Source organism: Hyphomonas sp., from assembly GCF_016125515.1.
In the GTDB taxonomy this organism is placed as follows: Bacteria; Pseudomonadota; Alphaproteobacteria; order Caulobacterales; family Hyphomonadaceae; genus Hyphomonas.
The window spans coordinates 55987-112565 of the sequence record NZ_WGLO01000015.1; the positions used below are offsets into that span (position 1 = coordinate 55987).

The 56579-nt window shown below is 63.7% G+C and carries 49 protein-coding genes and 4 tRNA genes (2 of these 53 only partly in view); 30 read left to right on the plus strand and 23 right to left on the minus strand.

The features are described 5' to 3' along the window. The 4 genes from GC148_RS12365 to GC148_RS12380 all read left to right on the plus strand — a co-directional run. On the plus strand, nt 1-679 hold the 3' end of the coding sequence (locus GC148_RS12365; protein ID WP_291071080.1) for a xylulose 5-phosphate 3-epimerase. 1673 nt of this gene lie to the left of the window's left edge; only the last 679 of its 2352 coding nucleotides appear in the window; its start codon lies off the left edge, out of view; it ends in the stop codon at nt 677-679. A gap of 73 nt (nt 680-752) precedes the next feature. Continuing rightward, on the plus strand, nt 753-2114 hold the full coding sequence (locus GC148_RS12370; RefSeq protein ID WP_291071082.1) for an MBL fold metallo-hydrolase: 1362 nt from the start codon (nt 753-755) through the stop codon (nt 2112-2114). After that, entirely contained in the window at nt 2111-3619 is a 1509-nt protein-coding gene (locus GC148_RS12375; protein WP_291071084.1) for a thymidine phosphorylase family protein, read from the plus strand. Before GC148_RS12370 ends, GC148_RS12375 begins: the two co-directional genes overlap by 4 nt. Then, the gene (locus GC148_RS12380) at nt 3616-4509 is read left to right on the plus strand and encodes a ribose-phosphate diphosphokinase (protein ID WP_291071086.1); all 894 of its coding nucleotides are present in this window, start codon (nt 3616-3618) and stop codon (nt 4507-4509) included. Before GC148_RS12375 ends, GC148_RS12380 begins: the two co-directional genes overlap by 4 nt. A gap of 50 nt (nt 4510-4559) precedes the next feature. Here the strand turns inward: GC148_RS12380 and GC148_RS12385 are convergent, their stop codons facing one another. The 8 genes from GC148_RS12385 to GC148_RS12420 all read right to left on the minus strand — a co-directional run bounded on the left by GC148_RS12385 (nt 4560) and on the right by GC148_RS12420 (nt 13897). Further along, a complete protein-coding gene (locus GC148_RS12385; RefSeq protein ID WP_291071088.1) occupies nt 4560-5744 on the minus strand; it encodes an acetate/propionate family kinase in 1185 nt (394 codons plus the stop codon). Next, a complete protein-coding gene (locus tag GC148_RS12390; RefSeq protein WP_291071090.1) occupies nt 5741-6721 on the minus strand; it encodes a bifunctional enoyl-CoA hydratase/phosphate acetyltransferase in 981 nt (326 codons plus the stop codon). Before GC148_RS12390 ends, GC148_RS12385 begins: the two co-directional genes overlap by 4 nt. A gap of 87 nt (nt 6722-6808) precedes the next feature. Next, entirely contained in the window at nt 6809-7312 is a 504-nt protein-coding gene (locus tag GC148_RS12395; RefSeq protein WP_291071091.1) for a TerB family tellurite resistance protein, read from the minus strand. A 29-nt stretch (nt 7313-7341) separates the two neighbouring features. Beyond that, complete coding sequence (locus tag GC148_RS12400; RefSeq protein ID WP_291071093.1) at nt 7342-7908, minus strand: hypothetical protein; 567 nt, start codon at nt 7906-7908, stop codon at nt 7342-7344. An 80-nt stretch (nt 7909-7988) separates the two neighbouring features. Beyond that, complete coding sequence (locus GC148_RS12405) at nt 7989-10037, minus strand: hypothetical protein (protein ID WP_291071095.1); 2049 nt, start codon at nt 10035-10037, stop codon at nt 7989-7991. A 397-nt stretch (nt 10038-10434) separates the two neighbouring features. Further along, nucleotides 10435-11184 (minus strand): DsbA family protein, encoded by a 750-nt coding sequence (locus tag GC148_RS12410; protein ID WP_291071097.1) that lies wholly within the window; start codon nt 11182-11184, stop codon nt 10435-10437. Between the two features lie 78 nt (nt 11185-11262). Further along, the gene (locus GC148_RS12415) at nt 11263-12699 is read right to left on the minus strand and encodes a M48 family metalloprotease (RefSeq protein ID WP_291071099.1); all 1437 of its coding nucleotides are present in this window, start codon (nt 12697-12699) and stop codon (nt 11263-11265) included. Nucleotides 12700-12829: 130 nt separating this feature from the next. Beyond that, the gene (locus GC148_RS12420; RefSeq protein ID WP_291071101.1) at nt 12830-13897 is read right to left on the minus strand and encodes an extracellular solute-binding protein; all 1068 of its coding nucleotides are present in this window, start codon (nt 13895-13897) and stop codon (nt 12830-12832) included. A 228-nt stretch (nt 13898-14125) separates the two neighbouring features. On the opposite strand from GC148_RS12420, the gene GC148_RS12425 reads away from it, so the two are divergent. The 4 genes from GC148_RS12425 to GC148_RS12440 all read left to right on the plus strand — a co-directional run bounded on the left by GC148_RS12425 (nt 14126) and on the right by GC148_RS12440 (nt 17334). Further along, nucleotides 14126-14371, plus strand: coding sequence for a hypothetical protein (locus GC148_RS12425; RefSeq protein ID WP_291071103.1), 246 nt, complete (start codon nt 14126-14128; stop codon nt 14369-14371). Between the two features lie 64 nt (nt 14372-14435). After that, complete coding sequence (locus GC148_RS12430) at nt 14436-15587, plus strand: FAD-dependent oxidoreductase (RefSeq protein WP_291071106.1); 1152 nt, start codon at nt 14436-14438, stop codon at nt 15585-15587. Between the two features lie 56 nt (nt 15588-15643). After that, nucleotides 15644-16816 carry an acyl-CoA dehydrogenase family protein gene (locus GC148_RS12435; RefSeq protein WP_291071108.1) on the plus strand — a complete coding sequence of 391 codons (1173 nt, stop codon included), beginning with the start codon at nt 15644-15646 and terminating at the stop codon, nt 16814-16816. Between the two features lie 20 nt (nt 16817-16836). After that, nucleotides 16837-17334 (plus strand): hypothetical protein, encoded by a 498-nt coding sequence (locus GC148_RS12440; protein ID WP_291071109.1) that lies wholly within the window; start codon nt 16837-16839, stop codon nt 17332-17334. 6 nt (nt 17335-17340) lie between these two features. Here the strand turns inward: GC148_RS12440 and GC148_RS12445 are convergent, their stop codons facing one another. The 3 genes from GC148_RS12445 to GC148_RS12455 form a co-directional block, all read right to left on the minus strand. After that, nucleotides 17341-17982, minus strand: a complete 642-nt coding sequence (locus tag GC148_RS12445; RefSeq protein WP_291071111.1) for a sulfotransferase family protein — start codon at nt 17980-17982, stop codon at nt 17341-17343. Between the two features lie 61 nt (nt 17983-18043). Continuing rightward, the gene (locus tag GC148_RS12450; RefSeq protein ID WP_291071113.1) at nt 18044-18994 is read right to left on the minus strand and encodes a hypothetical protein; all 951 of its coding nucleotides are present in this window, start codon (nt 18992-18994) and stop codon (nt 18044-18046) included. A 41-nt stretch (nt 18995-19035) separates the two neighbouring features. After that, entirely contained in the window at nt 19036-19851 is an 816-nt protein-coding gene (locus GC148_RS12455; RefSeq protein ID WP_291071115.1) for an RNA methyltransferase, read from the minus strand. A 106-nt stretch (nt 19852-19957) separates the two neighbouring features. Between GC148_RS12455 and GC148_RS12460 the strand changes: the two genes are divergently transcribed. After that, nucleotides 19958-20042 (plus strand) — tRNA-Tyr (locus GC148_RS12460). A 35-nt stretch (nt 20043-20077) separates the two neighbouring features. Further along, nucleotides 20078-20151, plus strand: a tRNA-Gly gene (locus GC148_RS12465). 20 nt (nt 20152-20171) lie between these two features. Here the strand turns inward: GC148_RS12465 and GC148_RS12470 are convergent. Beyond that, complete coding sequence (locus tag GC148_RS12470; RefSeq protein WP_291071117.1) at nt 20172-20894, minus strand: 50S ribosomal protein L11 methyltransferase; 723 nt, start codon at nt 20892-20894, stop codon at nt 20172-20174. Nucleotides 20895-21017: 123 nt separating this feature from the next. On the opposite strand from GC148_RS12470, the gene GC148_RS12475 reads away from it, so the two are divergent. From GC148_RS12475 to GC148_RS12500, 6 genes are all read left to right on the plus strand, one after another. Further along, on the plus strand, nt 21018-22844 hold the full coding sequence (locus GC148_RS12475; protein ID WP_291071119.1) for an SLC13 family permease: 1827 nt from the start codon (nt 21018-21020) through the stop codon (nt 22842-22844). A 123-nt stretch (nt 22845-22967) separates the two neighbouring features. Next, nucleotides 22968-24395, plus strand: coding sequence for a circularly permuted type 2 ATP-grasp protein (locus GC148_RS12480; RefSeq protein ID WP_291071121.1), 1428 nt, complete (start codon nt 22968-22970; stop codon nt 24393-24395). A gap of 5 nt (nt 24396-24400) precedes the next feature. Next, nucleotides 24401-25342: an alpha-E domain-containing protein gene (locus GC148_RS12485; protein ID WP_291071123.1), complete on the plus strand. Its 942-nt coding sequence runs from the start codon at nt 24401-24403 to the stop codon at nt 25340-25342. A gap of 10 nt (nt 25343-25352) precedes the next feature. Further along, entirely contained in the window at nt 25353-26156 is an 804-nt protein-coding gene (locus GC148_RS12490) for a transglutaminase family protein (protein ID WP_291071125.1), read from the plus strand. A 25-nt stretch (nt 26157-26181) separates the two neighbouring features. Then, on the plus strand, nt 26182-26913 hold the full coding sequence (locus GC148_RS12495; protein WP_291071127.1) for a proteasome-type protease: 732 nt from the start codon (nt 26182-26184) through the stop codon (nt 26911-26913). A gap of 276 nt (nt 26914-27189) precedes the next feature. Then, complete coding sequence (locus GC148_RS12500; protein ID WP_291071129.1) at nt 27190-28776, plus strand: amino acid permease; 1587 nt, start codon at nt 27190-27192, stop codon at nt 28774-28776. Between the two features lie 4 nt (nt 28777-28780). On the opposite strand, the gene GC148_RS12505 is transcribed toward GC148_RS12500, so the two are convergent. Further along, entirely contained in the window at nt 28781-29818 is a 1038-nt protein-coding gene (locus GC148_RS12505; protein WP_291071131.1) for a 2'-deoxycytidine 5'-triphosphate deaminase, read from the minus strand. A gap of 44 nt (nt 29819-29862) precedes the next feature. Between GC148_RS12505 and metZ the strand changes: the two genes are divergently transcribed. Together metZ and apaG are read left to right on the plus strand one after the other, a co-directional pair. Then, complete coding sequence (gene metZ, locus GC148_RS12510) at nt 29863-31065, plus strand: O-succinylhomoserine sulfhydrylase (protein ID WP_291071132.1); 1203 nt, start codon at nt 29863-29865, stop codon at nt 31063-31065. 25 nt (nt 31066-31090) lie between these two features. Then, nucleotides 31091-31507 carry a Co2+/Mg2+ efflux protein ApaG gene (apaG, locus tag GC148_RS12515; protein ID WP_291071134.1) on the plus strand — a complete coding sequence of 139 codons (417 nt, stop codon included), beginning with the start codon at nt 31091-31093 and terminating at the stop codon, nt 31505-31507. Nucleotides 31508-31513: 6 nt separating this feature from the next. Here the strand turns inward: apaG and GC148_RS12520 are convergent, their stop codons facing one another. Continuing rightward, nucleotides 31514-32563: a hypothetical protein gene (locus GC148_RS12520; RefSeq protein ID WP_291071136.1), complete on the minus strand. Its 1050-nt coding sequence runs from the start codon at nt 32561-32563 to the stop codon at nt 31514-31516. A gap of 99 nt (nt 32564-32662) precedes the next feature. Then, nucleotides 32663-33844, minus strand: coding sequence for an acyl-CoA dehydrogenase family protein (locus GC148_RS12525; RefSeq protein ID WP_291071138.1), 1182 nt, complete (start codon nt 33842-33844; stop codon nt 32663-32665). A gap of 239 nt (nt 33845-34083) precedes the next feature. Between GC148_RS12525 and GC148_RS12530 the strand changes: the two genes are divergently transcribed. Continuing rightward, nucleotides 34084-35004 (plus strand): ROK family protein, encoded by a 921-nt coding sequence (locus GC148_RS12530; protein WP_291071140.1) that lies wholly within the window; start codon nt 34084-34086, stop codon nt 35002-35004. Between the two features lie 82 nt (nt 35005-35086). Here GC148_RS12530 and GC148_RS12535 read toward each other — a convergent pair whose 3' ends face one another. Together GC148_RS12535 and GC148_RS12540 are read right to left on the minus strand one after the other, a co-directional pair. Further along, nucleotides 35087-36634 carry a Fic family protein gene (locus GC148_RS12535; RefSeq protein ID WP_291071141.1) on the minus strand — a complete coding sequence of 516 codons (1548 nt, stop codon included), beginning with the start codon at nt 36632-36634 and terminating at the stop codon, nt 35087-35089. A gap of 306 nt (nt 36635-36940) precedes the next feature. After that, nucleotides 36941-37014: transfer RNA gene (locus GC148_RS12540), tRNA-Gly, on the minus strand. 107 nt (nt 37015-37121) lie between these two features. Here GC148_RS12540 and crcB point away from each other — a divergent pair. Genes crcB through GC148_RS12555 form a run of 3 tightly spaced genes read left to right on the plus strand, consistent with a single transcriptional unit; the run spans nt 37122 to nt 39228 of the window. Further along, nucleotides 37122-37505 (plus strand): fluoride efflux transporter CrcB, encoded by a 384-nt coding sequence (gene crcB, locus GC148_RS12545; RefSeq protein ID WP_291071143.1) that lies wholly within the window; start codon nt 37122-37124, stop codon nt 37503-37505. Continuing rightward, nucleotides 37502-38554 carry an RluA family pseudouridine synthase gene (locus GC148_RS12550; protein ID WP_291071145.1) on the plus strand — a complete coding sequence of 351 codons (1053 nt, stop codon included), beginning with the start codon at nt 37502-37504 and terminating at the stop codon, nt 38552-38554. The genes crcB and GC148_RS12550 overlap by 4 nt, the downstream gene beginning before the upstream one ends. Next, nucleotides 38554-39228, plus strand: a complete 675-nt coding sequence (locus tag GC148_RS12555; RefSeq protein ID WP_291071147.1) for an HAD-IA family hydrolase — start codon at nt 38554-38556, stop codon at nt 39226-39228. Before GC148_RS12550 ends, GC148_RS12555 begins: the two co-directional genes overlap by 1 nt. On the opposite strand, the gene GC148_RS12560 is transcribed toward GC148_RS12555, so the two are convergent. The 3 genes from GC148_RS12560 to GC148_RS12570 all read right to left on the minus strand — a co-directional run bounded on the left by GC148_RS12560 (nt 39225) and on the right by GC148_RS12570 (nt 40744). Continuing rightward, entirely contained in the window at nt 39225-39941 is a 717-nt protein-coding gene (locus GC148_RS12560) for an ATP12 family protein (protein ID WP_291071149.1), read from the minus strand. The genes GC148_RS12555 and GC148_RS12560 overlap by 4 nt on opposite strands. Before the next feature lie 38 nt (nt 39942-39979). Continuing rightward, complete coding sequence (locus tag GC148_RS12565; protein WP_291071151.1) at nt 39980-40438, minus strand: hypothetical protein; 459 nt, start codon at nt 40436-40438, stop codon at nt 39980-39982. A gap of 117 nt (nt 40439-40555) precedes the next feature. Further along, nucleotides 40556-40744 carry a hypothetical protein gene (locus tag GC148_RS12570; protein WP_291071152.1) on the minus strand — a complete coding sequence of 63 codons (189 nt, stop codon included), beginning with the start codon at nt 40742-40744 and terminating at the stop codon, nt 40556-40558. Nucleotides 40745-40988: 244 nt separating this feature from the next. Here GC148_RS12570 and GC148_RS12575 point away from each other — a divergent pair, with 244 nt between their 5' ends. From GC148_RS12575 to GC148_RS12585, 3 genes are all read left to right on the plus strand, one after another. Continuing rightward, entirely contained in the window at nt 40989-41498 is a 510-nt protein-coding gene (locus GC148_RS12575) for a hypothetical protein (RefSeq protein ID WP_291071154.1), read from the plus strand. Between the two features lie 156 nt (nt 41499-41654). Beyond that, nucleotides 41655-43187 carry an acyl-CoA carboxylase subunit beta gene (locus tag GC148_RS12580; protein WP_291071156.1) on the plus strand — a complete coding sequence of 511 codons (1533 nt, stop codon included), beginning with the start codon at nt 41655-41657 and terminating at the stop codon, nt 43185-43187. A gap of 236 nt (nt 43188-43423) precedes the next feature. After that, nucleotides 43424-45496 carry an amidohydrolase family protein gene (locus GC148_RS12585; protein ID WP_291071158.1) on the plus strand — a complete coding sequence of 691 codons (2073 nt, stop codon included), beginning with the start codon at nt 43424-43426 and terminating at the stop codon, nt 45494-45496. Nucleotides 45497-45503: 7 nt separating this feature from the next. On the opposite strand, the gene GC148_RS12590 is transcribed toward GC148_RS12585, so the two are convergent. Continuing rightward, nucleotides 45504-46454, minus strand: coding sequence for an alpha/beta hydrolase (locus GC148_RS12590; RefSeq protein WP_291071160.1), 951 nt, complete (start codon nt 46452-46454; stop codon nt 45504-45506). 181 nt (nt 46455-46635) lie between these two features. Here GC148_RS12590 and GC148_RS12595 point away from each other — a divergent pair, with 181 nt between their 5' ends. The 3 genes from GC148_RS12595 to GC148_RS12605 all read left to right on the plus strand — a co-directional run bounded on the left by GC148_RS12595 (nt 46636) and on the right by GC148_RS12605 (nt 50359). Next, nucleotides 46636-47610 (plus strand): hypothetical protein, encoded by a 975-nt coding sequence (locus GC148_RS12595; protein WP_291071162.1) that lies wholly within the window; start codon nt 46636-46638, stop codon nt 47608-47610. Between the two features lie 398 nt (nt 47611-48008). After that, a complete protein-coding gene (locus tag GC148_RS12600; protein WP_291071164.1) occupies nt 48009-49583 on the plus strand; it encodes a hypothetical protein in 1575 nt (524 codons plus the stop codon). Between the two features lie 2 nt (nt 49584-49585). Beyond that, entirely contained in the window at nt 49586-50359 is a 774-nt protein-coding gene (locus GC148_RS12605) for a hypothetical protein (protein WP_291071166.1), read from the plus strand. 134 nt (nt 50360-50493) lie between these two features. On the opposite strand, the gene parE is transcribed toward GC148_RS12605, so the two are convergent. Further along, on the minus strand, nt 50494-52497 hold the full coding sequence (parE, locus tag GC148_RS12610) for a DNA topoisomerase IV subunit B (RefSeq protein WP_291071168.1): 2004 nt from the start codon (nt 52495-52497) through the stop codon (nt 50494-50496). Nucleotides 52498-52861: 364 nt separating this feature from the next. Between parE and lon the strand changes: the two genes are divergently transcribed. After that, the gene (lon, locus tag GC148_RS12615; protein ID WP_291071170.1) at nt 52862-55285 is read left to right on the plus strand and encodes an endopeptidase La; all 2424 of its coding nucleotides are present in this window, start codon (nt 52862-52864) and stop codon (nt 55283-55285) included. A gap of 148 nt (nt 55286-55433) precedes the next feature. Beyond that, nucleotides 55434-55509: transfer RNA gene (locus tag GC148_RS12620), tRNA-Val, on the plus strand. A gap of 37 nt (nt 55510-55546) precedes the next feature. Here GC148_RS12620 and GC148_RS12625 read toward each other — a convergent pair. Further along, nucleotides 55547-56579 carry the 3' portion of a hypothetical protein gene (locus tag GC148_RS12625; protein ID WP_291071171.1) on the minus strand. 218 nt of this gene lie beyond the right edge of the window, so 1033 of the gene's 1251 nt are visible here — the last part of the coding sequence; the start codon falls outside the window, past its right edge; the stop codon is at nt 55547-55549.

Below are 56579 nucleotides of genomic sequence, written 5' to 3' on the forward strand. Positions count from 1 at the left end.
ACTCCTCGGCGAAATGTCTGATATTGCGCGCGTCATCTTTGCCGTCGATGCTGCGACCGGTGTCGAAGCGCTCCGCCAGATATATTCGGCACGCGGTGTTGTCGGATGCATCGTTGCGCCCAAGCGGGCGACGCCGGAGGTGTTCACAGACGCCGACGCTCAGGCGGCCTTCGAGACCGGTGTTGCACGTCTGGAAGCCGAACCGCGCGCAGTTTTGCAACTTGTTGCCATCGGCGCTTACCAGCTCTCAGAAGTGCGGCGAGCGGCGGGCAGGCTGCGCGAGCACGGCGTCAGTGTCGACGTCGCGGTCATCCTGGAACCGGGCCGCCTGCGCGTGCCCAGGGACCGGTTCGAAGAGGCGTTCGTTGTCCCGGATCGAGTGATCAGGGATCTGTTTCCGCCGGGTCTTCCACGCCTGCTGGCAACGCATACCCGTCCCGAGATGATGACAGGTCTCTTGAGGCGTCTCGATGAGGGGCCGCGTCTGTTTCGCGCGCATGGCTACCAGAGCCGAGGGGGGACGCTGGACGCGCCGGGGATGCTGTTCGCCAATCGCAGTACCTGGGCACACCTGATCGTGTCGGCTGCAAGCCTCCTCGGCATTCCGGCTGACACATTCCTTTCGCCGTCAGAGCGCGCTGCGGCCACCGGGCGCGGCGATCCGGAGGTGCTGCGTTGACACGCGGTCAGGACTGTCTCCTCTGCTCACAGATCACAATACGGTCACACAGGCCGGCAACGGAGATTGGGTCATGACGTCCTTGTCGTTTCTTGGGGGGGCCGCAACGGCAACAGGATCGCGGTTCCTGGTTGAGACGGACCAGACAAGACTGCTGGTCGATTGCGGGCTTTTCCAGGGATACAAGCAGCTTCGCCGCAAGAACTGGCAACCGCCCGGGTTTGATCCTGCCGATCTCGACATGGTCATCCTGACCCACGCTGATCTCGACCACAGTGGCTACCTGCCGGCACTGGTGAAGCAGGGATTCGACAACCCGGTCCTCTGCACTGAGCTGACGCGCGAGCTCTGCGAGATTCTCCTGCCCGAAGCCGGATCGATCCATCAGGCCGACGCGGAGCGCGCAAACCAGGAAGGATATTCGCGCCACCATCCGGCCCAACCCCTCTACACGGAACATGATGCCCGCCGCGCCATCCGGCTGTTCAAGACCTGCGGGTTTGACGAGGCGCAGGACTTTCCCAATGGGATTGGTGTGAGGTTCCTTCGCGCGGGGCACATTCCTGGCGCTGCGATTGTCCAGCTCGAGTTGGGGGGCCGACGCATCGTCTTTTCCGGCGACCTTGGCCGGTATGATAGTCCGCTCATGCACCCACCTGAACGCGTGAGGTTGGCCCATTATCTCGTGGTGGGATCGACCTATGGCAGCTCGGTTCGTCCCGAAGGAAATCCCGAAGATCTGCTCGAAGATGTTATCCAGCGCACGGTAAAACGTGGCGGAACGGTGATCGTTCCGAGCTCGGCTGTCGGACATGCCCAAGGCCTGCTCTATCATCTGAGCCGGCTTCGCACGTCCGGTCGGATTCCTGACATTCCGATCTATCTCGACAGCCCAATGGCCATTGATGCGTCAGACTTGTTCTGCCGACAGGATGCCGGGTCCCGGCTGTCGGCGGAAGAAGCGCGCGCGGCCTGCTCGGCCGCGCAATGCGTCCGTGATGCGGATCAGTCTGACAAGATCGTTGCAGACTCAAAGCCGAAGATCGTTTTGTCGACGAGCGGGATAGTGTCGGGGGGGCGTGTGCTGAACTACCTGAAGCGATATGTGCCCGACCCGCACGCCACGATCCTCTTCTCGGGCTTCCAGCCCGGCGGCACGCGCGCCGCGCGCATGCTTGCCGGAGCAGACGAGATCAAGATTCACGGCGCCTGGCACAAGGTACGGGCAGAAGTCCTCAACCTGCACATACTGTCGGCGCACGCCGACGCGAACGAGATCATGCGGTGGCTCTCAGGCTTCGAGGCGCCGCCGCGCAGGACATTCATCGTGCACGGCGAGCCCGACGCATCAGATACCCTGCGCCACCGAATACAGGATGAACTGGGTTGGGACTGCGAGGTTCCCGAGCAGGGGCAGCAGGTCGATCTTGCATGACACCGCTTGGGCTGAACGAGTTGCGGGCGCGCCGGCTGGGCTTGCTGACACATGACGAAGCCGTGGCATTCATTCGGACTGACAGCGATGTCAGCAAGTCCGAAGGCCTGAGCGCGCATGGCCGGATCAAGCTTCAATGCAATGGCGCGACGGTTTATGCGAGCCTCTACCAGGTGACGTCCGACCTGATTGATCACAACGAGATCGGTCTTTCGGAATATGCCTGGACAAAGCTCGGTCTGACCGATCCGCAACCCGTCAAAGTCGCATCGGCGCCGCCCCTGCAGTCCATGACCCATGTCCGTGCCAAGATGTTCGGTGAGGAACTCGAGACAGGATCAGCGGCAGAGATTGTTGGCGACATCGTGGCCGGCCGTTTCTCCGACATTCAGTTGTCTGCCTTTGTGGCGGCCTGTGCGTCTCCGGTGCTCACGGCAGCCGAAACGATCGCCGTTACAAAGGCCATGGTCGAGACCGGCAAGCGACTCGTTTGGCCGGCTGGTAACATCTTCGATAAGCACTGCATCGGCGGTTTGCCCGGCAACCGCACGACGCCGATCATCGTGGCGATCGTGACCAACTTTGGCCTGAAGATGCCCAAGACGTCATCCAGAGCGATCACGTCTCCGGCCGGCACCGCCGACACGATGGAGACACTGACCAATGTTGCGATGGATATGGCGGCGATGCGGCGGATCGTCGAAGCGACCGGCGGCTGTTTCGTCTGGGGAGACAGCGTCGGGTTCAGTCCGGCGGACACTTCGGTCATTCGCATCGAGCGTGCGCTCAATCTCGATGTCGACGGGCTGCTCGTGGCTTCGGTCCTGTCAAAGAAGATTGCGGCGGGCGCAACGCACGTCGTGATCGACATGCCCGTCGGTCCGACCGCCAAGATGCGCAATCTTGAATCTGCCGCGCGCTTGTCGGACTTGTTCCATGAAGTCGCCGGTGCCTTCGGTCTAGACGTTCGCACCGTGATGACGGACGGTTGTCAGCCGGTGGGCCGGGGCATCGGTCCCGCGCTTGAAGCTGAAGACATTCTGCGCGTCCTCGATTCTCAACCCCCCGAACTCTCGGATCTGGCCGAGAAGTCGTGCCTGCTGGCAGGCACCCTCCTCGAGATGGCCGGCGTCTGCGCCGAAGGTGAAGGCGCCGGCCTGGCCAGCATTGCGCTTCGGGACGGCCGGGCACGGAAAAAGTTCGAACAGATCTGCATGGCACAAGGCGGGATCAAGGAGCCCCCTCGGGCCCAGTTCAGCCGCCCCATCCGGGCGCCGAGATCGGGGCGCGTTACATCGCTGAACAATCGCATGATTGCCCGGATCGCAAAGTTGGCGGGCGCTCCGGAAGATGCTTCGGCCGGTGTGCGTCTGGCCGTCCGATTGGGCGACACGGTCAAGCAGGGAGACACGCTGTTCACCCTCGTATCTGGAACCTATGGCAAGATTGCGTATGCGATGGACTATGTTGCCGAGAATCCTCTGGTCGTGGAGATAAGCCGATGAGGCCTGATGTGTTCTTCGCGGCGCCCGGCGCGGATCACCTTGTGCCAGCCATGTTGGAAGCCGGCCTGGCTGAAGGCGCAGTTGTGTTTCGCAAGTTCCCGGATGGGGAATCCTATGTTCGCCTGCTCGACGATGTCGCCGGCCGCCGGGTGGTCTTCGTCAGCTGTCTGAATGACCCCGATCAGCACCTGATGAGTGTGCTGCTCGCGGCGGGCGCCGCGCGCGCCAACGGCGCAAGAGAGGTGGGATTGGCGATTCCATACTTGCCGTACATGCGCCAGGATATTGCCTTCCAGGCAGGTGAAGCAGTGAGTGCGGTCCACTTTGCGCGAATACTCGGCCAGTTTGCCGACTGGATTGTGACCGTGGATCCGCATCTTCACAGATTCGGCGCTCTCGACGAAGTGTTCGGTTCGGTTCCTGCCCGCAGGCTGACCGCAGTTCCTGCCATTGCAGACTGGATATCGTCCGAGTTCTCCCAACCGCTGATTATCGGGCCGGATTCCGAGAGTGAACAATGGGTGCAGGGCATTTCGGAAAGAACAGGCGCGCCCGGGCTGGTCTTGAACAAGACACGCACGGGCGACAGGTCTGTCCAGATCGATTTGCCCGAACTCGGTCGCTTTGGCGCGTTCCAACCGGTCATTGTCGACGACATCGTCTCCACGGGCACAACAATGGCGAGACTGGTTTCAGGTCTTGTGGCGAAGGGTTTCAGGCCGCCCGTCTGCTGCTGCGTGCATGCGCTGTTTGTCGAAGGGGCGTATGGGCGCCTCATGGAAGCGGGCGCGTTGCAGGTTGTCAGCTGTGACACCGTCCCACATGTGTCCAACAAGATCTCGGTCGGGAAGCTGCTTGCTGAAGGCGTCCAGGCCTGCCTTGGACGCTAGGAAACGCCCCGCCGGAATCGACCGATTTCGAGCGCTGCCAGACGGCCCGATCATAGAAGCGCGAGGCAGTCTCGCGCGATCTCGCTTTCTTCATCCGCCGGCAGAACAAATACACTGACCGGTGCACCGCCGGGGGAGAGCACGCGTTTGCCTTGCCTGTTTGCTTCGGCTTCGATGTTGATGCCAGCCCATGCAAGTCCGGCCACGATACCGGAACGCACGAGCGCGGAGTTCTCCCCGACACCCCCGGTGAAAACGAGCGCGTCGATGCCGCCGAGGGCGCTGATATGCGATCCGCATTCTCGGACGATCCGGTAGATATAAAGCGCAATGGCTTCGTCCGCCTCCGCGGTGCCCGAGGCTTCAAGCTGGCGAAGGTCGCCCGAAATCCCGGAGACCCCCAGAAGCCCGGACTGCTTGCGCAGCATCAGCGAGACATCGTCTAGGCTCATATGCCGCTCGCTCATGAGATAGAGCAGCAGGCCGGGATCGATATCCCCGCAACGTGTGGCCATCGGTACACCGCTCAGGGCGGAAAATCCCATGCTGGTCGAGATGCTTTGGCCATCGAGAATGGCGCAAAGGCTCGATCCGCTGCCGAGATGTAGTGCGAGCGTCCGTGCCAGCCGGTGCGCCGGGAATTGTTCCGGAAGGCGGCGTGCGATGTGTGCATAGGACAGACCGTGGTATCCGTAGCGCATCATCCCGCTGTCCGTGAGCGCGCGGGGCAAGGCATACAGCTGGGCGATCCGCGGCTGGGTGCGGTGAAAGGCCGTGTCAAAGGACACGGTTTGCGGCAGGTCTGGTCGCGCCGCGTTCAAGGCGCGGATGGCCGCAAGGTTATAGGGCTGATGATCGGGCGCGAGGGGAGCCAGGCTGGTGAGCTGCGCAATCAACTGCGGCGTTGCCGCCTGGCTGGTGTGACTATGCATGCCGCCTTGGACAACCCTGTGTCCGACAGCGGCGAGCGGTTGGTCCAGGGCCAACTCGATCGCCATGATCAAGCGCGGGGCGAGAACAGACAATTCGAGATCCGAGATATCGGCGCTGGCCAGAAAAGTGCGGGCCCGCGCGCTGTCTTCGGCGACAGCAGAAAGCTTCGGCGCGCCGGGCAGTCCGTCGATTTCGGCGCGCAGCAGACGAGGGCCAAGACCGCCGGCCGGCGTTGCTCTATAGGCAGCCAGCTTCAGACTTGAGGAACCTACGTTGAAGGTCGCTACGACTTTCCCTGTCATCCTGAATGGTCCTGCCACGCCAAATAGCAAGCGGCCAGCGCTGCTGAAGCCGCGCGTTCAGCGGGGCTGTCGGCGCGGCTTGTCAGCACAATCGGGACCTTGGCGCCCAGCACGAGTCCTGCGGCTTCGGCGTCCGCGAGATAGTCGAGTTGTTTGGCCAGCATGTTGCCGGCTTCGATCCCCGGAACGATGAGGATATCGGCGGCCCCCGCCACCGGCGAATTCAGCCCCTTGGCGCGCACCGCTGCTGGTGACATGGCAAGGTCGAAGGCAAGCGGTCCATCCAGGATCCCGCCCCGGATCTGGCCGCGGTCGGCCATCTTGCAAAGGGCTGCCGCATCGATGGTCGAAGCCATCGCGGGATCGACGAGCTCAGTCGCAGACAGGATCGCGGTGAGCGGCGCGGCAATGCCCAGCGCGTTGGCAAGATCGATTGCGTTTTGGGTGATCCAGCGTTTGGTCGTCAGGTCGGGGGCGATGTTCAGGGCGCCGTCCGAAATCAGGATCCATTTCGGCCAGGCGGGTGTCTCCAGCACGAACACATGGCTCATCCGTCGCTGCGTGCGCAGCCCGCCCTCACGCCGGAGACTGGCCGCCATGAGTTCGCCGGTGGCGATATGTCCTTTCATGAGCATCGAGACAGCACCTTCTGCCGCGAGCCGGACCGCTTCGTCAGCGGCGGCGTGACTGTGCGCCGCGTCCACAAGTTCCAGGCCCGAGATGTCGAGCCCGGCGCTGTCGGCCGCCGCCCTGACCTTGCTCTGGTTTCCGACAAGGATAGGAACGACGAGGCCGAGCCGTTGTGCCTCGAGCGCGCCGGATAGGGAGAGCGCGTCTACAGGATGGACAACAGCGCACCTGTGCGCAGGTCGCCCCACTCGGTCCAGGAGGCGGGCGAACGGTTCACGTGCGGTTCCTGTTTCAGCCACCTGCTCGATCCTCGCATTTGAATCTGCCGATGACCGGCGCGGCGCCATTCATCGTGAGGCAGCACGCACGCCCCAGCCCCCTGACTTGAGCGCGCTGTCCAGGAGGGCGTACCTCGCCGACAGAGTCGGGGACGGTCAATACCTGTTCTTGACAGACAGTATTCGCGTTGCCTGGCGCGCATCATCTTCGCTGACGCTCAGATGCTCAAGCAGGGTTTCGAGAAATTCTGCCTCGGCTGCAACCATGGCGCCATCGGCGAGGCAGATGTCGAGGCAGTGCACGAAGACCGAGAGGTGCATGTCATGAGGGAGCGCGCGGCAAGCCTCGCTCATCCACTCCGGACGGTCTGCGCGGCGCTTGACCACCGTGCGGTTCAAGGCGGCGAGTTCATTGGGATCCAGATTGCGCAAAATCCGTGAGCGGTGTGAAAGCGCCTTGAGTTCTTCGGATTCCTGCTGCGCCATCCGTCCATCCGCCAAGGCCGCCGACAGGACGAGGCAGAAAAACGACTCCGGTATTGACCAGTCACTCTGGCTGTTGGGAAATTCTGCGACAAGTTCCTTCAGACTGAAGGGCTGTTTCTTCTGCGTTGTGACCGGCGCGAACAAATCGCCGGCTTCTTCGATCAACTCGCTCATAAGCTTGGTTCCTTTGCGTCGGTTCGGGTTCAATCGGGGCGGGGAGAGGCCGGGGCGGGCGGCCAGGCAGCGACCGTGGCTTTCATCTGCTGAAGCTTGTCACGCCGGGCTGTCAGCGCAGAGATGGTCGTGTCGAGCCATTCGACGTCTGGCGGAAGCTCTGTCAGTTTCCTGGGCGCGCCGGCGCGGCTCGGTTCGGCGAGTAGCTGCGTGATTTCAAATTCCAGCAGCTCGGATTGTTGTTGCAGCGTCACGATGCTCTGAAACGGCGCGTATGCGTCAATCTGCTTTTTCTGGGCGTCAATTTTCTGCTGCAACGCCAGGGCTTGTGCGTCTTTCTCGGCGATCTGCTTGCTGAGCCGGGCGACTTCAACTTCGGCTTTTTCTGCGGCAGCGGCCGCATTCTGCTTGACCATCGCCATGCCGATGGCGCCGGCGGCGATCATTCCCACCAGGAAGACCACGGCAACCAGCAACCTGGCGCGCCCCGTTCTGGCCTGCCTGGCCTCTTGCGAGAGGGCTTGCATGTCCTCGCGCGTCGGGACCGGCTGGAATACGAGTTCTTCAGAGTGGTCAGATGAACTTGGCGGCTGCATGATTCAGATCTCCAGAACAGGAATTTTGAGCGCCGGGGCGATTCGTGCGGCAGCGGCGCATTCAGGCACGGGTCCATTGATCAGAATGCGGAGCATTTGAGCACCCCATAATACCCGAAGAAGGCTTCGAGGTCTTTCCAGGCCTGCGAACCTGCATCGATCGATGCATCCCGGCGGCATCGCTCGACAACCAGTTTGCCCTGCGCAAGTACAACGGCAAGATCAATCTCCCGGCCGAGGTCATCGTAGCGAACTTTCGAGCTCGCTTCAGGGCGTGCCTTGAGAGCGGTCTCGCCGGACTGGAAGGCATCCTGCGCGAGCCGTAGAACGCTGCGCCAGTAATCCTGAGAGGCGATATCATAGGCCGACACGTCCATGAGCTGTGCCTGTTTCAGGAAGTACATGCCCCTGAGGAGATGCTTTTCGGCCGTATCGTCGACCGGGCAGCGCTGAAGGCTGGCACCCGACTTTACGTCCGGTCCTCCGCCAAGAATGTGAGTCAGGCAGGCCTGTCGGATATACTTGGGTGACCGGCTGCTGGCTTGTGCAGCGTCATCGGCATGCGCGCGCGCCCGGGCTTGCCAACCGGCCCGTCGCAGCACGGTTTCAGCGATGCTCAACATGTATTGGGTTTCCGCCAACTGTGACGACGGGACGTTTGCGGTGACCGGCGACAAGGCCTCTATCGCGCCTGCAAAGTCGGCGCTGACAAACTTCAGCCGGCCGATCTCGTAGCGAACGGAGGCCGCTTGCAGGCCGTCGGCGAGCGCTTGTTCGAGAACGGATAGCGCTTCGTCCTCCTTGCCGCGGCGTACGAGCAGGCGCGCCAGGGACAAGACAGCTGTTTCGCGGCCGGCGTTTTGACCGGAGGACAGGGCGGCGGCGTAGACCGCCTCCGCCTTGTCATATTGGCCCGCCAGCTCATAGGCACCGGCGAGGGCGATCTGGCGATCATGATCTGGTGACAACGACGTCGCTCTTTCAAGAACGCGGACCGCTGCGCCAACAAGGGTTTCCTTCTCCACAGCATCGATGGGGTGTTTCGCTCCGGCAAGGCTCAGATAGCTGACGCCCAGCTGTTCGAGATCTTCAGCGTGTTCGGCATTTGGCTCAGCGGCGCTGAGCTTCTGTGCTTCATTGAACGCATCGCCTGCGGCACCGAAATATTCGGCGGCCATGCCGGGTTCGAGGTCCGCGAGCGCAAGATAGACCGCGCCGAGACGCCGAAAAGCCAAGAGCCTGACGGCGCTGGAATCCAATGCATCTCGGTAACTCGAAACGGCGGATACGCCGAGCGCTACAGACTGAGCCCGGGGCGCCTTGGAGGCGACCGAATCCGCCATGGATCTGCGGAATTGTTCGCCTCGATTGAACGCGACATGCGCCAGCGTGCCCGATGCATCGCCGGCCAGCGAAGGACAATGCCGGATGATCTGTCTGAGATCGGAGACGACCGCGTGTTCCTGATCTGCGCCGCGCAGCTGGTTGATCTGCACACTGAGATCGAGGGCCTGGCAGGCAATGTCTGCAATCGGGTCATCGGTTCGGGACGCCAGACCCGCGAGGTCCTGTGTCGCAAGCGCATCGGACGCTGCGCGCAGGCACTGGTCGGGCTCGGGACAGGACAGACTTCCTGACCGGGCCGCGCCCGCCAACGCGCGCGCCTGCGCAAGCCTGCGGCGCAGAACGAAGCGCGCATCGGTATCCTTGAGGGACGACGCGTTGTTCTTTGTGATGAGGTCGTCTTCCTGATTGACGAAGGATTTTTCGATCAGGGTCAGGGCGAATTGATAGCATGCGCTGCTTGTTTCGCACGCGACCGACGTCGTGCTGCCCGCGCCAAGCAAGTTGAATCCGGAGGCCGCATTGAAATAGGCTGTAGCTCGGTCCACGCCGCTCCGATTGGGGTCAGCTGCCGCTTCATGTCCGGAGCACGCAAGCGCCATGCGTTCGGCATACGGATCAGTCTCCACGACATTTCGGCTGAAGCAGTCCTTCGGGCTGGTCCAGGCTGGAAAGTCAGCGCTCGACGACGCAGGCGTGGTGGCACATGCGGCGCTTGCCACAAGAAGCGCAGAGGCAGCGGCCCGCCGCGCGTGGGTAAAGGTCTGCCCCAGATCCAGACTCATCAGATCTTCCACTTCCACGTTTCAGATTGAGACAAAAACTGGTCGCGATTGCGAGATTGTCCTATCCGCAGAACTACCTAGGCCGCCTTCAGCGGTCATCGACGCCGCTGCGTGATGGAGGGGCTGGAGGCAGTGGACACGGCGCGGGGTGCGCCCGGTTCACAATGTGGGCGATGGCCTCGATGGGCGGTTTTTTTTGATCTTCCCCCAGCGGCCTTGCGCCGTATCCGTTGGGCAAGGCCACCTGTGTGCGTTTCGGCATGCGCGAATGCAGCGCCGATCTCGACGTCATCCTTCGATCGGATGAAGCGCCTCGACGTTCCACGCATCACCATTCCGGACGCGCTACACTGTGATCCCGAGCCGGGCGAAGTGGGCCGCCCGTAAAGCGGCGAGGTCAGCCCTTCAGGGCAGCTTCGATGGCGGCTTCCACGGCGGGAACGTTGGCGCCTTCGATGTGCTGGTCGCCGATGAAGAAGCCCGGCGTGCCGCCGATGTCGAGCGCGCTGCCGAGCGCTTTCATGTCGGCGAGCTGTTGCTGCACGGCCTTGGACTTCATGTCCGCCCGCATCTTGGCGACGTTGATGCCTGCAGCGGCGGCGAGTTCGTCGATCTTCTTCTCGGTCAGGTCGTCATTGTTCTTCAGCGCCATCAGCGCGACGTGCAGGTCGAGATATTTGCCCTGCTTGCCGGCGGCGAGGGTGGCGAGCGCGGCGGTCTCGCTGATGCCGCCGAAGATCGGCAATTCCTTGAAAACGACGCGTACCTGTCCGTCATATTCCTCCGGCAGGGCGCGTACCCAGTCGACCGAGCGTTTGCAGAAGCCGCAGCGATAGTCGAAGAATTCCACAACCGTGACCTTGGCGTCGGCCGGCCCGATCGAATAGTCGGAGGCCTGGCGGTAGAGCTTGTCGGCATTGGCCTTGATCGCGGCCTGCGCGGCGGCGGCCTTGGCGGCCTTCTCGCGGTCGCCGAGCGCGATCAGTGCCTCTTCGACGACTTCAGGGTGGGCCACGATGTAGTCGTGGACGATCTTCTCGATTTCAGCCTTGCTGGCGCTGCCCGCGCTCGGCTGGGCACAGGCGGGCAGGAGGGCCAGGGCCGTGAAGGCAAGGGCCAGGAAAGGTTTCTGGAGGAGGGGCGTCATGCGGCGTCGGTCCTGTGAATGAATCTGGCGGGACTATAGGCAAGAGGAGCCCTTCGTCCACCCATGCTCACACAGGCGTTACCGGCGGGCTGTAGCCGAAAAGTCTCCGAAGGGCATGTCCCGTCCCCCCGTTTCAAGCGAAAGGCGAGAAGACCTGCCGTAGCGCTCGTAGAACTGCCGGTTGTCCGGGTTGTTCGCATCCGTGATCAGCAGGATGTCATCGGCCCGGCGGTAGGTGGTGGTGCCCTTTTCCAGCGCGGCAACGGCGCGGCGCGCGAACGCGTTGGCCCGGACGATATCGCCCACCCAATAGGCGGACTCGGCAGTGGCAAGCTGAGCTTCGGCCCGGCGGTCCTGATTTTCCAGTGTGATGGCGAGTTGGGCCCAGGCAAAGGCATTGTCCGGCTCGGCGACGAGCGCATCGCGCAGTGCAGTCTCGGCCAGTTGGTAGTCGCCCTCTTCACCGCGCGCGTTGAGCGAGCGGGCATAGTTGATCAGGAACAGCGGCTGGCCGGGAATGAGCTCCAGTGAACGCTTGTGCGGCTCGACCGACTCTGCGGCGCGGCCGCTTTCGAACAGGATCTGGCCCTTGAGCTCGTTGAAATACGGATTGTCCGGCTCGTCAGCCAGCAGTGTGTCGGTTGCATCGAGCGCCGTCTGGATGTCGGACGCCTGGAAGGCCGAGATTGCGCGGGCATAGCGGGCAGGTTCGCTCTTATCGGTCGGCGGATATTCGCGGCGTACCTTGAGCGGCGAGTCCAGGAACCCGATCAGCTTGGCGCGCATCATCTCGTACTGCTTCTGCACATGCGGGGACGCAGGCGTTTCCATCAGGCCGGTAGCCTCTGCAAGGCCCCGGACGGTGCGGATACGATCAGAGGCGAGCGGGTGGGAGCGGAAATAGGGGTAACGGCGCGCGTCCGAGAGCACTTCCTGATAGCGGAAATTCTCGAAGAATTCGACGAGGCCGGCCGGCGATTCGCCGAGCGCCGAGAGGTATTTCACCGCCGCGGCGTCGGCCGAGGATTCCTCGGCGCGCGTGTGGACGTAGAAGTTCAGGGCTGCAAACTGGCTGGAGCTGCTGATCAGCGCGGCGCCGGCGCCAGGCTCGCCGGCGGCAATGGCGAGGATGCCGAGGCCGATCGACACCAGGGCAGGGCGCATCGCGACCGAGGCCGCATGCAGGCGCGCAACTGTGTGGCCGCAGGCGATGTGGCAGATTTCGTGGCCGATGACGCCCTTGATCTGTCCGGGGCTTTCGGCGGCGATCAGAAGGCCGGTGTGCAGGTGGATCCGCTGGCCATTGGCGACGTAGGCGTTGAGGGTCGGATCATTGAGGACAATGATCTGGACATCCTTCGGCACCAGGCCCGCCACGTCCAGGATGGGGTCTGTCCACTCGCGCAGCGTATCCTCGATCTCGGCGTCGCGGATGGCGCTCTGCGCTGACGCGCTGAAGGCCAGCATTGCGGTGGCAGCAACAGCAGCAACGGCCCGGAGCAGTTTTGAAGCCATGCAGGAAAACTCCAGTTGAAGGCAGAAGCCTAAGGCTGAAAGCCTGTAAAAGCGAGGCTCCGGGACAGCCGTTACTGATTTGTCAGGTTCCGCCTGTCGCGAATGTGAACACGTCGATCCGGCTGGCCGTTCAGTTCCATCCGGCCCGGTCATAGATCGCCTGGGCCTCGGCGAGGTTGGCACCGAGGTCTGAGAGGGGAAAGTCGCTCGGCTTGAAGTCCGCAAGCAGTTCGAGCCCTTCCGGCATCGGCGCCCCGGCCACAACCGGGTATTCCCTTGTTTCCGAGGTCAGCAGGCCCTGGCCTTCGGGCGTTGCCAGGAATTCGATGAACCGAAGCGCGAGATCCGGCGCATCCGCGGTCGAGGCGACCGCTGCGCCGGTGATGTTGATGTGGGTGCCGGCGCCGTCCTGGTCGGGGAAAGACACCAGCGTCTTGGCGGCCGTCAGGCGCTCCTCTGTCGTGCCGGTTGCCAGGCGCACCCAGTAATAATGGTTCACCAGCGCGACCGCGCATTTGCCGGCCGCGACGGCCTCGATCTGCGCCGTGTCGCCGCCTTCAGGGGCGCGGGCGAAGTTCGAGGCGGCGCCGCTTGCCCAGGCTTCGGCGGCGTCACTGCCGATCCGGCTGATGAGTTCGCTCAGCAGGGACAGGTTGTAGATGTGGGTGCCGGAGCGCACGCACAGTTCCCCCTTGAGCCGGTCGTCGGCCAGGTCCGCATAGGTATCAACTTCTTCCAGAGGCAGCAGCTGGGGGTCATAAACGACCACACGCGCGCGCTTGGCGAGCCCGAACCAGTTGCCATCCGGCTCGCGCAGGGGCTCCGGAATGGCCTTTTCGAGCGCGTCCGAACGGACGGGCTGCGTGAAGCCGGCTTGCTGGAACTGGTAGAGCGCGCCCGCGTCCGCAATCAGCAGCACGTCCGCCGGACTGTCGGCGCCTTCGGCTTTCAGCGCGTCCAGAAGCTCCGGCGCGCCGGATTCGCGCACGTCGATGCGGACGCCGTTTTCTTCCTCGAACCGGGCGTACAGGACCGTGTCGGACTCGTAGGTGCGGGTGGAATAGATGCTCAGCACCGGACGGTCGTCGATCGCGCTCTCTGAAAGCGCTTCCTGAGCTGGCGCAGACCCCTGAGGGGCCGGTTGGCCGCATGCCACGAGCAGGGCGAGCGCGCCGGTCGCGGCAAAGCTACGAAGCATTGGAAGCTCCTTGCGGCCGGCTTGATACCCGCCATGGTTGAGAATCATTCGCGATATTCACGCAGCATCCTCCCTTTTACCCCGAGTTTTCCGAGAAATAGCCCGGAACTTGCACAGGTTGTCTCGCGCGGCAGGCGAGCTGTGCCAAGAATGTATTGTTGCAGGTGCGAAATAGTTTTTGCCCGGGTGGATTGTCTGTTAAGACTTTGTGAAGGAACGGGGGTTGCGATGGCTGACATTGTTCTCGATTTCGAACTCGACGGCGATGACGAAGACGTCCGGCTGTCGGCGGCAATCGACTCGTTTCTCATGCAGCATGACAGTGAAGATGGCGCAGAGCCGTTCGATCTGGACCTGATGGTGCGCACCGTTTTCGGTCCCCATGGGCAGCGCCTGAAGCGGCTGGTGTTCCAGCAGCGCGACATAGCAAACGCCTTTGATTCCTTCTGGTCGGCGTTTCGTCGCGCCTCCTGAGGCTCTTTCGCTCAGTTGAATGTCGCCCGTCCGGCTTCTAAACCGGCCCAAAGGCGCACTCCGCATGTCATCTTCCTCCTCAACGCCGCGTGTCGGCATTATCGGCGCAGGCATCATCGGCCTCTCGGTCGCCTATGAGCTTGCTGTGCGGCGCGGCGTTCGCGTCACCGTGCAGGACGTGCGCCCGCCCGGGCGGGGGGCGAGCTGGGCGGCGGCCGGCATGCTGGCGCCCGCATTCGAAGCGGCGGCAGAACCGGGCGTTCATCCCCGCCTTTTCGAACTCTGTCTCGAGGGCGCCGCGCTGTGGCCCGAATTCGCTTCGGAACTTGCGGCCCGCACGGGCGCCAGCGTCGGGCTGGACGAGACCGCCTCGCTCGCCGTCGCGCTGGATGACGCTGAGGCCGCTCGCCTGGCCCGCATCGCCGGGACGCTCGCCCTGAAAGGCATTGCCCACGACGGGCTGACCGGCGATCAGATGCGGGCGGTGGAGCCCGCGCTCAGCGCCGAAGTGCGCGGCGGATTGGAGCTGTCCACCGACTTCCGGGTGCACAACCGGCTGACCGTGACCGCCTTGCTGAAAGCCCTGACCGACAGCCCCAAGGCAACCTTTGCAAATGGCCCTGCGCCGCTGCGCTCCGTTGGCGGCAAGCTGGTGCTGGCCGGGCACGATACCATTGTCGTTGCGGCCGGATGGGAAAGCGCGTCCGTGAAGGTTGAGGAAAACGGCCAGCTCTACAGCCTCGTGAACTGGGAAACCGCTCTGGACGAGATCGACTGCCATGGCGGGCAGATGCTGTCGGTGAAGGCGGGCGAAGGCGCGCCGGTGCGGGTGGTGCGCGCCGGTAATATCTACCTCGTGCCACGCCGCGGCGAAGTGGTGATCGGCGCCACGATGGAACGAGACCGCGTCATCGATGCGCCTGAAGCGGACGTCATCGATGCCTTGCGCCTGGCGGGCGGGGCGCTGTGTCCGGGCCTTGCCGATGCGCCGGTCGTCGAAAGCTGGGCCGGCGTGCGCCCGGGCACGCCGGATCATGCGCCCTTCATCGGTCCGACTTCGACGCCCGGCCTTTTCGTGGCGGCGGGCCACTACCGCAACGGCATCCTGCTGGCGCCGGTTTCGGCCCGGATCATCGCCGACCAGATACTTGGCATCAGCGCCGGCGACCTCGCCGCGGCCTTTTCGCCGCACCGCGCCTTTGCCGCGACGGCCTGACGCTGGACGGGCGGTAGGCTGCGCCTTAAGTCTCGCCGTCAGAGGGAGACACACAGATGCACACCATCCAGCCGATGACCGAGGACCAAGCTGCGATCCGCGATGCCGTGGCCAAGACGCTGGAGCCGTTCGACGACGCTTATTGGGCGAAGACGGACGAGACCGGCGATTGGCCGGAGGAATTCTGCAACGCGATGGCCAAGGGCGGCTGGCTCGGCATTGCCTTCCCGGAAGAGTATGGCGGCGCAGGCCTGGGTCTGACGGAAGCCGCGCTGATGATGCAGACCGTGACGCGCACGGGCGCGGGCTATTCCGGGGCTTCGGCCATCCACCTCAACATCTTCGGGCCGAAGCCGCTGGAGAAATTCGGTAATCCTGAACTGAAGCAGGACAGCCTGCCCAAGATCATTTCGGGCGAGGAGAAGATGTGCTTCGCTGTGACCGAGCCGAACTCCGGCCTCGATACGTCCAGCCTCGAGACGAAGGCCGAGCGCACAAACAAGGGTTACGTCATCAACGGTCGCAAGATCTGGACGACGGGTGCTCAGCGTGCGGACAAGATCCTGATCATCGCGCGCACCACGCCGAAGGACCAATGCTCGAAGCCGCACCTCGGCCTGTCGCTTTTCTATACTGATCTCAACCGCGACCGGATCGAGGCCAAGCCGATCCCGAAGATGGGTCGCAAGGCGGTCGAGTGCAACGCGCTGTTCATCGACAATCTCGAAGTGCCGAAGGAACACCTGATCGGCGAGGAGGGCGCAGGCTTCAAATACCTGCTGCAGGGCCTCAATCCGGAGCGCGTGCTGTTCGCCGTCGAAAGCGTGGGCCTCGGCTTTGCCGCGCTGGAGCGGGCCGCCCGCTATGCCAACGAGCGCGTCGTGTTCGGCCGCCCCATCGGGCAGAACCAGGGCATCCAGCACCCGCTCGCCCGTTCGTGGGCGGAGCTTTCGGCCGCCGAACTCCTCGCCTACAAAGCCGCCTCGCTCTACGATGCGGGGCTGGAGTGCGGCGCCGAGGCCAACGCCGCAAAATATCTTGGCACCGAAGCGGGCTTCACCGCGTGCGAGACGGCCGTTCTGACGCATGGCGGCATGGGATATGCGCGCGAATACCATGTCGAGCGCATGATGCGCGAAGCCATGCTCGCCCGTATCGCTCCGGTCAGCCGCGAGATGATCCTGAACTTTATCGCCGAACGCGTGCTGGGCTTGCCGAAGAGTTATTGAGCGGATATTTACCCGCTTTAATGAAAACAGAAAAAGTATTGGGCGTCGATTTTGGCGGCGTCATTTCGGACCGTGTCGCTGACAATTCAGACACATCCTTCTTCGCAGACCGTTTCCTGGAAACGCCAATGGTCGACGGCGCGTTTGATGCGTTGCTGCGGCTTTCGGCCGGGCCATTCGAAGGGCGGGTCCATATCATTTCCAAGGCGGGACCGAAGATTCAAGAGCGCACGCGCCTCTGGATGAGTTACCATCAGTTCACGGACCGTACGGGAATTCCTGAGACCAATGTGCACTTTTGCCGCGAGCGCCCCGACAAGGCGCCGATCTGCAAGCGTCTGGCGGTCACCCATTTTGTCGATGATCGGGTGGACGTGCTGAGCTATCTGGAGATGGTTCCGGTCAAGTTGTTGTTCCGCGCGCGGATCGACGACGCAAGAAGCGATCCCGCCCCGTTGCCGTCAGGCATCGCCTGCGTGATCGGATGGGCCGAAGCCGAAGCCGCGCTCATGCGCTGAGCGGGGTCAATTTGGGCCCGCGCCCTTCATCAGCTCGAAGAACTCTTCCGTGCTGTTGGTGCGCGGGTAGGGCGTGGTGGGTACGGGCACGCCGAGGTGAGCGCAGAGCGGTTCCCATCCATCCTTCGCGGAATGAACAAGCAGCCGGTCCGCCGGAATGGCCGCCTTTACGGCCGCCTCATGCGCCTTGAAGACTTCAATCAAGCCCGCAGGATCCGTGACACCGCCCAGGCTGCGGTCGATGACGACACGCGTGACCATTGTCAGCCAGTCCGTCATATGCGGCGGCCAGTTGGGGCGGTCGAGCAGGACCTTCAGGATCGTGTCGGAGAAGCTCTTCACCCAGCTTTCGGGTGTGCGCGACGACAGGATCACCTTTGCACGGGGATAGGCCGCGGCCATTTCGCGCCAGAACGCGGCCGTCGGCCAGTCAACCGCTGAATGATAGCCGTCGAAGATCGCCTCGAAGATCGCCTCGAAGTCCGGCTTGCCATCAGCCGCCGCGCTCCAGAGCTGTACCTGCGCCGGGCCGGTCTTGATGACCTCTTCCATATGATGGCAGGGGCCGAAGCCCAGTTGCTCAAGCGCCTGCTTGAGAGACAGTGTGCCCGTGCGACCAAAGCCGGCACTGAATACCTTGATCGTCATTTAGTCCCCCCAACGCATTTTGCGTCATTGAGGCCAACATAACATGAAGGCGCAACGCCGACTATCGCTTCCCGAAGAAGCGGATTGCGCCGAACAGGCCGGCGATAGCAGAGCCGAGCCCGCCGAGCAGGACAAACAGCGGGTTTGCCTGATCGGCAAAGGCGATGGCGCGGTTGATGCCGGAAACCTTGACCGTGACCGTGTCACGGTAGGTGCGCAAGGGCGTGACGGAATCGGTATCGATCGCGAAGATCTCGAACGTCAGGTCCTGTTCGCCGGCGGTCATGGGTGTGACGGCCCAGCGCCAGGTATTCTCCGTGATCGGAGAAAGTTTCTGGATGCCGGGCGAGGTCTCGACGATCTCGAAGCCCGCGCCGGAAAGGCGCACCTCAACCCGGTCCGACACCTTGGCTTCGCCTTCTGCAATCATGCCACGTCCGGGCAAGGCATCGGCGGCCGTTTCGTCGCCGGTTGCATCGATTGCGAACGTCACGTTGAACTGGCGCTTGTATTCGGCCGTGCGCGGCGTCTCGTGCGCGACCGGAACAGTCTTCAGCGTGTCCTCGAATGACGGGGTCGGCTCCGGCACCGCAATTGCGGGCGACGCCTCGGGTTCGGCGCTCACCGCGCCGCCAGGCGAAGGCGGCATCATAACGCCCGGGCCTTCTTCCATCTCTACCTTGAAGTTGAGATCGTCGTTCGCTGTGGGCTGGACTTGGAATTCGAAATCCTCGCCCGCTCCGGCGGGCGCTGCCATCCGTTCTCCGGAAACGGCGTCACTGGCTGCCGACTTGGCCGCCGGCGCCGCGGCGGCTTCCGGCTCAGGTTCGGGCATCGCCGCGTCGTAGGGTTCTTCGGCCATGGCGTCGGTCGCCATGTCTTCGATGGGCGCCGATTCGACGGCCGCCATTTCCATCTCTTTCGGGGCATATCGCTCCAACAGGGCGGCGCCGCCGAGACCGGCGACCAGAAGACCTCCAAGCACGAGCAGAATGGACAGGATGCGCAGCATGACGTGGTCTCCCCGATGGTTCAGTTAACACTAGCAGAGGTTCAGGCAGTCGGAAAACCGCTTCGGCTCGCCTCATAAAAGGCAATTGCGGCAGCATTTGAAACGTTCAGGCTCTCCATCTCGGCGGCGATGGGGATGCGCGCGAGTTCGGCGCAGGCCTTGGCGACGGCCGGGCGCAGGCCGGGACCCTCGGCGCCGAGGACGACGGCGATCTTGGGCGCGCCCCTTACGGCAAGGTCGAGCGGGCGCTGGCTTTCGCCGGCGAGGCCTACGGTATGGAAGCCGGCCTCGCCCAACTGCTCCAGCGCGCGGGCGATGTTGACGGTGCGCACTTCGGCGACGGTTTCGATCGCACCGGCGGCGCTTTTGGCCACTACGCCGGTGATCGGCGGCGCATTTCGGGTCTGCAGCACCAGCCCGGTGAAGCCGAAGGCGGCTGCAGAACGGAAGATCGCGCCCAGATTGTGCGGGTCCGACACCTGGTCGAGCACCGCGATGCGGGTCGCGCCCTCGGCGATCAGGTCTTCCAGCGCCACCGGCTCGAGCGGCTCGGCCTTCACGGCGATGCCCTGGTGCACGGCGCCGGGTGGCAGGCGGTTGTCCAGGTCGCGGGCCTGCACGGTCTGCGGGGTAATTTGCGTGTGGGGCAGGCGCTGGCCCGCATTTTCGGTCACCAGCAGCTGATGGAACCGGCGATCCGGGTTGGCCAGGGCCGCCAGCACAGCATGGGTGCCCCACAGCCAGACCGGCCCGCCCTCGACTTCCCGCTCCGGACGGGCAAAACGGCTCTGGTCCGGCCGGCCTTGCGGACCGCCGGGGGGCCTGCTGCCGGGCCGTTTTGTATGGTTGCGCGCCATGAGGTTCATCCTTATAAGGCCGCTTCCGGCGTGGATCGGGGGTTTGGAAACAGCCCTTTTGAAGCGACGGCGCGGCGGCGTCAAACGGCGTTGGCGCGGGTCCCGTGGAGGGATGGGAGAGTGGTTAAATCCACCAGACTGTAAATCTGGCCGCCTAGCGTACGCTGGTTCGAATCCAGCTCCCTCCACCACCCCGCCAATGCCGCCGCTTTCGCGGCCCTGACGGGCGGGTATAGCATAATGGTAATGCACCAGCCTTCCAAGCTGTGTATGTCGGTTCGATTCCGTCTACCCGCTCCAGTCTGCCCCCGGCATTGCAGCTACAACGCCCAGACGCGCGCCCGGCGCATGCTGACGCCTTCGAGGTCCAGATTGGTCGAGATGTCATATTCGGCGAGCGGAAGAATGCCGCCCTTTGGAGCGTAGGCCCGGCCCGGATCGCCGACATAGACCTGCGTGCCTTGGGCCTTGGCGGCCGCCAGCCAGGCGAGAAAGCGCTCCGCCATCTGTTTCTGATAGAAGATGTCACCAGCGAGAATGACGTCCACGCCCGGCGGCGGCGCGTCCAGCAGGTTCCCCCCGCGCCAGCCGATTGTCACGCCGTTCGCCTCAGCATTGAGGGACACCGCGGCCTCGCACAGCGGATCGATGTCGTTGGCCAACACCTCGGCGGCACCGGCCAAGGCGGCGGCCAGTCCGATCAGTCCGCCGCCCGCGGCGATGTCGAGGACGCGCTTGCCCGCGACGAGGTCCGGCCGGGCCAGAATCAGACGCGCGACCGCCTGGCCGCCTGCCCAGGGAAAGGCCCAGAAGGGCGGCTCCAGTCCCTGGCGCTCCAGATCGGCTTCGGTTGCGGTCCAGACCGGAGTGATTTCATCAGCCTGCCAGACCTGCATCGGACGCCGTTCGCCGCCGCGCACGAAGTCCAGACCGGCCACACGCTCCAGACGCGTATTGGCCTGGATGAAGGTGCGCATCGCCTCCAGATCCGCAGGTGCGGGCGGGCGCGGTATCCGGTCTGAATCTGCTTTGTGATCCGTCATCAGGCGCCCGCCTTACCATCTTCCACTCAACAGGCGAGTAAGATTTACAACACCGTCAGACAGTTGCGCTGGGGCGCGGTTCAGGCTTGTCTGGGGGCGGTGTCAATTGCGCCAGGGACCCACATGCTCGCACCGATCCTCGAGAGCTCGACCTTCCAGATCGGCTTCGTGCTGTTGCTGGTGGTCATTGTGTTTTTTGGTTTCGTTCGGGAAAAGATCCCGGCCGACGTGGTCGCGCTCCTGGCGATGGGCGCGCTCATGTTGACCGGCATCCTGTCGGTGGGCGACACATTGTCGGTCTTCTCCAACGCCGCGCCGATCACCGTTGCGGCGATGTTTGTCCTGTCGGCCGCGCTGGAGCGGACGGGTGTGATCGATTTCGTGGGACGAATCGTTGCGCGGTTTGCCCAGAACGGTTCGCCGATCCTGGCGGTTGTCGCCATGATGGTCGGCGTGATGGTCTTGTCCGCTTTCATCAACAACACGCCGGTTGTGATCATCCTCATCCCGGTTGCCATGCGGCTGGCGCGGGCCATCGGCGTGTCGCCCTCAAAGCTGCTGATCCCCTTGTCCTTCGCCGCCATCTTCGGCGGCACCACGACTTTGATTGGTACGTCCACAAACATTCTGGTCGACGGTGTGGCCCAGCGCGAAGGCATGCCTGCATTCGGCATGTTCGAGATTACCATGGCGGGCATCATGTTTGCCGCCGTCGGCATTCTTTACGTATCGGTGCTCGGGCCGTTCCTGCTGCCGAAGCGGGAGACGCTGTCTTCCATGCTGCCCGACAACAAGGAGCGCCGCTTCGTCGCGCAGATCCTGATCCCTCTGAGCTCTGACCTCGTCGGCAAGAAAATCTCCGAAACGGGCTTCACGGCCGAGAAGGGGTTCACCGTCATCGATGTATTCCGTGAGGGATTGTCGCTGCGCACCAATCTCAAGGAGATCGTCCTGCGGGCGGGCGACCGGATGGTGCTGCGCTCACCGGTTTCGGAAATGCTGACCCTGAAAGAAGCCGGCAATGTCGCCATCGGCGCGCAGGTCAACGCGCCGGCATCGTTCGAGCCGGTGCAGACGACCGAGACCGTGGTGATGGAGGGCGTGATCGGACCGCAATCGCGCCTCATCGGCCGCCGGCTGGCCGGGCTTGGCCTTGCCCGTCTCTATGGCGTCTACGTTCTGGCGATCCACCGGCGCGGGGAAAACATGGCCCGCCAGATCGACGAATTGCGGTTCGAGGTGGGCGATACCGTTCTGGTTGAAGGTCCGCCGCGCGGCATGCGCGAGATGTTCGATGACGGCGCTCTCAACAATCTCACCGAAAGTACAGAGCGGTCGATCCGTCGCGACAAGGCGCCCATCGCGATCGGCGCGGTCTTGCTCGTCATGGGGCTCGCCGCGATCGAGCTGATGCCGATCGCGGGCCTCGCGATCATCGCGGCGACGGCTGTGGTTGCGTTCGGCTGCCTCGATCACCAGGAAGCCTACCAGTCGATCCGCTGGGATATCCTGATGCTCATCTTCGGCATGTTGGCGCTGGGAATCGCCATGGAGAAGACCGGCGCGGCGGCGCTGGTGGTCGGCTTCCTCAGCACGATTTCTGCCGGCATGGGGCCGTTGGCGTTGCTGGTCATCGTCTATTTCTTCACCTCGATGGTCACCGAGATCATGAGCAACAACGCGGCGGCGATCCTGATCACGCCGCTCGCCATCGGTCTTGCTGAGCAGATCGGCATCGATCCGCGGCCCTTCATTGTCGCTGTGATGTTTGCCGCCAGTGCGAGCTTCGCGACACCCATCGGCTACCAAACGAACACGCTGGTCTACCGGGCAGGCGGGTACAAGTTCCTCGACTTCGTCAAATTCGGCCTGCCGCTGAACCTGACCTTTGTCGTCGTTGCCGCCTTCGTGATTCCGATCTTCTGGCCGCTGGTGCCGGTCGCGCCTTAATGCTTTGCTGAATTTTCAGGCAGGCCTTCCGGCCGTTTGCCCGCGGTTTTGGCAAGGCTGGGCAGGCTGTTTCTCTTGAGCGAAGGCCATTGAGCCCGGGTAAAACCCGCGTAAGGTGGCCGCATGGGAGAAACTCCAACGTTTTTCAATGAGATGGACGGCAACGGTGAGCGTCCGCGCGCACCTTATGCCCGTTACGGAGACTGGTTTGCGGGCGAGCCGCCCGAACGCCTGCGCCGCAAGGCGCGCGAGGCGGAAACCTTCTTCCGGCGCACCGGCATCACGTTCAATGTCTATGGCTCCGAGGCGGCTGACGAACGGCTGATCCCGTTCGACATCGTGCCGCGCATCATTTCAGCCAAGGAATGGTCGCGGCTGACGCGGGGCATCGAGCAACGTGTGCGGGCCATCAATGCCTTCCTCAATGACATCTACCACCGTCAGGAAATCATCCGCGCGGGGCGCTTGCCAGCCGAGCTGATCGAGAACAACGATGCCTTCCTGCCGAAGATGATCGGCGTCACGCCCCCCGGAAACATCTACACGCATATCGTGGGCGTGGATCTGGTCCGCACCAGCGAGAACGAGTTCTTCGTGCTCGAAGACAATGCGCGCACCCCGTCCGGCGTCTCCTACATGCTGGAGAACCGGGAGACGATGCTGCAGATGTTTCCGGAACTGTTCACGAAGATCCGTGTCCGGCCCGTCAGTGACTATCCGAAAATGCTGCGCCGCTCGCTTGCCGCCTGCGCGCCGCCCGCTTGCACCGGCCGTCCAGTGGTGGCCGTACTTACGCCGGGCATACACAACTCGGCCTATTATGAGCATGCCTTCCTTGCCGACCAGATGGGCGCCGAACTGGTCGAGGGTCACGACCTGCGCGTCGTCGATGGGCGGATCGCAATGCGCACGACGCTCGGCTACACGCCGATCGACGTGCTCTATCGCCGCGTCGATGATGACTATCTCGACCCGCTGAACTTCCGGCCCGATTCCTATCTCGGGGTTCCCGGCATCCTCGACATCTACCGCGCGGGCGGTATCACCATCGCCAATGCGCCGGGAACCGGCATCGCCGACGACAAGGCGATCTACTCCTACATGCCGGATATCGTGCAGTTCTATACGGGCGAAAAGCCGATCCTGAAGAACGTGCCCACCTGGCGCTGCTCGGAGCCGTCTTCGCTCGCCTATGTGCTTGAACACCTGTCCGAACTCGTCGTGAAGGAAGTTCACGGATCGGGCGGCTACGGCATGCTGGTTGGGCCCGCTGCGTCGAAGAAGGAAATTGAAGCGTTCCGGGCCAAGCTCGCGTCCAAGCCGGGCAACTATATCGCGCAGCCGACCCTTGCGCTGTCGACCGTGCCGATCCTGACGCGCGCCGGACTGTCGCCGCGCCATGTGGACCTTCGCCCGTTCGTGCTGGTGTCGCCGGACGGAATCGAGATCACGCCCGGCGGCCTCACGCGCGTTGCCCTGAAGAAGGGATCGCTCGTCGTCAATTCAAGCCAGGGCGGCGGCACCAAAGACACCTGGGTTCTGGAGGACTAGGCGCGATGCTGGGCAAAACCGCAGGCGGCCTGTTCTGGATGTACCGCTACCTCGAACGGGCGGAGAATACCGCGCGTCTGGCCGATGCCGGCTTTCGCATCGCCCTCACGCGTTCGGATCATGCCGAAGACGAGTGGGCCTCGATCATCGACACCGCCTCGGCGAGGGCCGCGTTCGCGGCCGTCGATGGCAAGTTCGACGGGCCGAGCGTGATCAACTTCCTGCTGCGCGATCCACAGAACCCGTCAAGCGTCATTTCGGTGACCGAGGCGGCACGCAACAATGCGCGGCTCGTGCGCACGGCGTTGACCCGTGAAGTCTGGGAAGCGGTGAACGAAACCTGGATCACGCTCAAGGACACGCTCGCCCGGCCGGTGCGCGAAACGGATCTTCCCGATGTGCTCGGCATGATCCGCAAGCAAAGCGCCCTGGTGCGCGGCGCCACCGTCGGCACGATGCTGCGTAACGATATCTACAATTTCGCCCGCATCGGTACCTTCATCGAACGGGCCGACAACATCGCCCGCATCCTTGATGTGAAATACTACGTGCTGCTTCCATCGGTGCAGCTCGTCGGATCCACGCTCGACAATGTGCAATGGGAAACCATCCTGCGTTCGGCGTCTGCGGAACGCTCCTTCCGCTGGCTGCATGGCGGCGAGACGCGTCCGCTCACCATCGCGGATTTCCTGATCCTCGATCGCCGCATGCCGCGCTCGCTGCTCTATTGCATGCGCAAGATCGCCGGCAATCTCGGTTATCTGTGTTCGGACTATGGCGTGCGCCGGCCCAGCCTCGATTTCGTGCTCGGCCTGCGTGACGAGCTGGAGGAACTCGACATCGATCAGGTAATGGAGCGCGGTCTGCACGAATTCCTGACCTACTTCATCAATTGCAACAACGTTCTTGCCGGGCATGTCGAGCAGGACTTCCGGTTCAACAATTGAGGCAAGTGCGATGCGCCTGAAGATCAATCACGCCTCCCGCTACCGCTATAACAGCCCGGTTTCCTATGGGCTGCTTCAAATCCGGCAGACTCCGAAATCACGGGTCGGTCAGGAGATCATCCGCTGGGATCTTCACGTCGACGGCGGCAAGGTCGAGGCCGAGTTCGAGGACCAGAATGCCAATTGGGTGCAGTTGATCAGCCTCAATGAAGGTGGACAGGAACTGACCATCTCCAGCGAAGGCGAAGTTGAGGTCGAGGACCGTGCCGGCGTCATCGGCGCGCATCGCGGGTTCACGCCGCTCTGGCTGTTCCAGCGTACCACGCCGCTCACCCGGCCGGGGCCGCTATTGCGCAAGCTTGTGAAAGCCTCGCCGGATGCGTCGGAAGGCGACATTGCGCGCCTCCACGCCATCGCCGGGCAGGTGCGCGAGGCGATCGCCTACGAGCCCGGCTGGACCGACACCGACACCAAGGCGGAGGACGCGCTCGAAGCCGGGCGGGGTGTCTGCCAGGATCATGCCCACGTCTTCATCGCGGCAGCCCGTTTGCTCGGGTATCCCGCCCGCTATGCCGGCGGCTATCTGATGATGAACGACCGGGTCCAGCAGGATGCCGGCCATGCCTGGGCGGAAGTCCATGTCGACCGGCTCGGCTGGGTCGGCTTCGACGTGTCGAACGCGATCTCGCCGGACAGCCGCTATGTTCGCGTGGCGACAGGCCTTGACTACCGGGAGGCGTCTCCGGTCTCTGGCATGCGTTTCGGCGCCTCCAGCGAATCGCTGGACGTGTCGATCCAGGTGCAACAACAATAAGAACTACGCCTCACGGTTTCCTCCCATGACTTATTGCGTCGGTCTCAAGCTCACCAGCGGTCTTATGTTCCTGTCTGACACCCGCACCAATGCCGGCGTCGATAATATCTCCCGCTTCCGCAAGCAGTTCACCTGGTCGGTGCCGGGCGAGCGCGCGCTGGTGCTGATGACGGCGGGAAACCTCGCAACGACGCAGGCCGTGGTCAGCCTCCTGGAAGAGCGCACCAAGGCGCCGTCCGAGCGCCGCCCGTCGATCCTGGAATTGCCCACCATGTTCCAGATCGCCCGCCATGTGGGAGAGACCCTGCGCGAAGTGATCCAGTCGAACGCCATGAGTGGTCAGTGGGCGGACTCTTCCTTCAATTCCACGCTCATTCTCGGCGGGCAGGTGAAGGGTATGGAGCCGCGCCTGTTCATGATCTATCCGGAAGGCAATTTCATCGAGGCGAGCGATGACACGCCCTTCTTCCAGATCGGCGAGACCAAGTACGGCCGGCCCATTCTTGTGCGCGCCTATGATCCCGACATGGCCATCGAGGATGCCGCCAAGCTTCTGCTTGTTTCCTTCGACTCCACCATCAAGGCGAACCTGTCGGTCGGCTTGCCACTCGATATGCAGGTGATCGTGAAAGACGCCCTGCGGCTCGGTCCGAGCAAACGGATCGAGGCGGACGATCCCTATTTCAGGACCATTTCCAATGGCTGGGGCGACGCGCTGAAAAAGGCGTTCGACTCACTCCCGCCTTTCAGCTTCTAGGCCGTTCCGGTCCAGCCCCGTTTTGACGCTGGAAAATAGCGCGGTTCTCCTTTGAGGCGCGCTGTAACACGGCTGCGGGCAAGGCTGTCAGGCGAGGGGCGGGGCAACCACATGCCCGCCGTCTGCGTTCTCTCTGCCGGAGCCTGCAGCGGGGTCAGAAAGCTGTCGCGCACGCGGGGCCCGTCTTGCGTCCGCCATCCATTCAGATAGGCTTCGGATAAATCAGGGGCCGTGCGAGGGGCATGGCCGGGCAGCAACCAACCAGGACCCATGCAGATGATCTTTGATCGGGTTAAGTCGCTCGACGCCATTTTGGCGACGGCTGAAAAGAAGTCGCTTCATCGCTCATTGGGCGCCTTCCAGCTCACCATGCTGGGCATCGGCGCCATCATCGGGACGGGTATTTTCGTGCTGACAGCCGCCGCCGCCCAGAAGGCCGGCCCTGGCATGATGTTCTCTTTTGTGATCGCGGGCTTCGTCTGCGCGGTTGCTGCGCTGTGCTATTCCGAACTTGCCTCAATGGTCCCGGTCTCAGGTTCGGCCTACACCTATACCTATGCCGTGCTCGGCGAGTTGATGGCCTGGATGGTCGGCTGGGCGCTGATCCTCGAATACGCCGTGGCCGCCTCGGCGGTGTGCGTCGGCTGGTCGGGCTACGTCATGGGGCTGGTACAGAGTACGACCGGCCTGGCCTTGCCGGATTTCCTCGCGTCGGGACCAGCCTGGGGCATGAATGGCTTCATCCCAACCGTTGATTTCAGCCACGGCGTCATCAACCTGCCGGCCATCGTCGTGGCCGGCCTCGTCACCTGGCTGCTCGTTCTCGGCACCAGCGAAAGCGCCAACGTCAACGTGATCCTCGTGGCCATCAAGGTCACCGCGCTCACCGCCTTCATCGTGCTCAGCCTTCCGATCCTGAAGGGTGAGAACTTCTCGCCGCTCATGCCCACCGGCTTCTTCGGTGAAAACGGTCTCGGCGTGGTCGGGGCTGCGGCCTCGATCTTCTTCGCCTATGTCGGCTTCGATGCGGTCTCCACTGCAGCTGAAGAAACCAAGAACCCGCAGCGCAACGTGCCCATCGGCCTGATCGGCTCGCTCGGCATCTGTACGATCTTCTACCTGCTCGTTGCTGCCGGCGTTGTCGGCACGGTCGGCGCCCAGCCGATCCGCGATGCAGCCGGCATGGTCCTTTCGCCGGACGGCGTCGCGTTCGCAGACCGCTGCGCCGAACTGAAGGCGCTGGGTGAAAACCCCATCGCCTGCTCGAAGGAAGCGCTCGCAGAAACCCTCCGCCTGATGAATTTCGGCATGGTCGGCGATCTGGTGGGCCTTGCCGCCTCGATCGCGCTGCCCTCGGTCATCCTGATGATGATCTACGGCCAGACGCGCATTTTCTTCGTGATGGCCCGCGACGGCCTTCTGCCGGAATCGCTCGCTGACGTGCACCCCAAGTTCAAGACACCCTGGAAAATGACGATCTTTACGGGTATCTGCGTGGCGGTCGCCGGGGCCTTCTTCCCGGTTGGTCAGTTGGCGGACATTTCAAACTCCGGCACGCTGTTCGCCTTCTTCATGGTGGCGCTCGCCGTGATGATCCTGCGCCGCACGGATCCCGGCCGTCATCGTCCATTCCGCACACCGCTGGTCTGGGTCGTCGCGCCGCTGGCTGCTGCAGGCTGCCTCGGGCTCTACCTGAACTTGCCGCTGATCGCGAAACTCGTCCTTCCGATCTGGGGCGCCGTCGGCCTCGCGATCTACTTCCTCTACAGCCGCGGCCACAGCCATGTCGGCCTTGGCCGCACGGAAGTGCACGAACTGGACAAGGATGCGCCGCCGCAACCGGTTCCGCCGGTCACGGATTGATCCGTCAGCCGGCGAAATGCTTGGAAAGTTTCAGGCCCTGGCCCTGGTAGTTTGATCCCTGTCCGCCATAGAGCCCCCTGGGCCGGGCGGACATGGGTTCATAGATCAGCTTCGCGACGGGCTGGCCGTGTTCGAGGATGAACGGCACGTCGCGCGAGCGCACTTCCAGCACCGCGCGGCTGCCCGCCTTGTTCATGCCGAAACCAGGATCGAAGAAGCCGGCATAGTGCGCGCGGAATTCGCCGAGCTCCGGCGCAATCGGCGCCATCTCGGCGGCTTCGTCGGGAGCGACCTTTACTGTTTCGCGGCTCACTAGAATGTAAAATTCTTCTGGGTTCAGGACGATCCGCCCGTTGCGCGGATAAACCGGCTCCCAGAACTGGCCCGCCTCATGCGCGCCGATCCCGCGCAGGTCCACGACGCCGGAATGGTGCTTCGCGCGGTAGCCGGCCGGCCGGCCCGGCTCAGGCTGCAGATCGATCGACACGACCTTTTCCTTCAGCGTTTCCGGCTTCTTCCGCTTGAACCGGATCTGCGCCAGGCGGTCGCCGGGCCGTACCATGATCGGAAAAGTGCGGGGGCTGACCTCCAGGTAGAGCGGGCCGGAATAGCCGGTCGGCACTTCGTCGAAGGCCTTTGCGCGATTCGTCACAAGCCGGGTGAACACGTCGATCCGGCCGGTGGAGCTTTTCGGGTTCGCCCGCGCGGCAAGCCCGGAGGGCAGGCGAAGCGATTCCTGCAGGGGCACAAGATAGACGCATCCCGTCTCCAGCACGGTGCCTTTTTCGGTCAGGTCGATGCGATGGAGATGTACGCCGGGGTCCTGCAGCAGGTCCACAACGGCCCGGTCCCTGCCGGGCAGGAAGCTCGCCCGCAGGCGGTAGGCATCCTCCGCCAGGCGCAGGTCCAGGCTCGCCGGCTGGATCTGTCCCGGCTCCAGCGCGAGCGTGCTGCGGACCGCGCCCGCAGCCTCCAGCGCCTCGATCTCGAAATCGGGAAGAACCCCGGCCACATCCAGCATCACTTGCACCCCATAGGTCATCAGGCATAAGTCCCTCTCCCGGAAACACAAGGACGAGCGCTGACATGGCTGATGCACCCGGCTCAGATGACCCCAAGGGCTGGAAGCCTGCCACCCAGGCGGTGCGCGGCGGCCTGATGCGGTCCCAACACGGCGAGATCTCCGAGGCCATCTTCCTGACCTCGGGCTATGCGTATGACTCGGCCGAGCAGGCCGAAGCGCGCATGGCCGGCAAGGAACCGGGCTTCGTCTATTCCCGCTATGGCAGCCCGACGGCCGAGATGCTGCAGCAGCGCCTCGCCCTGATCGAAGGCGCCGAGGCCTGCCGGGTTACCGGCTCCGGCATGGGCGCCATCTCCTCGGCCATCCTGGCGCCGCTGAAAGCGGGTGACCGTGTGGTCGCCGCGACGGCGCTGTTCGGTTCCTGCCGCTGGATCATCGCCAACCAGATGCCCAAGTTCGGCATCGAAACGACTTTTGTGGACGGCGCGGACCTCGCGGCCTGGGCGCGCGAGATCGGCAAGGGCTGCAAGCTCGTGCTGATCGAAAGTCCCGCGAACCCCTTGCTCGACGGTGTCGACATTCCCGCCGTCGCCCGGCTTTGCAAGCAGGCCGGCGCGCTGCTGGTGGTCGACAACGTCTTCGCCACCCCCGTGTTGCAGCGTCCGCTCGAACTGGGCGCCGACGTCGTGGCTTATTCTGCCACCAAGCACATGGACGGGCAGGGCCGTGTCCTCGCCGGCGCAATCCTTGCCAGCGAAAAACTGATGACCGAGGTCTACGATCCCTGGCTGCGGCACATGGGGCCCGCCTGTTCGCCGTTCAACGCCTGGGTCGTCCTGAAGGGGCTCGAGACCATGCAGCTGCGCGTGGAAGCGCAAAGCCGAATCGCTGCGACGCTCGCCGATCTGGTCGCCGAGCACCCCGCCGTGCGTGCTGTGCGCTATCCGCACCGCCCCGATCACCCACATTACGAAATTCATAAGAAGCAGATGAAGTCCGGCGGAACGCTTCTGGCGATGTCGCTGAAGGGCGGTCAGGACGCGGCGTTCCGCTTCCTCAACGGGCTCCGGATTGCCGATATCTGCAACAATCTGGGCGATACGAAGACACTGGCCTGCCATCCGTCGACCACCACGCACCGGGCCCTTTCGGACGCTGAACAGGCGGCGATGGGACTCGACCGGAGCTGGGTCCGTGTCTCGGTAGGGCTTGAGGATGTGGACGATCTTGCGGCAGACTTTTCGGGCGCACTCAACGCGCTGTGAAGAGTTGATTACCAAGCCTCCGCCGATGGCCCGTCGTCCTGCGCCTCCCCAGTATGAAGCCGTCACGGACGGTGTGCGCATCCGCGTCCGGCCGCGTTTCCTTCACGACGAGTCCGAGCCGAGCCGCAGCCGGTACATGTGGTCCTACACGATCGATGTGGAGAACGAGAGCGAGCGGGTCTGGACCATTGCGCGGCGCCATTGGCAGATCATTGACTCGGCCGGGCGGATGCAGGCCGTGGATGGTGACGGCGTGATCGGCCAGACGCCCACGCTCGGGCCCGGTGAGCGCTTCACCTACATGTCAGGCGCGCCGCTCGCGACACCCTCCGGCATCATGAGTGGCACCTATGATCTTGTCGGAGAGGACGGTCAGGAGATGGTGGCGATCATCCCGACCTTTTCGCTCGACAGCCCGTACGATACGTCGCTGCCGAGCTGAGCGGCCTTACTTGATCAGCGTCGGCTGGCCCGGCAGAGGCTTGCCCGTATCGATGACCCGGAAGTGCAGCGCCATGAATTCCGGCGTGAACAGCGTCTGCAGGTCGCCCGGCGCGAGCACGCCGTTCCATTCGGCGAGCTGCTCCGGACCGCTTTCGGCATAGAGAACCGTTGCGCCGGCCTCGTCCACGAGGATCGCGCCATACTCCTGCAACGCCTTGGCGATCACCTTGGCGGCGGGCGACAGCAGCGTGTTGTCGAGGTCATAGTCTGGGTCCAGCTGGATGCGGGCGCCCATCGGCAGGCCGATATGACGTGCGCTCTCAGCGTCAGCTGCGGACAGCGCCGTGCTGGCCGGCGGCAGGAACTTGCCCGTCTGGGCAATCGGATAGGCAAAGGCCAGTGCGTGGTCGATCCGGCCGGCTTTCACTTCATCGACGCGGATCAGCCCCGCGATCAGCGGCACACCGGATGGGCGCGCGCCTGCGGACAGGTCGCTGCGCTCTGCTTGCATCCAGGGTTTCGAAACGCCGGTACCGGACAGGTCCACCACCGCGCCGAAACCGGCAAACCAGTCGCCCTCGGGCGTCTTGCCGAGTTGGCGGGTATCCCAGGCGAGGTTTCGCACGGGATCGACCAGCGTGAAGTAATTGCTCTGGGCCGGCGTCGCGCCTTCGGGCAGGGCGTCGAACGGCAGCGGCACGCGCTCATTCGGCGCGAAGCCCGGGCCGTAATGTCCGGCATAGAGCGGGCGCACACTGCGCAGCGGCGCCTGCGTGGAGTCGAAATACTCAACCATCACCGACCAGTCGGGCATGTTCACATAAAGTGCGCCGCCCACGCCGAGATCGGCCACCAGAACGTCCGAATTCGGGTCAATCCGCGCATCTTCCGGGATCTTCGTGTTCCACGGGCTGTCGGCCGAGAAGGGGCGCCATTCCGCAGCAGGCTCTGCCGCAACGGTCAGCGCAGTCGGCAGGATCTGGCCTGTCTGGGCACAGCCCGCGAGCAGGGCGGCGCCAAACAGGACAGCCGCAGGAAGTTTCTGGCGCAACATGGATCAGTCTCCGAACGCAGGTTTGGCCGGCTCACTGCAAGATATCTGCCAGCTCGCCCCAGCGGCGAAATCTGCGCACAGAGCGGTTGCGCCGCGTGGTTAAAGGCCCAGCACGGCCTTCGCCATGATATTGCGCTGCACCTCGTTGGAGCCGCCATAGATCGAGGCGGCCCGGTTGTTCAGGTAGCGCGCCATGCCGGTCACAAGCGCTGGGTCGCCCAGCACGTCCACATTGGCGCCGGGTTGCCAGGCCGCCGGCTGGTACACGGCGGCATGCACGCCCGAAGCCTCGATCGACAATGTGTCGATCGCCTGCATCAGTTCCGTGCGCTGGATCTTCAGCATCGAGGCGGCTGGCCCCGGCGGCTGGCCGCTGGTCAGGTCGGCCAGGATGCGCTGCTCGGTCGTGGTGATCGCATCGAGGCGCGCCGCCACGCTGCTCAGCCGCCGCAGGAGGCCCGGGTCCGTGTCGGCCGCCGCAAACACCACCTGTTTGAGCCGCGACAGACCTGCGTGAAGCCCCGCCGACGATCCGCCGCCCCGCTCGAACTCCAGAAGGTATTTCGCGACCGACCAGCCATCATTCTCTTCGCCCAGCCGGCCGGATTTCGGCACGCGCACATCGTCAAAGAACACCTGGTTTAGCTCATGCTCGCCCGCCAGCGTGATGATCGGATCCACCTTGATGCCGGGCGTTTTCATGTCGAGCAGCAGGAAGGTGATGCCCGTCTGAGGCTTCGCGCCCGGATCCGTCCGTACAAGGCAGAACATCTTGTTGGCGTGGTGGGCGTGCGTCGTCCAGATCTTGGTGCCGTTCAGCACATAATGGTCGCCGTCGCTCACGGCGCGCAGTTGCAGCGAGGCGAGATCCGATCCCGATCCCGGCTCGGAATAGCCCTGGCACCAGTAATCCTCGCCCGCCAGCAGGCGGGGCAGGTAATGGGCTTTCTGTTCCGGCGTGCCGTATCCGATGATGCACGGCCCCACCATCGCAAGACCCATCGGCGACAGGCCGGGCGCGCCCGCCAGTGCGCATTCGGAGGCAAAGATGTAGCGCTGCATTTCGTCCCAGCCGGTGCCGCCATATTCCTTCGGCCAATGCGGCGCGACCCAGCCGCGTTTGTGCAGGATGCGCTGCCACGGCATCGTGAACTCGGGCTCGATGAACACGCTGGTCGCCAGCCGCCCGGCATCGGCCAGTTCCGGCGTCAGGTTCTCGGCGAGGAAGGCGCGCACTTCCGCGCGGAATTCAACGTCTTCGGGCGTCAGGTCCAGGTTCATCTTATGTGGTCTCCCCGCGCAGACATGTCGCCGGGGGAGGCGTGTCTGATTATCCGCGAGCAAGCTGCCAGAATTGCCGCCCCCCGCCAACTCCGCATGGCCGCACCTGCCGCGACGTCCACCCTCATGGCCTGCGCAATTGCACCACTCCGTGTAAGCTTTTCGCAACAGGGCGCATGTGAGGTTTACGCCCGCCCGCATGCGCGTGCCTCTGCGCCTTGGCTAACGGATACCTAACCATGACGAGCGAGAAACCCATCCTGATCGGCGGCATCGATGCCGGCGGCACCATGTTCAAATGCGCCCTGGCAGAGCCCGGCGGGCGCCTGATTGAAACCGTGCGGGTGCCCACCACGACACCGGCCGATACCATCGCCGCCTGTCTCGATTTCTTCCGCTGGGAGCTGGACTCCCGTTCTGCAAAGCTCGGCATCCTCGGCATCGCCAGCTTCGGTCCAATCAATGTCGACCCTGCCTCGCCGGATTACGGCACCCTGGGTGAGACGCCCAAGCCCGGCTGGAGCGGCACCCGCCTCAGCGGCCGTTTCTTTTCCGGGCTCGGCGCGCCGATTGTTCTGGACACGGATGTTAATGGCGCGCTCGCCGGCGAGATCGAACTCGGGGCGGCCAAGGGCGTGCGTACGGCCGCCTATGTCACCATCGGCACGGGTATCGGCGCCGGCGTCCATGGCCCCGGCGGCTATCTGGCGCGCCCCGCCCATCCGGAGATCGGCCATATCCGCGTCCAGCGCCACCCGGACGACACCGCCTTCGCCGGCACCTGCCGCTTCCACCGGGACTGCCTGGAAGGCCTCGCCAGCGGCACATCGCTGATTGCCCGCTATGGCGACCCGGCCGAACTCGCGTCAGACGATCCCGTCTGGGACGTTGAAGCCTTCTACATCGCTCAGGCCTGCGCTGCGCTGGTGCTGACTACCCGGCCCGACCGGATCCTGCTCGGCGGCGGCGTGATGCAGGCCGCTGGCCTTGTGCCCAAGGTGCGCGCCGCCTTTGCCCGGCTGATGAACGGCTATCTCGGCCTCTCCGACGCCGACATCGAAAACCTGATCCAGCGCCCGGCCCTCGGCGACAATGCGGGCCTCATCGGCGCCGTCACACTCGCCCGCCAGAACCTGAAAGAACCAGCCTGGAGCGGGTGAGGGGCACCGAACCCCCGTGGTCAGCTTGAGAAGCTGATCAGGTTGCGGAAAGGGGCTTACCTACGCGTCCACACAAGCGAGCTCAAGGGACGACTGGACCGAAGGCTTCTGTATAGACCGCCTCGGCCCAGACAGCTTCCTCGGACGTCAGAGCCGCAAATTCACTCTCTCGCGCACGCCTGGACAAGGTGCCATTGTTTTGCCTGAGAAAGCGAAACAATAGATCGAGGCGGGCATCAGGAAGAGCCAGCCTTTGTTCAATACGTGTCTTGAACTGGTCGTAGCGTTCAAGGAACAGGAGTTCTTCCGGCAGGTCCTGTTCTATCGTCTGGGCAACGCATTCGAACAGGAACTGGACGTGCGGTGTGGCGTCAAAGTAGCGGTAGAAGTCAGCCGTCTCGTTCAGGACTTCGACATTGTGGGTTTGTGTTTCCCGCCACTGAATGAAGGGCAGGATGCGGTCTGAATGGGAGCGGAGTGTGTCCCGATACTCGATGATGCGTGACAAAAAGGCACTCGATACGGGGAAGACGAATCCAGGCGGATTGAATTTTGAGGCTGTGAGCTGATGGTGGATAAGATATCGATGGATGCGGCCGTTTCCGTCTTCGAACGGATGGATATAGACAAAGCCAAATGCAATCAGCGCTGCTGCGACGATCGGATTGAGGCCGGACGCATTTGTATTCGCAAAATTGAGCAACCCCGCCATTAGTACCTGAAGGTCTTTAGCCCGAGCGCTGATATGTTCAGGCAGGGGCGCGCCGCTGTGGCGATCACGTTCTCCGACAAATCCACCTTCGATACGGTAGCCCATCCGCATGAAGCGGGCATCTGGAATGACGATCCTTTGCAGGCGGCAGAATTCTTCGTGGCTCAGGCGATTGCGTCCCGCTTGGGCGATGGCCTGTCCCCAGCTTTGAAGCCGGTCCTGTGGTGGGTTTTCGCCCTCGATGGCAAAGGACGAGCGGGAGTCGGCGAGCAGCAGGAACGCCGCCGCCCGGGCAACAAGGTCATTGCCGATTGGTCGGATAATTGCTGCAGCCTCGCCGGCAAGGTCGCGTTCGAGGAATGCTTTGATTTGCGGTGTAATGGTGACCAGCGGACAATAGTCCGTTGACCCCGGCAGGTTGTTCCGGACCCTGTGGCGTTGCGAATTGGTCCCACTCCGCGCAATCTGAATGTCCGGGTTCAACGCATGTGTGTAACCTACGGCGCCCGCGTCGGGCAGGTCGATTTTGGTGTCTGTCAGCCATTCAAAGAAGAACCAGGCGCGCCTTGCATATTGGCCGTTCGGGCTGGTCCGAACCATGTGTTCGACTGGTGCCGCCCCGGTCTTCTTGAAGAGGGCTTTCAGGATCAACAGGTCGACGGGCTCATAGCGGAGCGCGAAAGTCATATGTCCGGCGAAACCTGGATCCGGCAGATGGCGCGGAGAATAGAGCTGCCAGCCATCTGCAGTCATCTCGGCAAAGCTTGGCTTTGCTCCGCTCAGCACCCGCGGGAGCGGGATATCGAGGTCGAAGGCGTGGATCAGGGCCGCATAGCCGCATAGCCGCACACCTTCGGGAACGTGGCGATCGCGAAAAACCCTCAAATCGGGCGAAAAATCATATTTTTCCTCGGGCACGATGAGAAACCTTCAAGATCCAGATCTGATCTAGGCGTATTCTTCGCGAAAAACACTCACAAAATACGAACAACGATCAGAAATTCGCAATTTCGCGAAAAGTGTTCAAAAAATTGAGCGTGGGCGATGTCGCCGAAGCGGTCTTCAAAGCTGAAACCGATGGCCATCCTGCCTTGACAGAAGCTTGTAGCCTGTTTTTCCGGCGCAAATGGAATTCGAGTAGGCAACCTTTCAGTCCGATGATGATCCGGCTCTGAAGCTAGTGATCCTGAATACGGGTGCAATATATTGAATTAAAACAGAAAATGGAGCGGGTGAGGGGAATCGAACCCCCGTCGTCAGCTTGGGAAGCTGCTGCTCTACCATTGAGCTACACCCGCCGGCTGCGGCGGACCCGTAGGGCCGTATTTGATCGGGAAACTGCCCCCGCGCAAGAGCCGTGAATCCATGCTGGCGCCGGAGCTTTCCCCCGTGTAAACGGCCCGCCATGAACCACTTTCTCCTCGTCGCGGCCGGCGGCGCCATCGGGGCAGCCCTGCGCCATGGCGTCGGCCTCCTCAGCCTGCGCCACCTGCCTTCCACGTGGCCCTGGGCCACGTTCACGGTCAATATCCTCGGCGGCCTCGCCATGGGGATGTTGGTCGGCTGGCTGGCGCTCAAGGCCGAAGGCGCGGGGCAGGACCTGCGCCTCTTCCTCGCCACTGGCCTCCTGGGCGGCTTCACCACCTTTTCGGCCTTCTCGCTGGAAACGGTGAACATGATCCGCACCGGGGAGACCGCCAAGGCGCTCGCCTACATCGTCCTGTCGGTCGGCTGCAGCGTCGCCGCGCTCGCCCTCGGTCTGCTGCTAGCCCGGAGGGCCTTCGCATGAGCGGCCAGATCATCACCGAAACCGTCTCGCCGCAGGAAGAGGGCACCCGGCTTGACCGCTGGATCAAGCGCCGCGCCCAGTTGACCCAGGGCCAGATCGAAAAGATGCTGCGCACCGGGCAGATTCGCGTCAATGGGGCGCGCGCCAAGGCCAACCAGCGCCTCGATGCCGGCAATGAAGTCCGCCTGCCGATCTTCAGCACCGAGACGATGGCGCCGAAGAAACACCACGCCGCCCGCACCAGCGCGGAAGACCGCGCCTTCCTCGAGTCGCTGATCCTCTATGAGGATGACGACATGATGGCGCTCAACAAGCCGGCCGGTATCGCCGTGCAGGGCGGCTCGGGCCAGGGCCGCCACATCGACGGCCTGCTGATGGGCTATTACGGCGAGGACGAACACCGCCCGGTTCTGGTCCACCGGCTCGACAAGGAAACCTCCGGCGTCCTCCTCATCGCGAAGCACCCGCGCGCCGCCGCCCAGCTGTCGGAGATGTTCCGCGGCCGCGAGATGGACAAAGTCTATTGGGCCGTCACGGTCGGCGTGCCTAACCCGCCTGCCGGTCAGATCCGCTGCTGGATGATCAAGGGAATTCCAGACCCGGACGAGCCCTCGGGTTATCGCCCCTATGATCCGAAATCGACTGCCAAGCGCCGCGATGTGGACCGTGAGCGGATGATCCGCTCCGCCCAGGGCGTTGAAGGCGCGCGCCATGCGATTACCGATTACAACGTCATCTCCCATGCCGGCATGAAGGCCGCCTGGGTCGCGCTGCGCCCGGAAACCGGCCGAATGCACCAGCTGCGCTTCCACATGCTTGAGATGAACACGTCCATCCTCGGCGACCACAAATACCAGTCCCGCCGTGAAGTCCCGCAAGGCCTTGCCGAAGGCCTGCACCTGCATGCCCGCGCCCTCATCATCCCGCGCGAGCATGGCAAGCCCACCGTCATCGTGGCGCCGCTGCCGCCGCACATGAAGCAGACCTTCGAAACACTTGGCTTCCTCGAACAGGAGGCGGGCAAGGACCCGCTGGCGCCTTTCCTCTGATGACGGATCTGCGCCTCGCCATCTGGGATGTGGACGGAACGCTCGTCGACTCGCGCGCGGTCATCCAGGCCTGCATGGAGGCCGCGTTCCGCCAGTCCGGTCTTCCGCCCCCGGACTATGATGCCACGCGCCGCGTCATCGGCATCAGTCTGCACGAAGCCTGTGCCATTCTTGCCCCGCCCGATATCGGGCCTGCGCGACTCGAAACGCTGGTCACCAACTACAAGAACGCCTTCACCCTCCAGCGCGCCGCGCCCGGCCATCACGAGCCCTTGTATGAGGGCGCGCTCGAAATTCTCGACCACCTGCGCTCAGAGGGCTGGCTTCTCGCCATCGCCACCGGCAAGTCGCATCGCGGCCTCGATGGCCTGTTCGCCAAGCACGCCATCAAGTCTTATTTCGATACGGTCTGGTGCGCCGATGACGGTCCGGGAAAGCCGAACCCGTTCATGGTGGAGCAGGCGATGCGCACCCTCGGCTGCGGCCCGGCGCAATCCCTGATGATCGGCGATGCCATCCACGATGTGGCGATGGCCCGCGCCGCCGGTGTGCGCGCGCTCGGCGTCAGCTGGGGGTTCGGCCAGGCCGACGAGCTGGCGCAGGCCGGCGCCCACGAAGTTCACCACGATTTCCGTACGCTGACGGACAGCCTTCGCGCGTTCGAGGCCGCCTAGGCCGACAGCCCGCCGAACCATTTCGCCAGCGCCGCCGCCTCGATCCGCTTCGCGGCCGTGGCCGCCGCCGCCTCCTCGTCCTCGCCCCAGCGTGCGATCTGCCAGCTTTCATCGAGGCGCGACATCTCGAACGCCTCATCCGCCGGCAGCGCGCCTTCGCACACCGCCATCGCCAGCAGCGCAGAGCCATACAGCGCGCAGGCATAGACAAGACCGGTCAGCCGGAAATCGTCCAGGCTCAGTGCATAGTCCCGCGCAGCGTCCAGCGAGGCGTCCGGCTGCGGTGTCGCGCGCACGCCTTCGGTCGTTACCAGGATCACGCCCAGCATCTCGCCCGCCCATTCGCGCACCGGCGCCCAATGGCCTTCCTCCAGCGCGATCAGCTCTTCAGGCTCTTCCGCGATGTGGCAGATGAGGTCGGTCTCGCAATAGCGCGCCACCTCATCGGCCAGTTCCTCGCGGGCCTCGCCCGCCCGGTCGATCGCCACATTGGCAAGGCGTGTCAGGTACATGGCCGCAAGGTCGATATGCTCGCCTTGCGCGTTCCACTCCGCCGCGAGCGCTTCGGCAAGGCCCAGCGTCGGCAGCACCAGCGCCGCGCGTGCGGGCGTCTTGATGGTCCGCCCATCCAGCGCGATGGTCCAGCCATCGCCCAGCGGCTCCGGCGCGGCGGTCTTGTAGAAGCGTTTCGGGTGTGTGTGGGGGCTGGTCATGCGCCCCGATTACGCTGGCGGCGGCTCGGCGCCAAGCCTTAACCGGCGACCATCACCGGTTCGCGGGCGCGCGCGAAGTCGGGCGCAGTCAGGCGGATCATGTCCACCACCACCCGCGTCTCGGGATCCACCAGCGCCAGCGACTGGCCGAACCGCACGGTCTGCAACGGCGCTTCCTTCAGCGTGGTCTCGACGATCACGCGGAACTCCACCGTCACCAGAGGCACATCTGCCGGTACAATCGAGCCCGCCTGCATCCGCGCTTCCAGCGGGGAGGGGCCGAAGCACATCTTGTAGCGCGCCATGCCTACGGCGCAGGGCGCATCGCCCAGAAGGAAGCCGCGGTCGAACACGTTGAAGTCCGCCTCAGTAAAGGCCCGCGTCGCCACCGGCTCGACCGACGCCGCCTCGGCGCTCGTCGGCCGCGTGGCCACAAACGCGCCCAGCGCAAACAGCGCCAGGCCGGCAATTGCCATTTCGAACTTCAGGGTCTGCATCGCCTCGGGCGCCTACGTTTCGGGGGGGATTCTGAGTCGTCTGATATCCGCGCAGCGATGCACCCGCCGTGGCTAACGAACGGTAAACGATGCCGGCCCGTGCCCAAGTCAGGCGTATCAGACCAACGGCCGGAAAGCACCGTCTTGCGGGCGCGGCGGGCGAACCTGTACGTGCGGGCCTGTCTCGGCCTTCGTGGTCGCGGCCGGTGCAGCTTTCGCGGCCGGCATTGCAATCGCGCCCTCCGCGATCAACGCAGCCGCAAGCAGCGAGGCGAAGCAGAAGGGGGTCATCAGGCGTTGGGCCATGGTCGTCTCCGTGAGGGGTGGCCGGGGCGTCCCGGCCTGGGGTTAGTGTCCGCCCGCCGGGAGCCTTTTCCACTTTGCGAACAAATACTCACTCACATTCAAATGCGGCAAAAATGCGGCATTGCAAGCAAGCGCTCACAAAAACGCCGCCGCTCCCCGCTGAACCGCCGATGAACCTCAATGGAACCGGATATGAACGCGCGCTTCAGCCCCGGTTTTGCCTTGGGCGCGTAAACCTGCCCTCATGATGAAACCCGTCAGAATTCTCGGAGCCGCTGTCGTTGCGCTTGCTGCGCCGGCGCTCCTCGCTGCCCCTGCCGCCGCCGACGCCCGCGGCGCTGTCGCCCAGATCGAAACCCGGCTCGGCGACAATACCGTCCTGACCTTCGCGGTCGGCTCCACCGGCTACGATTCCTACCGCCGCGGCGACCGCTACCACCGTAACCTCAATCCCTGGGGCCAGACCGAGTGGGAAGTGCGCGAGTTGGCCAGCGATGCCGTGCAGGCTTGCCGTCAGGCCGTGCGCCAGGAAGCGCGCTATCTCGGCTACCGGGATGTCGATTTCGACCGCGACAAGCGTGTTCGCCAGACCGGCCCGCGCGGCTTCTACGTCACCTTTGACGAGGTCGAATTCGAAGGCCGCCACCGTGACCGCGACGCCCGCGTCTCGTGCGAAGTTCGCCGCGGCGACGTGGTCAGCCTCGAGGGCCTGCCGCGCCCGGACAAGGGCAAGAGTTACCGCCGCGGCTGGTAACGCGGCGTAAACCCTGAAACCTGAACAGCGCCCCGGACCCGCCATCCGGGGCGCAATCGGTTTTGTGTCGCGCCCGCTCGGCTTGCCAAGGCGGCTGGGGCAGGTAATCAGTCGTCCCGGCAGATTTCAGACAGTTTTCCAAAGGAGCGCCGGGGCATGAAAGACGTTATCGAGGCACTGGAAGCCAAGCGCGAAGTCGCGCGGCTCGGCGGCGGCATCAAGCGGATCGAAAGCCAGCACGCCAAGGGCAAGCTGACCGCCCGCGAGCGCGTGGCCGTCCTCCTCGATGAGGGCAGCTTCGAGGAATACGACATGTTCGTCGAACATCGCTGCTCGGACTTCGACATGCAGGACCAGAAGATCCCCGGCGACGGCGTCGTCACCGGCCAGGGCACGATCAACGGCCGCCTCGTTTACGTGTTCTCGAAGGACTTCACCGTCTTCGGCGGCTCGCTCAGCCGCGCCCATGCCGAGAAGATCGTCAAGGTCCAGCAGATGGCCGCCCGCAACGGCGCGCCCGTCATCGGCCTCTTCGATGCCGGCGGCGCCCGCATCCAGGAAGGCGTCGACTCGCTCGCCGGCTATGCCGACATCTTCATGGAGAACGTGCTCTCCTCCGGCGTTATCCCGCAGATCTCCGTCATCATGGGCCCCTGCGCCGGCGGCGACGTCTACTCGCCCGCGATGACCGACTTCATCTTCATGGTGAAGGACACGTCCTACATGTACGTGACCGGCCCGGACGTGGTGAAGACCGTGACCAATGAGGAAGTCACGCACGAGACCCTCGGCGGCGCCTCCGTGCATGCCAAGAAATCCGGCGTCGTCGACGGCGCCTTCGAGAATGACATCGAGGCGCTGATCCAGATGCGCCGCCTGATCGATTTCCTGCCCGCCTCGAACCGTGAGCAGCCGCCGGTGCGCCCGGTCCATGACGCGTTCGACCGGGCCGAGGACAGCCTCGACACGCTCGTTCCCCCGAACCCGAACACGCCCTATGACATGAAAGAGCTGATCACCAAGGTGGTCGACGAGGGCGACTTCTTCGAGATCAGCCCTGGGTTCGGCGGCAACGTCATCTGCGGCTTCGGTCGGATTGAAGGATCGACCGTCGGCGTCGTCGCCAACCAGCCGATGACGCTCGCCGGCGTGCTCGACATCGACGCCTCCCGCAAGGCCGCGCGCTTCGTGCGCTTCTGCGACTGTTTCAACATCCCGCTGGTGACATTCGTGGACGTGCCGGGCTTCATGCCGGGAACCAAGCAGGAATATGGCGGCCTCATCAAGCATGGCGCCAAGCTCCTCTTCGCCTATGCTGAAGCGACCGTTCCCAAGGTCACCGTTATTACACGCAAGGCCTATGGCGGCGCCTATGACGTGATGAGCTCAAAGCACCTGCGCGGTGACGTGAACTATGCCTGGCCCACCGCCGAAATCGCCGTGATGGGCGCCAAGGGCGCCGTCGAGATCATCTTCCGCAAGGAAGCCGGCGATCCGGAAAAGCTCGCCGCCCGCACCAAGGAATACGAAGAAAACTTCGCGAACCCCTACGTCGCGGCGAAGAAGGGCTACATCGATGACATCATCATGCCCCACAATACGCGTCGCCGCATCGCAAAATCCCTCCGCACCCTGAAGAACAAGAAACTCACCAACCCCTGGAAGAAGCACGACAACATTCCGCTGTAGGCGGGAGCTGGGTCGGTTGTCGGTATCGCGGAAAGCGCGGAGCGCTTGTCCGGGATCGAGGCTTGTCTGTTGGCGACGCGAAGTCTGGGTCCCGCGCATTGCCTGGGGCAATCCCGGGATGACGCCAAACCGGCGTTGGGCTTTTCGAAGAACTTCCCACCCCCGCCTTCCTGTGCCACCAATACCCTCAACGAAGCTGCGCCTCACGTGCAGCGAGCGATGGGAGGGTTTCCGGCATGTTGAACCGCTTTGGCTGCACGGCGCTGGCGGCGCTGTTTGTTCTGGGCGCATGCGCGCATGAGGCCGAGGCGCCGGTGGCGGACCTCGCCGATGCCGCGCCTGCCGCGACGACCGAGACCTGGTCCGTCCGCCTCAATGACGCAACGCTCGGCCAGATGGTCGCGACCACCGAAGGGCGCACGGTCAAGGTCGACTACGAGTTTCGTAACAATGGCCGCGGCCCGACGATGGCCGAGACGATCACGCTTGGCGCGGACGGCCTGCCGACCGCCTGGACCATCGACGGCGCGACGACCTTCGGCAACGAAGTCCACGAGACCTTCGCGCTCGACGGCAATGCCGCCAGCTGGACCGACACGACCGGCTCGTCGACAGCCGAGCGCACCGAGCCCGCGATCTACATCCCGCAGAACGGCTCGCCCTATGCGCTGGCGATCTACACGAAAGCTCTGCTCGCCGATGACGACCTGCAGATGCCCGCCTGGCCGGCCGGCACTCTGTCGATGAACCCGACCGGCAAGGTGATCACGGTCGACGGCGAGGGCGGCCCGATCTACGCCGCCGCCTACGCGCTCGTGGGCGACGATGTCGACCCGACCTATTTCCTGCTCGATGGGGATCACAACCTGTTCGCGCTGATCTCGCCGCGCTTCGTCATTGTGCGCGAAGGCTATGAGCGGGCCGACGAACAGCTGCAGCACCTCGCAACCGTTCTGTCCACGGAGCGCCTCGAGTCCATACAGGCCGAGACGGCCCACAAATATGATGCGCCGCTGGCGATCACCAATGTCCGCGTCTTCGATCCGAAGGCCAAGGCGATGACCGCGCCCTCGACCGTTATCGTCGAGAACGGCCTTATCAAATCGGTCACCGTGGGGGCGGCCGATACGGCCGGCGCCTATGTGGTGGACGGGCAGGGGGGATCGCTGGTGCCCGGCCTTATCGAGATGCACGGCCATATGGGCCAGGACGGCGCCCTGAAGAACATAGCCGCCGGTGTCACGCTGATGCGCGACATGGGAAATGACAACGCCGTGCTCAGCGAACTGATCGGGAAGATCGACGCCGGCACGCTCGCAGGCCCGCGCGTCGTGCGCTCCGGATTCATCGAGGGCAAGAGCCCGTTCAACTCGAACAACGGCATCCTCGTTACCAGCGAAGAGGAAGCCCTCGCCGCCGTGGACTGGTATGCCGACCAGGGCGACTACTGGCAGGTCAAGATCTACAACTCGATGACGCCCGCCTGGATCCCGGCCGTGGTGGCGCGCGCCAAGGAACGCGGCCTGCGCGTCACGGGCCACGTGCCCGCTTTCACCAATGCGAACGCGATGATCGAGGCCGGGTATCAGGAGATGACCCATATCAATCAGGTCATGCTGGGCTGGGTGCTCGCGCCAGAGGAGGACACGCGCACGCTGCTGCGCCTTACCGCGCTGCAACGCCTGCCGCAGGTCGATCTCGATGGGCCGGCCGTGACGAAGACGCTCGACCTGATGGTCGAAAATGACGTCGCCATCGACCCGACCTATGCCATCCACGAGGCGCTGCTCCTCTCGCGCAATGGCGAAATGCAGGCCGGAATGGCGGACTATATCGATCATATGCCCGTCGCCGTGCAGCGCTCTGCGAAAGCGGCCTGGTCGGCGATCAATTCGCCGGAAGAGGACGCCGCCTACAAGGGCGCCTTCAACCAGATCACCGGCACGATCCAGCGCATGAAGGATCGCGGCATCTTCATCGTCTTCGGCACTGACCTCGGCGGCGCCCTGACGCTGCACCGCGAGCTGGAGCTCTACCAGAATGTCGGCTTCACCCCGGCCGAGATCCTGGCGCGCGCGACCTATGAGGAGGCCGAGTACATGGGCCTCGGCGACAAGCTCGGCTCGATCGAGCCCGGCAAGTATGCCGACTTCTTCCTCGTGCCCGGCAACCCGGTGGAGGACCTGAAAGCGATCAAGACGATCCGGCTCGTCTCGAAGGGCGACACGGTCTACTTCCCGAGCGACATCTATCCCTATTTCGGCATCCGGCCGTTCACGGATGTTCCTTCGGTCGCTGCGCCCGAGTAAAGCCGGGTCAGGCCTTCATCAGCCGGCCCATGGCCTGCGCCGCGCGCGTCGCATAAGGCGCGGCGGCGGAGAAGACATGGGGCACAGAGAAATAGATGTGGGGCATGCCCTCGGCGACCATCAGTTCGGTGGGCACGCCGCTGGTGCGCAGGTGCTCGGCCATCGCTACGCCTTCATCATGCAGCACGTCGATTTCGGCCGGGGCGATGATCGTGGGCGGCAGACCGGAGACATCCGCGCCGAGGAAATTCAGCGCCGGATCGCTCGCGTCTGACACGTCCTGGAAATAGGCCGCGACGAAATCGTCCATGCCCTGGCAGCTCAGCAGCGGATTTTCGCGGCTCGTCCGTCCCGCGGCAATCTCGTCCGTAAGCGGAGGGCCCATCACCACGCCGGGCACGATGGCCAGAATGGCCTTCAGCACCGGGCCGCCCTGTCGCTTGGCCCGCAGCGCGCAATAGAGGGCGAGGTGTCCGCCTGCGCTGTCACCCGCCAGGCCGATGCGACCGGCATCGCCGCCGAAGGTCGTGGCCTTTGCGCCGGCCCAGCGCAGCGCCGTGAAGCAATCGTCATGTGCGGCAGGGTAGGGATGTTCGGGGCCGAGCCGGTAGTCGACGGCGGTCACGATGCATCCGGACTCGCGGCAGAGGAGCCGGCATTGCGCGTCGTGCGTGTCGAGATCACCCAGGATGAATCCGCCGCCATGGAAATGCACGATCACCGGGAACGGGCCTTTCCCGGCCGGAATGTAGTGGCGCACCTTCAGCGGACCCGCCGGACCGGGAATCGACTCGTTGCGGATCTCGCTCACGGCGATCTGCGGCGCAACCGGTTGAAGGGCGCGGTACATGGCCCGGTTTTCGTCCAGCGTCGGCGGCGTCTCGGGAACTTGCGCAAACTGCTGGAACAGCGGCGCAAATTCCGGGTGGAGCCGGCTCAGAAGGGCTGGATCGGACATGACGGGTCTCCCACTGTTTCATATTTTTGGATAAACACATGCTGCGCCTGTGCCGCAGCGTTACGCAAGCCCCCCCATAATGACACAAATATGCCGTAGCGAGGGATCAAATTGATGAGGCGAGATCGAGATCTGGCGAGAATCTGTCTAACTTGAGCCTTGGATACTATAGAAGATTGAGGTGGCTTCCGTGCGAGAGGGGAATGCTGGTCGCAAAAGCAGGCGAGTCGCCTTGCACGGTGCAGCGCCATGCAAGGCGCTTCCTCCGTGTGCCAATGATCTAAATAATGCTGGCCACCGCAGCCGCGTCCTGCGTGTTTGGCAGATCGCTGCGCTGCGGCGGTCGGGCAAGTGGGTGCAGTTCATGCAATTTGGGGCCGACAACCTGCGGCCTGTCGTTTGCTTGCATTCGCTAGAATATCCCGCCGCGCCGCCTTGGGGGTTGTGCGTAGACGCCGCTGCCGAAGGCTTCGGCATTGTCGCCGTTCGTCGGGGCGGGTTCGGCGGTTCGAGCGAAGTGCACAGTATTGACGAGGAAGCCGCCATCCTCTCTGAATTCCTGGAGCAAGCCGATCTCGATGACGTTATCCTTGTGGTGGAAGGCACGGCGCGTCAGGCGGGCCTGAAACTCGCCCGGAGTTCGCCGCGCGTGTCCTTCACCTTTCTCGTGCGGCCAGCCTATTCAGACGCGTATGCGGGCGATCTTGATCCCTGGACGGTCAACCTTGTGATTCAGGCGCTGCAGACACAGGCCGGTGCCAACTTGTCTCTCGGCGCGCTCAACCTGATCGGCCGGCGGACCGGGCACAGGGCGCTGTATGAGATGCTGTTCAAGCATGCCGACGACCTGGCATTCATCAAGGCTCACGCGCGCGATCTGGAAGACGCCTGGCAAAGCTTTTCCAGGATCAATGCAGATACGTTTCGTCGCAACCTGAGCATCCTGATGAATGATCCGACGCTCGGCCCTGGCGCGCTGGCGGATTTGCCGGGGATGGCCCTCATCGGCGCTGAAACTCTTCCGGCCTGGCGCGAGGCATTCGAGGAGAAGTCGGCGAGTCTCGGCATTTCGACAGCCTGCCTTCCGCGCGGCGCCTTCTTCACCCTGCATCAAAGCGCCAGCGCCTTCATCAATCTGCTGAAGAAGGTGCCTTGATTCCGCGCCCGGTCCGCACGATCGCCGCGCCAGACCTGTTCGAAGCATGCCTACAGCGCGTTCCAACGCAATGTGATCAGGAAAGTCAGGCCGAACATGGATCGAACGGGCTGGCGAGCCGGCTTGAATCGCTCGAAGCCCCCTTGCTTTGGACACAGGCGTTAGCAAAGCCTTACCGGCCGGATTTTGCGCGGCCTGTGGCGCGGCGGTGACAGGGCGCGCGCAAGCCCCTGTAAATGCAAGGATTGCGCACCTCCTGGGCACATTACATTTTGCTCAGTTAACGAACATTACGATTTTGGTAGGTGCTGTTTACGTTCAGACTCTGTCAAGTCTCCACGCCCACGCTTCACACTGGCCTGATGGGAGGCCAGCAGTTAACGGCACAAGGACAGATGATGAGCAAGAAAACTGTGCGCTGGGGCACGGACATCGGATGCCCGAAGCGGATCGTTCCGCTGCAGGGCCGCAACGAATTGTCAGATCACGGACTGAAGGGCAAGCGCGCCAAGGGTGAGCTCGGGCTCAGCCGGGGGCGGACCCGCAAGGAGGCCCGCGCCGACGCGGCCGATGCGCTGCCAGCGTCTGAAGCGATGACGCAGGACCAGTGGAGCGAGCGCGAGCAGCTGATCGCCGAGCGCGCCGAAGAGGTGCGACGCGGGCTGACAACCTGGATGTCGACGACGGCGGCCGGCGTGCGTAATTTTATCCACGACACGGCCCCGGCGGATATCCATCCCGACCAGCTGCGCGAGGCGATCAAGGCCGAAGAGCACGAATACCGCCACTATGAAACCGACGATTCCAATGACGCCAAAGAGCGCCACTCTGCCGCGATCATCGAGCTGCAGGCCTTCAAGCAACGCCATGGCGAACGGATCGGCCAGCGCACGCCGGACATCAAGAAGAATGTGGAACAGGCGATCGCCATCCTCGTGTTCATCATGCTGGTGGAGGGCGCGTTCAACGCGCTGCTGTTCAAGGATGCACAATCAGCCGGCCTTCTGGGCGGGTTGCTGGTGGCGTTCGGCGTTTCGGCCGTGAACGTGCTGTTCGGCGTGGCCGGCGGCTTTTTCGGCCTGCGTTACCTGAACCATCCTGCGATGCCGGCCAAGGTGGCGGGCGGCGTGATTGCCGGCGTCTGCGTGATGATCGGCATTTTCCTCAACTTCTTCGTTGCGCATTTCCGCGACGCTGTGGAGGCGGGCCTTCTGGTCGCGGAGGCCGAAGGGCGGCTCGGCGAATTCTCGATGTTCGAGATCGCGCCGGGCGCCGTGCTTGGCTCGATGTTCCCGAACGTGTTCGGCTTTGACAGCTTTGTCGCTCTGGCCCTGTTGATCCTTGGGCTGACGGTATTCGGCCTCGCAGTCTATGAAGGCTATGACCGGATCACCGATCCCTATCCAGGCTACGGCCGCGTGTGGCGCAAGGAGCGCAAGGCCTATGAACGCCGCCAGCAGCTGCGTGAGGACCTGCGCGGCGACCTGTCAGCCTATTTCACGGCCAGCCGCATGTGGTTCGAGACGCAGCTTTCGCGCCATACTGCCGCCAAGCGGGAAATCGAGAAGGCCATGAACCTTCTGGAATCGCGGCGCGACATTGCGGTAGCAATTGCCGCCAAGGCGGCCGACCAGGAGCGTGGGCTGAAGGTGGCCTACCGTCAGGCCCACCGGCGGATGCGCAACTCGCTTCGCGACAAGCTTGGCGAGCAGGCCACGTGCCCGGCCTATTTCGACGAGATCATCACGCCGCAACTGCCGCCCTTCGATTATTCGAAAGAACGCGCGCAGGCGAATGCGGCGATCAAGGTGATCGACCAGAACATCACGGCCTTGAACCTGACGCGCGAATGGCTGGAAACGCATATCCAGCAGGTGCAGCAGGGCCTGTCCTCCATCGAGAAGAAAGTGGCCGAAGAAATCGGCCGGGTGCGTGACGCCAAGGCGTCAGGCGATGCCAAGAAGGCGGGCTGATCATGGCACGACGCAAGGAAAGAGGCCCCTGGTTCTGGAGATCGGCGATCGCGCTGATGCTGACCTCCGTATTCGGATTGTTTGCAGCAGCGGCCATCAACCAGCCGCCGCCGACGGATTCCAAGACCGGGTGCCGGCTGGACCGGGAGGATCCGGTACACACGATCGTTCTGGTCGATCAGTCCGATCCGTTCAACGCGACCGATCTCGACTGGGTGCGCACGCTGCTGGACGATGAGGCCCGCAGCCTGCCGCGGTATGGCCGATTGACGCTGGTCGTGCCGAACTCGGCTTCGCCCTATGATCCGGCGCAGGTGTTCACCGGCTGCTCGCCGGGCAGCGGGACGGAAGCCAATCCGCTGTTCCAGAACCCGAAGATGATCCAGCAATCCTGGGAGCGCAAATTCCATGCGCCGCTGATGGCGACAACGGATGAAGCGTTGCGCGATACTGTGGCGCCGAGCTCGCCGTTGATGGAAGCGATGTACACGATTGCCGACCGGCCGGACTTCCAACCCGAAGTGCCCTCGCGCCGGCTGATCCTTGTCTCCGATCTGATGCAGCATTCGCCGGGTTTCTCGATGTACAAGAGCGGCGCGGATGAGGCAGCCTATTCGGACTCGACCCTTGCGGACATGCGCGCGGGACTGGAGGGCGTTGAAGTGGTCGCCCGTATCGTGCCGCGCCAGCAATATGCGCTGCCGTTGGGCGAGGTGAAGGCCTTCTGGCGCGACTGGTTTGCCGAGGCCGGGGCTGATTACGGCTCGGTGACCTGAGAGGCTTTCCGTTTACGGATTGAAGCGGGTGAGGGCTCGCAAGGCCGCGCCTTCTTGCTCGGGAGATCGTATGCGATTTCTCGTCCTCGCAAGCTCCCTACGTTTTGCGCGGGCAGGCGACTGGTTGCGTTTGCCTAGATGTCGAGGGTTTCGACGAAGGCGGCGTTGTCCTGGATGAACTTGAAGCGGAGTTCGGCCTTCTTGCCCATCAGGGTGTTGATCAGGTCGGCGGGCTTCATCTCGATCAGTTCGTCCATCGAATCCGGCAGGGTAACGCGCGCCAGCGTGCGTGAGCCGGGGCTCATCGTGGTTTCCTTCAGCTGAGCCGGGTTCATCTCGCCGAGACCCTTGAAGCGGGTCAGCTCGATCTTCTGATTGCCCTTGAAGTGCTCCTTGGTGATCCGTGCCCGGTCCTCGTCGTCCATCGCGTAATGGATGTTGCCCTTGTTCGCGAGCTTGTAGAGCGGCGGCTGGGCGAGGTAGAGGCGGCCGGCTTCGATCAGGCCGGGGGTGAGCCGGTAGAAGAAGGTGATCAGCAGCGCCGCGATATGGGCCCCGTCGACGTCGGCATCGGTCATGATGATGATGCGCTCATAGCGCAGGTCGTCGAGGTTGAACTTGCGGCCAAGCTCCGTGCCGAGCGCGAGGGAGAGGTCCGACAGTTCCTGGTTGGCCATCAGCTTGTCGTCAGAGGCGCTTTCGACGTTCAGGATCTTGCCGCGCAGGGGCAGAATGGCCTGGGTCTCGCGGTTGCGGGCCTGCTTGGCCGAGCCGCCGGCCGAGTCACCTTCGACAAGGAAGAGTTCGGTACCTTCCGGGCCCTTGGCGGAGCAGTCCGCCAGCTTGCCGGGCAGGCGCAGCTTCTTGGTGGCCGACTTGCGGGAGATTTCCTTCGCCTTGCGGCGCTTGGCGCGCTCGTCGGCGCGGTCGATGGCCCAGGAGAGGAGCTTGTTGGCTTCTTTCGGGCTGCCGGCGAGCCAGTGGTCGAAATGGTCCCGCACGGCGCTTTCCACGAGGCGGAAGGCGTGGGTGGAGGAGAGCTTGTCCTTGGTCTGGCCGACGAATTCAGGGCCGCGGATGAAGACCGAGAGCAGGAAGCCGGAATGGCCCATGACGTCTTCTGCGGTGATCTCGGCGGCTTTCTTGTTGCCGGTCAGATCGCCGAAATGGCGCAAGCCCTTGGTGATGGCCGAGCGGAAGCCGGCTTCGTGGGTTCCGCCTTCGGGGGTCGGGATGGTGTTACAATAGGAGCGGGCGAAGCCGTCCTGTTCGCCGAAACCGGCCTGGGTCCAGGCGATGGCCCATTCGCATTTGCCGTCCTGGCCCATGTCGACAAGGCCGGTGAACGGCGCCTCGGTGATCGTGGCCTTGTCGGCGAAGACTTCTTCGAGCTGGTCGGCGAGGCCGTTGGGATAGGACAGGACCGCATCGGCGGGGACCTTGGAGTCCTCGGGCAGCAGCTCGGAATCGCAGGACCAGCGCACTTCGACGCCGCGGAAAAGATAGGCCTTGGAGCGCGCCATCTGGAACAGGCGGGCCGGGCGCCAGCGCAGTTTGTCGCCGAAGATCTGCGGGTCCGGCTTGAAGCGGACCGAAGTGCCGCGCCGGTTGGGCGTGGTGCCGACCTTGGCGAGCTTGCCTTTCGGCACACCGCGCGAGAAGTCCTGGCGATAGACAGTGCGGTCGCGGGCGACTTCGACTTCGACGTGTTCGGACAGGGCGTTGACAACCGAGATGCCGACCCCGTGCAGGCCGCCGGCGGTGGAATAGGCCTTGTCGGAGAATTTGCCGCCCGAGTGCAGCGTGGTCATGATGACTTCGAGCGCTGATTTCTTGGGGAATTTCGGGTGGGGGTCGACCGGGATACCCCGGCCATTGTCGGTGACGGTGAGGTAGCCGTCGGCGGTCAGCTTGATTTCGATCCTGTTGGCATAGCCGGCCACGGCCTCGTCCATCGCATTGTCCAGCACTTCGGCGAAGAGGTGGTGGTAGGCGCGCTCGTCGGTGCCGCCGATATACATGCCGGGGCGTTTGCGGACCGGCTCCAGGCCCTCCAGGACCTCGATATCCTTGGCAGAATAGCCCGAGGAATGGGACAGCAGGTCGTCGACGGGCTTGAGTTGCCGGGCTGAGGACATGGGACCGATTCTCCGTCTTGGGGCGCCGGAATCTCCGGCGAAGTACCCGCGCAGATGAGGCTGAAACGGTTCCGAAAGCGTTAAAGACGCCTTAACCCTCAGGCCTTCTGCCGGGAATGGGTATCAAGCGGTGTTCGCGGCCGGGGGCAAGGGGCTGGCTGTGACGCGGGGGCCTGGCGGGGCCGCAGAGGCGGGACCTGGGCAGTTGCGTAGTTCTTTTCACACCTTTGTTGAGCAGAGTGTGGGTTGAAGGTGAGGGGGGAGGTTTCCAAATCTCATTCAACGCCCGACAATCGCCCCATTCGGCGGACTAGGGTCATTCAGGGTCGCCGCCAGGCGGGACCCCCTAAAAGGAGGCATCCAGATGCCAAAAACGAAGACAGTGCCGGTGTTGCCTCTGCGGGACATCGTTGTTTTCCCGGACATGGTCGCGCCGCTGTTTGTCGGCCGTGACAAGTCCGTTCGCGCCCTCGAGATGATCGAGGAGACCGAGAACGAGATCATGCTGGTCGCCCAGCGTGATGCCGCCATCGACAACCCCAATGTCGGCGATGTCCACGAGATCGGCACACTGGCCACCATCCTGCAGCTGCTGAAACTGCCCGACGGCACCGTGAAGGTGCTGGTGGAAGGCAAATCGCGCGCCCGGCTGGTGAAGCTGCATGACCGGGGCGAGTATTTCGAAGCCGAGATCGAGACGATTCCCGAGCCCGAAACGGCCAGCACCGATGTGCAGGCCCTGACGCGCGCCGTGCAGGAACAGTTCGAGAGCTATGTGAAGCTCAACCGCAAGATCCCGCCGGAAGCGGTGACCTCGATCGCGCAGATGTCTGATCCGGGCAAGCTGGCCGACCAGGTGGCGTCGAACCTTTCGGTGAAACTGTCCGACAAGCAGGAATTGCTTGAGATGCCGGACGTCAAGGACCGCCTCGAGAAGGTGTTCGCCCTGATGGAAGGCGAAATGGGCATGCTCCAGATGGAGCGGAAGATCAAAAACCGCGTCAAGCGGCAGATGGAGAAGACCCAGCGCGAGTATTACCTGAACGAGCAGATGAAGGCGATCCAGCGCGAGCTGGGCGAACAGGGCGGAGACGGCGCCGAGCGCGACGAGCTGGCCGAACTCGACCAGAAGATCGCCGATACGCCGCTCTCTCAGGAAGCCCGCACCAAGGCCGAAGCCGAGATGAAGAAGCTGCGCCAGATGTCGCCGATGTCGGCGGAATCGACGGTCGTGCGCAACTATCTCGACTGGCTGCTGGCGCTGCCCTGGGCCAAGCGCAAGGAGATCGTCACCGACCTGCGCAAGGCCGAGAAACAGCTCGACGATGACCATTACGGCCTCGACAAGGTCAAGGAACGGATCCTCGAATACCTTGCTGTGCAGAAACGCACCGGCAAGCTGAAAGGCCCGATCCTCTGCCTCGTGGGCCCGCCAGGCGTCGGCAAGACCTCGCTGGGCAAGTCCATCGCGGAAGCGACCGGACGTGACTTCGTGCGCGTGTCGCTGGGCGGCGTGCGTGATGAAAGCGAGATCCGCGGCCACCGCCGGACCTATATCGGCTCGATGCCGGGACGCATCATCCAGTCGCTGAAGAAGGTGAAGAGCGGCAACCCGCTGTTCCTTCTGGATGAGATCGACAAGATGGGCATGGACCATCGCGGCGATCCGGCCTCGGCGCTGCTGGAAGTCCTCGATCCGGAGCAGAACTCGACGTTCAACGACCACTACCTGGAGGTCGACTACGACCTTTCGGATGTGATGTTCGTGACCACGGCGAACTCGCTCAACATGCCCCAGCCCTTGCTGGACCGCATGGAGATCATCCGCATCGCCGGCTACACGGAAGACGAGAAGCTGGAGATCACCAAGCGCCACCTGATCCCTCAGGTGCGCGAGGATCACGGCCTCAAGGCGGAAGAGTGGCTCGTCACCGACGGCGCGATCATGGACCTCGTGCGGTATTACACGCGCGAAGCCGGTGTGCGTTCGCTGAAGCGCGAGATTGCGCGCCTGGCCCGCAAGGCCGTGCGTGAACTGGCGCTGAATGAAGGCAGCACGCTGACGATCGACAGCGACAACCTCGCCACCTATGCCGGCGTGCGCAAGCACCGCTATGGCCTGGCCGACGAAACCGATCAGGTGGGCGCGGTGACGGGTCTGGCCTGGACCGAAGTCGGCGGCGACCTCCTCACCATCGAGGCGGTCAAGATGCCGGGGCGCGGCGCCATGAAGGTGACGGGCAACCTGCGCGATGTGATGAAGGAATCGATCCAGGCGGCGAGCTCGCTCGTGCGCGCCCGGTCGGTGGCGTTTGGCATCAAGCCGACGACTTTCAACACGACGGACATCCACGTGCACGTGCCGGATGGCGCAACGCCCAAGGATGGCCCGAGCGCCGGTGCGGCCATGACCACGGCCATCGTCTCGCTGCTCACCGGCATTCCGGTGAACCGCGAAGTCGCGATGACTGGCGAGATATCCTTGCGTGGCCGGGTGCTGCCGATCGGCGGCCTCAAGGAGAAACTGCTCGCAGCCCTGCGCGGCGGCATCAAGACGGTGCTGATCCCGAAGGAGAACGAGAAGGACCTCGACGAGATCCCGGACAATGTGAAGACGCAGATGAAAGTCATCCCCGTCTCCGACATCCAGGAAGTGCTGAAGCTGGCGCTGCTGCGTCCGCTGGTTCCGATCGAATGGTCGGAAGCCGACGAGGCGGCCCTGCAGGCCACGCTGACCGGCGGGCCGGGCTCACCGGCCAGCGATTCGGACACGATCCGCGCGCACTGAGCGGGCGGTGAGTTGAAATCGCGAAACCCCGCGGCCGGAGACGGAAGCGGGGTTTTTCATTTCGGGGTAATGTAAGGTGCCCTAAGCGGCGCGGAAGCGCACTTGCCTTTCGGGCGCGGTCCCGGCAAAGAGGCGGCATACCGATTGGGGGCGATTAGCTCAGTTGGTAGAGCGCCTGCTTTACACGCAGGATGTCAGCGGTTCGAGCCCGTTATCGCCCACCATTTCCGCAGCAATGTCAGACGGGACGGCCCGCGCGCGCTAGCCGTTCGCGGCGTCGCGCAGGCTGCGGCGCAGGAAGGTTTCGAGCTTCAGTACCGGGTTGTTGTCGGCTTCGCGCAGATCGGTGGTCGTGGCGAGATCGGCTTGGGTGGCGTCGCCGCTGGCATAGCCGATGATCTGTTCGACGCGGCCTTCGAGCGATTCTGTCAGCAAGCGGATCTGATCGGCAGCGCGGTTCATGTCAGCTTTTGTCACGGGGATGCGCGAGCCGGCATCCATCATCGAGGCTTGCATGCGGATGGTGCGCAGCGGCACCAGCAATTCGGACGTGACCGAGCGCAGGAAGCGGGTTTTGGCATGGCTGGCTTCATCGGCTTCCTGGCGCAGCGATTCAGCTTCCTGGCGGGCATCTTCGATGCGCGTCACGTCAGTGAAGATCTCGACCGAACCGATGCTGTCGACATTGTAGCTGGCGGTCTGCCAGTAGCGTTCGAGGACGTGGACGACTCCGCCGGAGGCTTCGGCATTGCGCAGTGCCGGTTTGACCTGAGTGTAGAGTTCATTTTCGAAGATGATTTTGCCATCCATGGCGCGCACGGCGAAGGCCTGGCCCGAGCCATCGAGGGCCACGTCGAGGATCTCGCGAAGCTGGGTGGCTTCTTCGACCGACTTGACCTCCTTGAGGTAGAGCATGAAGGCCGCGCGGGCGCCGAAGTAGATGGTCAGGACGAGGAGCGCGAGGCCAACCGCAATAGCGACCATCTTGTCGTCGAAGTGGATGCCGACGAACACGATAATCGGGATTACGGCGCCGCACAGGTAGCGCACCACGAGCCGCGGGTTGCGGGGCAGCACGCACATCAGGCCGGCGCACATCGACACCGTGAACAGGCTCGACAGGATCAGCGCGTTGAACGGATCGTTATGGATGTAGAGCGCCATGCTGCCGAACACGAAGCCGGTGATGATGCCCATCGTTTCCGAGCGGCGCACATAGCGGCCACTTACTGCTTTCGGAACTGGACGGCCAGCCTTGCGCAGGTGGTCGTACAGCATGAACGCGGCCATGACG

Excerpts from the sequence above, each read along its gene's own strand:
- GC148_RS12385 (WP_291071088.1), bottom strand. The coding sequence starts at position 5,744 with ATGACAGGGAAAGTCGTAGCGACCTTCAACGTAGGTTCCTCAAGTCTG.
- GC148_RS12525 (WP_291071138.1), bottom strand. The coding sequence starts at position 33,844 with ATGAACCTGGACCTGACGCCCGAAGACGTTGAATTCCGCGCGGAAGTG.
- GC148_RS12455 (WP_291071115.1), bottom strand. The coding sequence starts at position 19,851 with ATGGCGCGCAACCATACAAAACGGCCCGGCAGCAGGCCCCCCGGCGGT.
- GC148_RS12505 (WP_291071131.1), bottom strand. The coding sequence starts at position 29,818 with ATGACCTATGGGGTGCAAGTGATGCTGGATGTGGCCGGGGTTCTTCCC.
- GC148_RS12430 (WP_291071106.1), top strand. The coding sequence starts at position 14,436 with ATGTCATCTTCCTCCTCAACGCCGCGTGTCGGCATTATCGGCGCAGGC.
- GC148_RS12405 (WP_291071095.1), bottom strand. The coding sequence starts at position 10,037 with ATGAGTCTGGATCTGGGGCAGACCTTTACCCACGCGCGGCGGGCCGCT.
- metZ (WP_291071132.1), top strand. The coding sequence starts at position 29,863 with ATGGCTGATGCACCCGGCTCAGATGACCCCAAGGGCTGGAAGCCTGCC.
- GC148_RS12520 (WP_291071136.1), bottom strand. The coding sequence starts at position 32,563 with ATGTTGCGCCAGAAACTTCCTGCGGCTGTCCTGTTTGGCGCCGCCCTG.
- GC148_RS12475 (WP_291071119.1), top strand. The coding sequence starts at position 21,018 with ATGCTCGCACCGATCCTCGAGAGCTCGACCTTCCAGATCGGCTTCGTG.
- GC148_RS12565 (WP_291071151.1), bottom strand. The coding sequence starts at position 40,438 with ATGCAGACCCTGAAGTTCGAAATGGCAATTGCCGGCCTGGCGCTGTTT.
- GC148_RS12440 (WP_291071109.1), top strand. The coding sequence starts at position 16,837 with ATGAAAACAGAAAAAGTATTGGGCGTCGATTTTGGCGGCGTCATTTCG.
- GC148_RS12495 (WP_291071127.1), top strand. The coding sequence starts at position 26,182 with ATGACTTATTGCGTCGGTCTCAAGCTCACCAGCGGTCTTATGTTCCTG.
- GC148_RS12600 (WP_291071164.1), top strand. The coding sequence starts at position 48,009 with ATGAGCAAGAAAACTGTGCGCTGGGGCACGGACATCGGATGCCCGAAG.
- crcB (WP_291071143.1), top strand. The coding sequence starts at position 37,122 with ATGAACCACTTTCTCCTCGTCGCGGCCGGCGGCGCCATCGGGGCAGCC.
- GC148_RS12445 (WP_291071111.1), bottom strand. The coding sequence starts at position 17,982 with ATGACGATCAAGGTATTCAGTGCCGGCTTTGGTCGCACGGGCACACTG.
- GC148_RS12450 (WP_291071113.1), bottom strand. The coding sequence starts at position 18,994 with ATGCTGCGCATCCTGTCCATTCTGCTCGTGCTTGGAGGTCTTCTGGTC.
- GC148_RS12395 (WP_291071091.1), bottom strand. The coding sequence starts at position 7,312 with ATGAGCGAGTTGATCGAAGAAGCCGGCGATTTGTTCGCGCCGGTCACA.
- GC148_RS12580 (WP_291071156.1), top strand. The coding sequence starts at position 41,655 with ATGAAAGACGTTATCGAGGCACTGGAAGCCAAGCGCGAAGTCGCGCGG.
- GC148_RS12590 (WP_291071160.1), bottom strand. The coding sequence starts at position 46,454 with ATGTCCGATCCAGCCCTTCTGAGCCGGCTCCACCCGGAATTTGCGCCG.
- GC148_RS12490 (WP_291071125.1), top strand. The coding sequence starts at position 25,353 with ATGCGCCTGAAGATCAATCACGCCTCCCGCTACCGCTATAACAGCCCG.
- GC148_RS12555 (WP_291071147.1), top strand. The coding sequence starts at position 38,554 with ATGACGGATCTGCGCCTCGCCATCTGGGATGTGGACGGAACGCTCGTC.
- GC148_RS12560 (WP_291071149.1), bottom strand. The coding sequence starts at position 39,941 with ATGACCAGCCCCCACACACACCCGAAACGCTTCTACAAGACCGCCGCG.
- GC148_RS12435 (WP_291071108.1), top strand. The coding sequence starts at position 15,644 with ATGCACACCATCCAGCCGATGACCGAGGACCAAGCTGCGATCCGCGAT.
- GC148_RS12400 (WP_291071093.1), bottom strand. The coding sequence starts at position 7,908 with ATGCAGCCGCCAAGTTCATCTGACCACTCTGAAGAACTCGTATTCCAG.
- GC148_RS12390 (WP_291071090.1), bottom strand. The coding sequence starts at position 6,721 with ATGGCGCCGCGCCGGTCATCGGCAGATTCAAATGCGAGGATCGAGCAG.
- GC148_RS12420 (WP_291071101.1), bottom strand. The coding sequence starts at position 13,897 with ATGCTTCGTAGCTTTGCCGCGACCGGCGCGCTCGCCCTGCTCGTGGCA.
- GC148_RS12550 (WP_291071145.1), top strand. The coding sequence starts at position 37,502 with ATGAGCGGCCAGATCATCACCGAAACCGTCTCGCCGCAGGAAGAGGGC.
- GC148_RS12570 (WP_291071152.1), bottom strand. The coding sequence starts at position 40,744 with ATGGCCCAACGCCTGATGACCCCCTTCTGCTTCGCCTCGCTGCTTGCG.
- GC148_RS12375 (WP_291071084.1), top strand. The coding sequence starts at position 2,111 with ATGACACCGCTTGGGCTGAACGAGTTGCGGGCGCGCCGGCTGGGCTTG.
- parE (WP_291071168.1), bottom strand. The coding sequence starts at position 52,497 with ATGTCCTCAGCCCGGCAACTCAAGCCCGTCGACGACCTGCTGTCCCAT.
- GC148_RS12410 (WP_291071097.1), bottom strand. The coding sequence starts at position 11,184 with ATGACGCCCCTCCTCCAGAAACCTTTCCTGGCCCTTGCCTTCACGGCC.
- GC148_RS12500 (WP_291071129.1), top strand. The coding sequence starts at position 27,190 with ATGATCTTTGATCGGGTTAAGTCGCTCGACGCCATTTTGGCGACGGCT.
- GC148_RS12530 (WP_291071140.1), top strand. The coding sequence starts at position 34,084 with ATGACGAGCGAGAAACCCATCCTGATCGGCGGCATCGATGCCGGCGGC.
- GC148_RS12470 (WP_291071117.1), bottom strand. The coding sequence starts at position 20,894 with ATGACGGATCACAAAGCAGATTCAGACCGGATACCGCGCCCGCCCGCA.
- GC148_RS12425 (WP_291071103.1), top strand. The coding sequence starts at position 14,126 with ATGGCTGACATTGTTCTCGATTTCGAACTCGACGGCGATGACGAAGAC.
- GC148_RS12380 (WP_291071086.1), top strand. The coding sequence starts at position 3,616 with ATGAGGCCTGATGTGTTCTTCGCGGCGCCCGGCGCGGATCACCTTGTG.
- GC148_RS12370 (WP_291071082.1), top strand. The coding sequence starts at position 753 with ATGACGTCCTTGTCGTTTCTTGGGGGGGCCGCAACGGCAACAGGATCG.
- GC148_RS12605 (WP_291071166.1), top strand. The coding sequence starts at position 49,586 with ATGGCACGACGCAAGGAAAGAGGCCCCTGGTTCTGGAGATCGGCGATC.
- GC148_RS12485 (WP_291071123.1), top strand. The coding sequence starts at position 24,401 with ATGCTGGGCAAAACCGCAGGCGGCCTGTTCTGGATGTACCGCTACCTC.
- lon (WP_291071170.1), top strand. The coding sequence starts at position 52,862 with ATGCCAAAAACGAAGACAGTGCCGGTGTTGCCTCTGCGGGACATCGTT.
- GC148_RS12585 (WP_291071158.1), top strand. The coding sequence starts at position 43,424 with ATGTTGAACCGCTTTGGCTGCACGGCGCTGGCGGCGCTGTTTGTTCTG.
- GC148_RS12480 (WP_291071121.1), top strand. The coding sequence starts at position 22,968 with ATGGGAGAAACTCCAACGTTTTTCAATGAGATGGACGGCAACGGTGAG.
- apaG (WP_291071134.1), top strand. The coding sequence starts at position 31,091 with ATGGCCCGTCGTCCTGCGCCTCCCCAGTATGAAGCCGTCACGGACGGT.
- GC148_RS12575 (WP_291071154.1), top strand. The coding sequence starts at position 40,989 with ATGATGAAACCCGTCAGAATTCTCGGAGCCGCTGTCGTTGCGCTTGCT.
- GC148_RS12415 (WP_291071099.1), bottom strand. The coding sequence starts at position 12,699 with ATGGCTTCAAAACTGCTCCGGGCCGTTGCTGCTGTTGCTGCCACCGCA.